The sequence below is a fragment of the Streptomyces sp. NPDC005492 genome (assembly GCF_040605995.1).
Taxonomy (GTDB): Bacteria; Actinomycetota; Actinomycetes; order Streptomycetales; family Streptomycetaceae; genus Streptomyces.
Genome location: NZ_JBEXDX010000013.1, coordinates 170,448 through 216,758, shown reverse-complemented (window position 1 = coordinate 216,758; position 46,311 = coordinate 170,448). Strand labels below are relative to the sequence as shown.

General features: G+C 70.9%; 45 protein-coding genes and 2 pseudogenes (1 of these 47 cut by a window edge). 25 read left to right on the top strand and 22 right to left on the bottom strand.

Going from position 1 to position 46,311, the window contains the following annotated elements:
• Positions 1 to 187 precede the first annotated feature (187 nt).
• The 3 genes and pseudogenes from ABZT04_RS20355 to ABZT04_RS20345 form a co-directional block, all read right to left on the bottom strand.
• A complete protein-coding gene (locus tag ABZT04_RS20355; RefSeq protein ID WP_356058078.1) occupies positions 188 to 475 on the bottom strand; it encodes a hypothetical protein in 288 nt (95 codons plus the stop codon).
• A gap of 110 nt (positions 476 to 585) precedes the next feature.
• A complete protein-coding gene (gene malQ, locus ABZT04_RS20350) occupies positions 586 to 2,712 on the bottom strand; it encodes a 4-alpha-glucanotransferase (protein ID WP_356058077.1) in 2,127 nt (708 codons plus the stop codon).
• Between the two features lie 135 nt (positions 2,713 to 2,847).
• Positions 2,848 to 3,054, bottom strand: a pseudogene (locus ABZT04_RS20345) (hypothetical protein); the annotation flags it as partial.
• Positions 3,055 to 3,234: 180 nt separating this feature from the next.
• Here ABZT04_RS20345 and ABZT04_RS20340 point away from each other — a divergent pair.
• Genes ABZT04_RS20340 through ABZT04_RS20330 form a run of 3 tightly spaced genes read left to right on the top strand, consistent with a single transcriptional unit; the run spans position 3,235 to position 5,809 of the window.
• Positions 3,235 to 3,768, top strand: a complete 534-nt coding sequence (locus ABZT04_RS20340; RefSeq protein WP_356058075.1) for a PadR family transcriptional regulator — start codon at positions 3,235 to 3,237, stop codon at positions 3,766 to 3,768.
• Complete coding sequence (locus tag ABZT04_RS20335) at positions 3,765 to 4,463, top strand: ABC transporter ATP-binding protein (RefSeq protein WP_356058074.1); 699 nt, start codon at positions 3,765 to 3,767, stop codon at positions 4,461 to 4,463. Before ABZT04_RS20340 ends, ABZT04_RS20335 begins: the two co-directional genes overlap by 4 nt.
• Positions 4,460 to 5,809, top strand: a complete 1,350-nt coding sequence (locus tag ABZT04_RS20330; protein WP_356058073.1) for an ABC transporter permease — start codon at positions 4,460 to 4,462, stop codon at positions 5,807 to 5,809. Before ABZT04_RS20335 ends, ABZT04_RS20330 begins: the two co-directional genes overlap by 4 nt.
• Before the next feature lie 82 nt (positions 5,810 to 5,891).
• On the opposite strand, the gene ABZT04_RS20325 is transcribed toward ABZT04_RS20330, so the two are convergent.
• On the bottom strand, positions 5,892 to 6,428 hold the full coding sequence (locus tag ABZT04_RS20325) for an HNH endonuclease (RefSeq protein ID WP_030609777.1): 537 nt from the start codon (positions 6,426 to 6,428) through the stop codon (positions 5,892 to 5,894).
• A gap of 323 nt (positions 6,429 to 6,751) precedes the next feature.
• Between ABZT04_RS20325 and ABZT04_RS20320 the strand changes: the two genes are divergently transcribed.
• Both ABZT04_RS20320 and ABZT04_RS20315 read left to right on the top strand, forming a co-directional pair.
• Positions 6,752 to 7,846, top strand: coding sequence for a mechanosensitive ion channel family protein (locus tag ABZT04_RS20320; protein ID WP_356058072.1), 1,095 nt, complete (start codon positions 6,752 to 6,754; stop codon positions 7,844 to 7,846).
• A gap of 156 nt (positions 7,847 to 8,002) precedes the next feature.
• Positions 8,003 to 8,452 carry a Uma2 family endonuclease gene (locus tag ABZT04_RS20315; RefSeq protein WP_356058071.1) on the top strand — a complete coding sequence of 150 codons (450 nt, stop codon included), beginning with the start codon at positions 8,003 to 8,005 and terminating at the stop codon, positions 8,450 to 8,452.
• Here ABZT04_RS20315 and ABZT04_RS20310 read toward each other — a convergent pair.
• Positions 8,445 to 9,020: a hypothetical protein gene (locus tag ABZT04_RS20310; RefSeq protein ID WP_356058069.1), complete on the bottom strand. Its 576-nt coding sequence runs from the start codon at positions 9,018 to 9,020 to the stop codon at positions 8,445 to 8,447. The two genes, ABZT04_RS20315 and ABZT04_RS20310, sit on opposite strands and share 8 nt — an antisense overlap.
• Positions 9,021 to 9,366: 346 nt before the next feature.
• Between ABZT04_RS20310 and ABZT04_RS20305 the strand changes: the two genes are divergently transcribed.
• The 14 genes from ABZT04_RS20305 (at position 9,367) to ABZT04_RS20240 (ending at position 28,367) form a co-directional block, all read left to right on the top strand.
• Positions 9,367 to 10,200 carry a hypothetical protein gene (locus ABZT04_RS20305; RefSeq protein ID WP_356058068.1) on the top strand — a complete coding sequence of 278 codons (834 nt, stop codon included), beginning with the start codon at positions 9,367 to 9,369 and terminating at the stop codon, positions 10,198 to 10,200.
• 189 nt (positions 10,201 to 10,389) lie between these two features.
• A complete protein-coding gene (locus tag ABZT04_RS20300; RefSeq protein ID WP_356058067.1) occupies positions 10,390 to 11,601 on the top strand; it encodes an ROK family transcriptional regulator in 1,212 nt (403 codons plus the stop codon).
• 71 nt (positions 11,602 to 11,672) lie between these two features.
• Positions 11,673 to 13,010, top strand: coding sequence for an ABC transporter substrate-binding protein (locus ABZT04_RS20295; RefSeq protein WP_356058066.1), 1,338 nt, complete (start codon positions 11,673 to 11,675; stop codon positions 13,008 to 13,010).
• A gap of 7 nt (positions 13,011 to 13,017) precedes the next feature.
• Positions 13,018 to 13,959 (top strand): sugar ABC transporter permease, encoded by a 942-nt coding sequence (locus ABZT04_RS20290; RefSeq protein ID WP_262058107.1) that lies wholly within the window; start codon positions 13,018 to 13,020, stop codon positions 13,957 to 13,959.
• A 3-nt stretch (positions 13,960 to 13,962) separates the two neighbouring features.
• Positions 13,963 to 14,856, top strand: a complete 894-nt coding sequence (locus tag ABZT04_RS20285) for a carbohydrate ABC transporter permease (protein WP_356058065.1) — start codon at positions 13,963 to 13,965, stop codon at positions 14,854 to 14,856.
• A 6-nt stretch (positions 14,857 to 14,862) separates the two neighbouring features.
• Positions 14,863 to 16,128 carry a 6-phospho-beta-glucosidase gene (locus ABZT04_RS20280; RefSeq protein ID WP_356058063.1) on the top strand — a complete coding sequence of 422 codons (1,266 nt, stop codon included), beginning with the start codon at positions 14,863 to 14,865 and terminating at the stop codon, positions 16,126 to 16,128.
• Positions 16,119 to 17,090 (top strand): BadF/BadG/BcrA/BcrD ATPase family protein, encoded by a 972-nt coding sequence (locus tag ABZT04_RS20275; RefSeq protein ID WP_356058062.1) that lies wholly within the window; start codon positions 16,119 to 16,121, stop codon positions 17,088 to 17,090. Before ABZT04_RS20280 ends, ABZT04_RS20275 begins: the two co-directional genes overlap by 10 nt.
• Positions 17,091 to 17,329: 239 nt before the next feature.
• Positions 17,330 to 18,721 carry a hypothetical protein gene (locus ABZT04_RS20270; protein ID WP_356058092.1) on the top strand — a complete coding sequence of 464 codons (1,392 nt, stop codon included), beginning with the start codon at positions 17,330 to 17,332 and terminating at the stop codon, positions 18,719 to 18,721.
• A gap of 20 nt (positions 18,722 to 18,741) precedes the next feature.
• The gene (locus ABZT04_RS20265; protein WP_356058091.1) at positions 18,742 to 19,794 is read left to right on the top strand and encodes a glutamate ABC transporter substrate-binding protein; all 1,053 of its coding nucleotides are present in this window, start codon (positions 18,742 to 18,744) and stop codon (positions 19,792 to 19,794) included.
• A gap of 72 nt (positions 19,795 to 19,866) precedes the next feature.
• Positions 19,867 to 21,198: a hypothetical protein gene (locus ABZT04_RS20260; protein WP_356058060.1), complete on the top strand. Its 1,332-nt coding sequence runs from the start codon at positions 19,867 to 19,869 to the stop codon at positions 21,196 to 21,198.
• 26 nt (positions 21,199 to 21,224) lie between these two features.
• Positions 21,225 to 23,777, top strand: a complete 2,553-nt coding sequence (locus ABZT04_RS20255; protein WP_356058058.1) for a tetratricopeptide repeat protein — start codon at positions 21,225 to 21,227, stop codon at positions 23,775 to 23,777.
• A gap of 3 nt (positions 23,778 to 23,780) precedes the next feature.
• Positions 23,781 to 25,130: a protein phosphatase 2C domain-containing protein gene (locus tag ABZT04_RS20250; RefSeq protein WP_356058057.1), complete on the top strand. Its 1,350-nt coding sequence runs from the start codon at positions 23,781 to 23,783 to the stop codon at positions 25,128 to 25,130.
• A gap of 97 nt (positions 25,131 to 25,227) precedes the next feature.
• A complete protein-coding gene (locus tag ABZT04_RS20245) occupies positions 25,228 to 26,574 on the top strand; it encodes a VWA domain-containing protein (protein WP_356058056.1) in 1,347 nt (448 codons plus the stop codon).
• A gap of 41 nt (positions 26,575 to 26,615) precedes the next feature.
• Positions 26,616 to 28,367, top strand: coding sequence for an FHA domain-containing protein (locus ABZT04_RS20240; RefSeq protein ID WP_356058054.1), 1,752 nt, complete (start codon positions 26,616 to 26,618; stop codon positions 28,365 to 28,367).
• A gap of 24 nt (positions 28,368 to 28,391) precedes the next feature.
• On the opposite strand, the gene ABZT04_RS20235 is transcribed toward ABZT04_RS20240, so the two are convergent.
• The 6 genes from ABZT04_RS20235 to ABZT04_RS20210 all read right to left on the bottom strand — a co-directional run bounded on the left by ABZT04_RS20235 (position 28,392) and on the right by ABZT04_RS20210 (position 33,585).
• Positions 28,392 to 29,357: a methyltransferase domain-containing protein gene (locus ABZT04_RS20235; RefSeq protein ID WP_356058053.1), complete on the bottom strand. Its 966-nt coding sequence runs from the start codon at positions 29,355 to 29,357 to the stop codon at positions 28,392 to 28,394.
• 165 nt (positions 29,358 to 29,522) lie between these two features.
• A complete protein-coding gene (locus tag ABZT04_RS20230) occupies positions 29,523 to 29,876 on the bottom strand; it encodes a hypothetical protein (protein WP_356058052.1) in 354 nt (117 codons plus the stop codon).
• Entirely contained in the window at positions 29,866 to 30,645 is a 780-nt protein-coding gene (locus ABZT04_RS20225) for a hypothetical protein (RefSeq protein WP_356058051.1), read from the bottom strand. The genes ABZT04_RS20230 and ABZT04_RS20225 overlap by 11 nt, the downstream gene beginning before the upstream one ends.
• 40 nt (positions 30,646 to 30,685) lie before the next feature.
• The gene (locus ABZT04_RS20220) at positions 30,686 to 31,120 is read right to left on the bottom strand and encodes a hypothetical protein (protein WP_356058049.1); all 435 of its coding nucleotides are present in this window, start codon (positions 31,118 to 31,120) and stop codon (positions 30,686 to 30,688) included.
• A gap of 165 nt (positions 31,121 to 31,285) precedes the next feature.
• Positions 31,286 to 33,163 (bottom strand): hypothetical protein, encoded by a 1,878-nt coding sequence (locus tag ABZT04_RS20215; protein WP_356058047.1) that lies wholly within the window; start codon positions 33,161 to 33,163, stop codon positions 31,286 to 31,288.
• A 224-nt stretch (positions 33,164 to 33,387) separates the two neighbouring features.
• Positions 33,388 to 33,585 carry a hypothetical protein gene (locus tag ABZT04_RS20210; RefSeq protein WP_356058046.1) on the bottom strand — a complete coding sequence of 66 codons (198 nt, stop codon included), beginning with the start codon at positions 33,583 to 33,585 and terminating at the stop codon, positions 33,388 to 33,390.
• A gap of 315 nt (positions 33,586 to 33,900) precedes the next feature.
• Here ABZT04_RS20210 and ABZT04_RS20205 point away from each other — a divergent pair, with 315 nt between their 5' ends.
• The 3 genes from ABZT04_RS20205 to ABZT04_RS20195 all read left to right on the top strand — a co-directional run bounded on the left by ABZT04_RS20205 (position 33,901) and on the right by ABZT04_RS20195 (position 35,468).
• On the top strand, positions 33,901 to 34,779 hold the full coding sequence (locus ABZT04_RS20205; protein ID WP_356058045.1) for a helix-turn-helix domain-containing protein: 879 nt from the start codon (positions 33,901 to 33,903) through the stop codon (positions 34,777 to 34,779).
• Positions 34,780 to 34,917: 138 nt separating this feature from the next.
• Positions 34,918 to 35,265 carry a hypothetical protein gene (locus ABZT04_RS20200; protein WP_356058043.1) on the top strand — a complete coding sequence of 116 codons (348 nt, stop codon included), beginning with the start codon at positions 34,918 to 34,920 and terminating at the stop codon, positions 35,263 to 35,265.
• A gap of 2 nt (positions 35,266 to 35,267) precedes the next feature.
• Positions 35,268 to 35,468, top strand: a complete 201-nt coding sequence (locus ABZT04_RS20195; RefSeq protein WP_356058042.1) for a hypothetical protein — start codon at positions 35,268 to 35,270, stop codon at positions 35,466 to 35,468.
• A gap of 96 nt (positions 35,469 to 35,564) precedes the next feature.
• Here ABZT04_RS20195 and ABZT04_RS20190 read toward each other — a convergent pair whose 3' ends face one another.
• The 6 genes from ABZT04_RS20190 to ABZT04_RS20165 all read right to left on the bottom strand — a co-directional run bounded on the left by ABZT04_RS20190 (position 35,565) and on the right by ABZT04_RS20165 (position 39,807).
• Positions 35,565 to 35,780, bottom strand: a complete 216-nt coding sequence (locus tag ABZT04_RS20190; protein ID WP_356058041.1) for a hypothetical protein — start codon at positions 35,778 to 35,780, stop codon at positions 35,565 to 35,567.
• A 1-nt stretch (position 35,781) separates the two neighbouring features.
• Positions 35,782 to 35,946 (bottom strand): hypothetical protein, encoded by a 165-nt coding sequence (locus ABZT04_RS20185; protein WP_356058040.1) that lies wholly within the window; start codon positions 35,944 to 35,946, stop codon positions 35,782 to 35,784.
• Positions 35,943 to 36,857 (bottom strand): hypothetical protein, encoded by a 915-nt coding sequence (locus tag ABZT04_RS20180; protein ID WP_356058039.1) that lies wholly within the window; start codon positions 36,855 to 36,857, stop codon positions 35,943 to 35,945. Before ABZT04_RS20180 ends, ABZT04_RS20185 begins: the two co-directional genes overlap by 4 nt.
• Positions 36,854 to 38,068, bottom strand: coding sequence for a MarR family transcriptional regulator (locus ABZT04_RS20175; protein WP_356058037.1), 1,215 nt, complete (start codon positions 38,066 to 38,068; stop codon positions 36,854 to 36,856). The genes ABZT04_RS20180 and ABZT04_RS20175 overlap by 4 nt, the downstream gene beginning before the upstream one ends.
• Positions 38,065 to 38,253: a helix-turn-helix domain-containing protein gene (locus tag ABZT04_RS20170; protein WP_356058036.1), complete on the bottom strand. Its 189-nt coding sequence runs from the start codon at positions 38,251 to 38,253 to the stop codon at positions 38,065 to 38,067. Before ABZT04_RS20170 ends, ABZT04_RS20175 begins: the two co-directional genes overlap by 4 nt.
• Positions 38,254 to 38,559: 306 nt before the next feature.
• On the bottom strand, positions 38,560 to 39,807 hold the full coding sequence (locus ABZT04_RS20165; RefSeq protein ID WP_356058035.1) for a helix-turn-helix transcriptional regulator: 1,248 nt from the start codon (positions 39,805 to 39,807) through the stop codon (positions 38,560 to 38,562).
• A 115-nt stretch (positions 39,808 to 39,922) separates the two neighbouring features.
• Between ABZT04_RS20165 and ABZT04_RS20160 the strand changes: the two genes are divergently transcribed.
• Complete coding sequence (locus ABZT04_RS20160; protein ID WP_356058033.1) at positions 39,923 to 40,144, top strand: hypothetical protein; 222 nt, start codon at positions 39,923 to 39,925, stop codon at positions 40,142 to 40,144.
• Positions 40,145 to 40,372: 228 nt separating this feature from the next.
• On the opposite strand, the gene ABZT04_RS20155 is transcribed toward ABZT04_RS20160, so the two are convergent.
• Positions 40,373 to 42,001 (bottom strand): recombinase family protein, encoded by a 1,629-nt coding sequence (locus ABZT04_RS20155; protein ID WP_356058032.1) that lies wholly within the window; start codon positions 41,999 to 42,001, stop codon positions 40,373 to 40,375.
• Between the two features lie 96 nt (positions 42,002 to 42,097).
• Between ABZT04_RS20155 and ABZT04_RS20150 the strand changes: the two genes are divergently transcribed.
• The gene (locus tag ABZT04_RS20150; protein ID WP_093626885.1) at positions 42,098 to 42,502 is read left to right on the top strand and encodes a globin; all 405 of its coding nucleotides are present in this window, start codon (positions 42,098 to 42,100) and stop codon (positions 42,500 to 42,502) included.
• Between the two features lie 234 nt (positions 42,503 to 42,736).
• Positions 42,737 to 42,862, top strand: a pseudogene (locus ABZT04_RS20145) (ABC transporter ATP-binding protein); the annotation flags it as partial.
• Between the two features lie 6 nt (positions 42,863 to 42,868).
• On the opposite strand, the gene ABZT04_RS20140 reads toward ABZT04_RS20145, so the two are convergent.
• The 4 genes from ABZT04_RS20140 to ABZT04_RS20125 form a co-directional block, all read right to left on the bottom strand.
• Positions 42,869 to 43,537 (bottom strand): hypothetical protein, encoded by a 669-nt coding sequence (locus ABZT04_RS20140; protein WP_356058030.1) that lies wholly within the window; start codon positions 43,535 to 43,537, stop codon positions 42,869 to 42,871.
• Positions 43,534 to 43,947 (bottom strand): thioesterase family protein, encoded by a 414-nt coding sequence (locus tag ABZT04_RS20135; RefSeq protein WP_355901448.1) that lies wholly within the window; start codon positions 43,945 to 43,947, stop codon positions 43,534 to 43,536. The genes ABZT04_RS20140 and ABZT04_RS20135 overlap by 4 nt, the downstream gene beginning before the upstream one ends.
• Positions 43,948 to 43,952: 5 nt before the next feature.
• The gene (gene ettA, locus ABZT04_RS20130; protein WP_356058029.1) at positions 43,953 to 45,617 is read right to left on the bottom strand and encodes an energy-dependent translational throttle protein EttA; all 1,665 of its coding nucleotides are present in this window, start codon (positions 45,615 to 45,617) and stop codon (positions 43,953 to 43,955) included.
• A 371-nt stretch (positions 45,618 to 45,988) separates the two neighbouring features.
• A protein-coding gene (locus ABZT04_RS20125; RefSeq protein WP_356058028.1) for a TQXA domain-containing protein crosses the window boundary here: on the bottom strand, positions 45,989 to 46,311 show its final stretch. The gene runs 1,090 nt beyond the window's last position; 323 of the gene's 1,413 nt are visible here — the last part of the coding sequence; its start codon lies off the right edge, out of view — the gene reads right to left on this strand; it ends in the stop codon at positions 45,989 to 45,991.

Sequence of the window (46,311 nt, the reverse complement as noted above, 5' to 3'; positions counted from 1 at the left end):
GGGGGGGGGGGGGGGGGGTTGGGGGTGGGGGGGGGGGGGGTGGTTTTTGGGGGGGGGGTGGTTTTGGGGGGGGGGGTGGCGCCAACGCTCCTGCGGTACTGGCCGGCGCCGCCCCGGTGAGAGCAATTGGTAGGGGGGGCCCCCCCCCGGGTGTGGGTGAGGCGGACGCCCTCCGGAAAAGGTGAGGTCAGACCTTCGCGTCGGCGGTGGCCTTGGCGCCGGCCTTCGTGCCCGGCTTGGCCTTCGGCGCGCGGTCCTTGGACTTGTCCAGCGCCATGACGAGGCCCGCGATGATCGCGAACAGGGCCAGCGGGCACAGGACATAGAGCCCCAGCGTCTCGGCGACGCTCAGGCCGTTGCCCGGGTCGTCACCGTCGTCGCGGGTGAGCGCGAGCGCGGGGGACGTCATGAGCAGCATCATCAGCGTCGTACCGGCAGCCAGGGCGCCGGCGCGCAGGGCGTTCTTCTTGTCCACGGTGCAAAAGTAGCGAACGCCCGAACGAGCCGCGCGCCCGGGGGTGCCGTATGGGGCGTGCGGGGGTGCGGTATGCGGCGGACCGGGGTGCGGTATGCGGCGGACGAGCCTCAGAGACCCCCGCCCCCACCGCCCCCCGAGGCCGCTTCCAGCCCCGCCCGCAGTACCTCCACCAACGCGTGCAGCCTCGGTGACGCGGACAGTTCCTCCAGGGTCACGGGGCGGCCGTCCGCGTCGGCGACGGGCAGGCGCCAGTTCGGGTACTGGTCCCAGGTGCCGGGGAGGTTCTGCGGGCGGCGGTCGCCGACGGTGTCGGGGAGCCAGACGCCGATCATGCGGGCGGGGGTGCGGAGCAGGAAGCGGTGGACCGCGTGGATCTCGGCCTCCTCCTCGGACGCGGGCCGGCCGCCGCTCGTCGCGGGTTCGCGCAGGCCGAGCCGGGACAGCAGGGCCAGCCACTCCCCCACGTCGGTGGCGGACTCGATCCGCTCCTCCTCCACCGGCCGGGTCAACAGGCCGAGCCGGTCGCGGAGTTCGACGTGTTCGCCGGTGAGGCGGGCCGCGGTGGGCGGCAGGTCGTGGGTGGTGGCGGTGGCCAGACAGTCGGCGCGCCAGCGCCCGGGGTCGAGGGGGCGGCCGTCGCCGTCCCAGTCCCGCTCGAACCACAGCACCGAGGTGCCGAGCACCCCGCGTTCCCGCAGCGTCTCGCGCACACCCGGCTCCACGGTCCCGAGGTCCTCGCCGATCACGATCGACCCGGCGCGCGAGGCCTCCAGCGCGAGGATCGCGAGCATGGCCTCGGCGTCGTAACGGACGTAGGTGCCCTCGGTGGGCGGGCGGCCCTGGGGGACCCACCACAGGCGGAAGAGGCCCATGACGTGGTCGATGCGCAGGGCGCCGGCGTAGCGGAAGAGGGCGCGGAGCAGTCGGCGGTAGGGGGCGTAGCCGGACTCGGCGAGGCGGTCGGGGCGCCAGGGGGGCAACCCCCAGTCCTGGCCGAGGGAGTTGAAGGCGTCCGGGGGTGCGCCGACCGACATGCCGGCCGCGAAGTACCGCTGTTGGGCCCAGGCGTCGGCGCCGTCGGGATGCACCCCGACGGCGAGGTCGTGCACGATCCCGACCGGCATGCCCGCTTCCCGTGCGGCCCGCTGGGCGGCGGTGAGTTGGCTGTCGGTGAGCCAGGCGAGACGGCAGTGGAAGTCGACGCGGTCCATCAACTCGGTGCGGGCGCGGGCGGTTTCGGCCGAGCGCGGGTCGCGCAGTCCGGCGGGCCACCGGTGCCAGTCGGAGCCATGTACCTCGGCCAGCGCGGACCAGGTGGCGTGGTCCTCCAGCGCCTCGCCCTCCCGAGCGAGGAAGTCGACGTAGGCGGCACGGCGTCCGGGCCCGAGCGGGACCTGGCGGACGAGTTCCAGCGCCTCCCGTTTGGCCTCCCAGACGGCGTCGCGGTCGATCAACGCGCCCTTTTCCAGGACGGATTCGCGCAGTCGGGCGGCCCGGTCGAGGAGCCCGCGCAAGCGCTCACGGTCCTCTTCCCCGACGTAAGCGAACTCGGGGATGTCCTCGACCCGCAGGTACACCGGGTCGGGGAAGCGGCGCGAGGACGGGCGGTAGGGCGAGGGGTCGGTGGGCGCGCCGGGTACGGCCGCGTGCAGCGGGTTGACCTGGACGAATCCGGCGCCGAGCGATCGCCCGGCCCAGGCGGTGAGTTCACCGAGGTCGCCGAGGTCGCCCATGCCCCAGGAGTGCCCGGAGAGGAGCGAGTAGACCTGCACCATCAGCCCGTACGAGCGGCCGGTGGGCGTGGGCAACCGGTCCGGGGCGATGACGAGATGGGCCTCGGCGGTGCGGCCGTCCGGCGCGGTGGCGGTCAACTGATGGATGCCGGGCGGGAGTTGGTCGGCGCTCGCCCGGGTCTCGCCCTGCTCGGTCCTGATGTGCAGCCGGGTGCCGCCGGGCAGCGCGTCGAGCACGGCGGGCGTACCGCCGTGGCGGCCCACGACGGTCGGCGGCAACAGCCGCTCGGCCAGCTCCTGTTGGCGGGCGGCGAGCGCGGCGGCCACGGCCTGCGGGGTGCTCGCGTCGACGCCGAGGGCGGCCAGGACGGCGACGACCGCGCCGGGCGCGGCCGGGACCGCGCGGTCCGGGGAGGGGCGGTAGGCGGTGGCGACGCCGTGCAGTTCGGCGAGCCGGGACAGCTCCTCGCCGAGGGGTTCGGCCGGCCGGGGTGCTGTCATCTAGGGCCTCGTCGAGTCCGGGTCGGCGACCACGGGGAATTCACCGGTCGACGGGTCGTCGAACGCGAGGGACTCACCGGTCAGCGGGTCGGCGAACAGGGCGGACTCGCTGGTGTGCGGCGCGCCCATCGCCGCGGATTCGCTGGTCAGCGGGATGGTGTCGGCGAGCGGGGGTTCGCTGGTGAGGGGTTCGGCGTCGGCCAGCGGCGGTTCGCTGGTCAGCGGGGCCTCGGCCCAGGCGCCCTCGGAGTCGACGAAGAACAGGTCGGTTTCGATGTCGGCGGACGGCTCCGCGGTGCGTTTGGAGCGGGCCGGGAGCGGAAGTGATGCCGATGCGGCCACGGTGGCCTCCTTGTCGGATCGGGCGACGGACTGGTCACCGCAGCCCTACCCAGTGGACGCGAGGGCAGACCTCCAGGTTGGGGTACGGGTGGCACCGCGGCCACTCCCCCACCGCGCACCCCGTGATTTTCCGCTGATCACTATTCACTCAGTACATGTATCCGGTGCATACTGATCGCCATGAGCACCCGCCACATCCTGCTGGGCCTGCTCGCCTCGGGACCGAGCCACGGCTACGACCTCAAGCGACGCCACGACGAACGATTCCCGCAGGCCCGCCCGCTGGCCTACGGGCAGGTCTACACGACCCTCCAACGGCTGGTCCGGGACGGTCTCGCGGAGATCGACGGCACCGGTTCGGACGGCGGCCCGGAGCGGACGGCGTACCGGGCGACGGCCGACGGTTCGCGTGAACTCGCGCGCTGGGCCGGGGAGATCGCGCCGCCCGCGCCCTTCGTGACGAACGAGATCTTCGCCAAGGTCGTCGTCTCGATCCTGTCCGGCGGCGACCCGGAGGCGTATCTCCGGGCCCAACGCGCCGCCCACATGGAGCGGATGCGTGAACTCACGGCGGTCAAGACCGCCAAGGGCAGCGACCTGGCGACCGTGCTCTCGGCGGACTACGCCCTCAACCACCTTGACGCGGACCTCCGTTGGATGGCGACGACGGCGGCCCGGCTGACCACTCTGACCGCGGAGGTCGACACAGCATGAGCGACATGGGGGACGACACGGTGCCGCTTCTCACGGCCCGTGACCTCACCAAGACCCACGGCAGGAGCCGGGCGCTGAGCGGTGCCTCGGCCGAGCTGGCGGCCGGCGAGATCCTCGCCGTCACGGGGCCCAGCGGCAGCGGCAAGTCCACCTTGCTGCACTGCCTGGCCGGGATCGTCCACCCCGACGAGGGGGCGGTGACGTATGCCGGGGAGCGGCTGGACGAACTGTCCGAGAAGCGGCTCAGCGAGCTGCGGCGCACCGAGTTCGGGGTGGTCTTCCAGTTCGGGCAGCTCATACCCGAGCTGACGGCGGTGGACAATGTCGCGCTGCCGCTGCTGCTCGCGGGCGCCTCGCGTACGGACGCCCGCGCCGAGGCCGGTGAGTGGCTGGAGCGGTTCGGGGTGCGCGGACAGGCCGAGCTGCGGCCGGGTGAGATGAGCGGTGGCCAGGCCCAACGGGTGGCGCTGGCACGGGCGTTGGTGACCGGCCCGAGGGTCGTCTTCGCGGACGAGCCGACGGGCGCGCTGGATTCCCTGGCGGGCGAGCAGGTGATGACGGCCCTGGTCCGCACGGCCCGCGAGTGCGCTACGGCGGTCCTGCTGATCACCCATGACGCGCAGGTCGCGGCGTACGCGGACCGTGAGATCCGGCTGGCGGACGGGACCGTGGCGACGGCGGGGGTGGCCGCGTGAGGTCCGCGCTCTCCGATCTGCGGCTGGCCTGGCTGCTCACCCGGGGTTCGGACCGGCGGGAGTGGTGGCGGGCCGGGCTCACGGCGACGGGGGCCGCGCTGGCGACGGGGATCGCTCTGGTCGTCGTAGGGCTGCTGTCGTTGGACGGGTTCCACTCCGTGTCGTTCGGGTCCGGGCTGTTCGATTCGCCCAGTGACCGGCGGAACGTGAGTCTGACGCTCGGGCTGCTGCTGATCCCGGTGCTCGGGTTCCTCGGGCAGTGCGCGCGGATCGGGGCGGTGCACCGGGACCGGCGGCTGGCCGCGCTGCGGCTCGCGGGGGCCGGGCCCGGGCAGGTGCGGCGGATCGCGGCGCTGGAGTCGGGGCTCGCCTGCCTGGCCGGTGCGGCGGGTGCCGCGGCGGCCCTCGTACCGCTGCTGCCGTCCGGCACGGTCTGGGCCGGTGCGGTCCTGGTCGTGGCGGCCGTGCCGGTGCTGGGCGCGGTGGTGAGCGCGGTGGCGCTGCGCCGGGTGGTGGCCGATCCGCTGGGCCGGGTGCGGCGGGTGCCGGTGGTGCGCGGGCCGGGGCGGCTGTTCCGTACGACGGTGCGGGTGCTCGCGGTGACGGCGGTGGGCATCGCCCTGACCCCGGTCCTCGGGAGCCCGGTCTCCTTCGGGCTCGGCCCGGTGACGGTGTTCGTCCTGGCGGTGCTGCTCAGCCTGACCGCGATCTGGCTGTCCGGGGTCTCGTCCCGCCAACTGGGTGAGGGCCTCGCGGCCGGCACCGGGCGCCCCGCGCTGCTGATCGCGGCGGAACGGCTGCGCGAGGACCCCTGGGCGACCGCCCGGACCCACGCGGCCGTCCTGCTGGTGACGGTCGTCGGCTCGGGCTTCGCGGGCGTACGCCAGATCCTGCTCGCGGACCTGGCCGACAAGCGCGAAAGAGGCCACCTCGCCGCGCACATGACCTACTACACGACCGGCATCGACCTCATGGCCGCCGCGATCGCCCTCGCCCTCGCACTCGTCCTGACCGGCCTGGCCGTCGGCACCGCCGAGTCCCTCGCCACCCGGCGCCGGGGCCTGGCCGCGCAGGTCGCCGCCGGGGTACCGCACGCCGTGCTGTCCCGGGCGCTGCTCCTGGAGACCGCGCTGCCGCTGCTGCCCGCGGTCGCGGTGGCGGGCCTCGGCGGTGCGGCGATCAGCTTCTGGTACGGCGCCGCCGTCTCCCGGCACACGAGCGTGCCGGTGCCGTACACCGCGCTGCTGGTCCCGGTCGGCGTCTACGCGTGCTGTCTGCTGGCGGCGGCCACCTCACTGCCGCTGCTGCGCCGCTCGGTGCGACAGGGTGAGCTGCGCTACGCATGACCGTCCGCCCCGGCAGCGCGGGGGGCTGCCGGGGCGGACGACTCCGTGCCGCCGTACAGGGGGTGCACAAAAGCCCGGATCGTCAGGCGGAGATGCCGTCGATCCGGGCCATCGCGTCCTCCGCGCCGTACGGCTGCAAGTACGGCAGCCAACGCGGGTCCCTATGGCCTGTCCCGATGATGCGCCAGGCCAGGCCGGATGGTGGGGCGGGTTTGTGGCGCAGCCGCCAGCCGATCTCGAAGAGATGTCGGTCGGCCTTCACGTGGTTGCAGCGGCGGCAGGACGCCACCACGTTGTCCCAGACGTGCTTGCCCCCGCGGCTGCGCGGAATGACATGGTCGACGCTGGTTGCGACGCCACCGCAGTACATGCACCGGCCCCCGTCGCGCGCGAACAGCGCCCGCCGGGTCAGAGGAACGGGCCCCCGATAGGGAACCCGTACGAATCGCTTGAGCCGGACCACGCTGGGTGCGGGGACTGTGACGGTTGCGCTGTGCATAAAGGCGCCGGATTCCTCAAGGGAGACAGCCTTGTTCTCCAGGACGAGGACGAGCGCGCGGCGGAGCGGTACGACGCCGAGTGGCTCGTACGACGCGTTGAGGACCAGGACATGCGGCACGGATGCCTCCTTGTGCGTCGGCGGCGCGTGGCTCGCGCCGGGACGATCTGTAGTCAGTCTCCCCTCATGCCTGGTGGAAGCGCCACCATGTCCCGGTAACGGGCTGGGAGTGTTTTCGACCACATGTGATTCATCCCCGGAACGGGCGTGGGCTCGTCCCACCTGTTCATTCCCCGCCGGGCACAGGCTCTCCCCCGAACATGGCAACGATCCACACACGATGCCCCGATAGTGTGGTGGACCTGCCTTCTCGGTGACCTATTCGTGACCTTGCTCCTGCCGGACCATGCCGGAGGCAGACGCAGCACCTGGAGGTACCTGCCGTGTCCTTGTCCGCCGTCCTACTGGCCGCCGCATCGCCGTCGCCCTCTCCGAGCCCCTCGGGGACCGCGGTGACCGTGCCCACGCTCCAGGACGCCCAGGAGAGCGCCACCAACGCCGCGAGCTGGGTGGAGCAGAACTGGTCCACCTGGCTGGCGATAGGTCTGCGGGTGCTGCTGATCCTGGTGATCGCGGCGGTGCTGAGAATGACGGTGCGGCGGGCGATCACCAAGCTGATAGACCGGATGAACCGGACGGTCCAGTCGGTGGACGGCACGGCCCTGGGCGGCCTGCTCGTGAACGCGGAACGCCGCCACCAGCGCTCCCAGGCGATCGGCTCGGTCCTCCGCTCGGTGGCGTCCTTCGTGATCCTGGGCACGGCGGCGCTGATGATCCTCGGCACGTTCGAGATCAACCTCGCCCCGCTCCTCGCCTCCGCCGGTGTCGCGGGCGTGGCGATCGGTTTCGGCGCCCGCAACCTCGTCACGGACTTCCTCTCCGGCGTCTTCATGATCCTGGAGGACCAGTACGGCGTCGGCGACCAGATCGACGCGGGCGTCGCCTCCGGCGAGGTCATAGAGGTCGGCCTGCGGGTGACCAAGCTGCGCGGTGACAACGGCGAGATCTGGTACGTCCGCAACGGCGAGGTCAAGCGCATCGGCAACCTCTCCCAGGGCTGGGCCACGGCCGGCGTCGACGTCACCGTCCGCGCCTCCGAGAACCTGGACCGCGTCAAGGCCACCCTCGACCAGGTCACCGAGCGCATGAGCAAGGAAGAGCCCTGGAACGAGCTGCTCTGGGGCCCCATCGAGGTCCTCGGCCTCGACAGCGTCCTCATCGACTCGATGGTCGTCCGCCTCTCCGCGAAAACGATGCCGGGCAAGTCGGTGGGCGTCGAACGCGAACTCCGCTGGCGCATCAAGCGGGCCTTCGACGAGGCGAACATCCGCATCGTCGGCGGCGCGACGGCGGACCCGGTCGACGACGCGGCGGATCCGGTGGAGGCGGTCGCGGCACCTTCGGTGTACTCGAACGCGGACTCGCCGCAGACGGCGGCTGCTTCGCCGATCTCGTCTCCGCGGCCTTCTACGCGGTAGTAGTGCGGGCCGGCAGGGAGGGGAACGGTTCAGCACACTCGTTCGAGTGAACGGTGACGGAATCCCAGGTCACGGGACGTCCGAATGCCTGAGCGTTCTGCCGGGGCACCCGGCACGGGCGTAACCTGGCAACTGCGTGACGAGGGAGAAGCATCGATGAGCGCCGAACCCATCATGGAGCCGGTCGGCGAGGTCACGTCCACCAACCACGAGACCAACACCGGCCCGAAGCTCCGTACCTACGCCGCCGCGGGAGTTCCGGTCTACGTCCTGATCAACCGCGAGACGAAGACGGCCCACTGCCACACCACCCCCGTCCTCCCCGGCGACGACCCCACCAAGGCGTACTACGACACGGAGTCGAAGGTGGACCTGGGCGAGCCCCTGCCCCCCCCCGGCCCCGTATCCCACCCTGGACACGGCACCCTTCCTGGACATCTGAGGCCGAGACCACGGAGGGACAGCGCAGTACTCGCGCGCCTCCGACTCCCCGAGGGCGATCGCGTCATCGAGCGAACCCGCCCGCCACAGGGTCAACCGCTCCTCGTAGACCCCGAGTTCGCGATGCCGGAACACACGTCACGCGGCCCGTCGCTCGTCACCTGAACTCCACCGCGCCGCCCCGCAGTTGAGCCCCGCCCAACCCCAACACCCCCGCAATCTGGCACACCGCGACAAACGCCGCCCCCTTCCGCAACCCCGCCACCCCCATGGCCCCTTCCTCCTCGCGCATGTCCAGCAGGACCGCCCCCGACGCGTCGTCGAAGGCGATCGAACCCCAGACCATGTTTCTGCGGCGGCCGAGTCGCCAGCGGAACCAGATCTCCTCGCGGCCCTTCTCGGCGGTGACGACGACCCGGTCCGATGCCTTCAGTTCCGCGAGCATCCGGTCGGGCCAGCCCTCGGAGGGCCGTAGCACGCGCAGTTGGTGGGTCTGGCGGTCGGCGAGGGCCTCCGGGGCCAGGGGGACGCCCGCCGCGCGGGACCGGTGTCGTAGCGACAGCCATGCCACCGCCGCCCAGACGACGGTGCAGGCGCTCCACGCGACGGAATCCTTGCCCGCGTCGCTCCAGACGAAGCCGCCCTCGTCCCAGATGTCCACGAAGACCTGGAGCACCGCGATCCCGACGATCAAGCTCACGGCCGCCCGCCAGCAGCCGACCAGTACCCGCATGCCCCACACCCCGTTCCCCGCCTCTCGCAAACGCGGTTGATCAAAAGTCAGGATGCTGTGAAGCGGCTGGCAGCCGCCGCCCACGACATCACGAATCGGCCTCGGCGGCGGAGCCGTAGTGGCCGAAAAGAGGTCAACAGGTGGCGCAAATGCGGGAGATCGGGGAAATATCCGTCAACCCATCCCCACCTGCGGCTTTGTTCATCGTGACGAACCCGTGATGCGCCTCCCTTCACAGCTCCAACTCATTTCCATCGCAGCCTCCCCATGTCTAAGGTCGCCTCCACAGCGGGCCCTTGTTCTGGAGCGCAACGCCCAGGGGTCCGTTTCGAATGTGGGGACAAGCATGAGAAAGCTCGCCATAGGCGCCGCCCTGACCGGTGCCCTGGCCCTGACCGGTCTGGCCGCGCCGCTCGCGCAGGCCGCCACGCCGGATCTGGTCTTCTCCGGTGTGACGGTCAACAAGGGGAAGGCGATCGTCGTCGGCACCACCGCCTCGGTGAAGGTGCCCGTGACGTACACGCTGACGCGGCCGTCGGACCTGGTCATCGACTACAAGACGACATTCGTGGGGGTGATGCTCTACCGCGGCGGCCTCGCGGACGCGGACAACGAGATCGACGGCAACATGGCGCCCACCTGCACGACGACGGCGACGACGGACACCACCGTCACCGAGTCCTGCTCCGACACGATCACCATCGACCCGGAGGACAGCCTCTTCGAGACCGCCGACGCGACCACCTGGAACGTCGCCGGCCTGTACGGCCACTACGACTTCGACCTGGACGACTCCGACGACAAGATCAGCGCGTCGACCGACTACGCGGCCTGGGGCAACAAGGGCAAGGTCAAGGTGCAGCGCGCCGCGAAGCTCACCGCCAACGCCACGCCCGAGCCGGTGAAGAAGGGCAGGACCATCACGGTCACCGGCGCCCTGACGCGGGCCAACTGGGAGACGGGCAAGTACTCCGGGTACATGTCGCAGCCGGCCAAGCTGCAGTTCCGCGCCAAGGGTTCGAGCACGTACACCACCGTCAAGACCGTCACCTCCGGCACCGGCGGCGCGCTGAAGACGACCGTGAAGGCCGTCAAGGACGGTTACTTCCGCTACGTCTTCGCGGGCACCGCCACCACCGGCACGGCCACGGCCGCCGGCGACTACATCGACGTCCAGTAAGGCTCACGTACGCGCGCACCACCCCACCGCCCCCGCAGGTAACGAGTCTGTTGCCTCGGGGGCGGTGTCTATTGACGCCCCCTTCGCACTGGGCTTACGTTCCTCCCACCCAATAGGAAACCTTCCTAACAGTGATCACATGACACGCTGGACAGCTGGAAGCAGTTCGAGAGGGAGGTGGCGTACGACATGGCAGGAACCTCCGGCACCCCGGGCACTCCCCGCGTCCTGCGCGCCATGAACGACCGCGCCGCCCTGGACCTCCTCCTGGAGCACGGCCCGCTGTCCCGCACCCGGATCGGCAAGCTCACCGGCCTCTCCAAGCCGACCGCCTCCCAGCTCCTGGCCCGGTTGGAAGCGGCGGGACTCGTGCTCGCCACGGGGACCAGCGAGGGGCGGCCGGGGCCCAACGCCCAGTTGTACGTGGTCAATCCGGGCGCCGCCCACGCCGCCGGACTCGACGTCACACCGGAGCGCATCCGCGCCGCCGTCGCCGACATCACCGGTCGCACGGTGGGTGAGTTCGAGCTCGCCACCCCCGGCCGGCGCCCCGCCCAGCCCGTCGTACGGCAGGTCACCGACGCCCTCGACGGGGCCGTCAAGGCGGCGGGTCTCGCGAGGGACGACATCCACCGGCTGGTCATCGGCACACCCGGCGCCTTCGACCCCAACACCGGCCGGCTGCGGTACGCCTCGCACCTGCCGGGCTGGCACTCCCCCGCCCTCCTCGACGAACTCGCCGCCGCGCTGCCGATGCCGGTGGAGTACGAGAACGACGTCAACCTCGTCGCCATAGCCGAGCAGCGGCTCGGCGCGGCCCGCGGGCACGGCGACTTCGTGCTGCTGTGGAACGAGGGCGGTCTCGGCGCCGCCCTGGTCCTCGGCGGCCGGCTGCACCGCGGCTGGACCGGCGGCGCGGGCGAGGTCGGCTTCCTGCCGGTGCCGGGCGCACCCCTGGTCCGCCAGGTGACCAAGGCCAACAGCGGCGGTTACCAGGAGCTGGCCGGTTCGCAGGCCCTGCCCAAGCTGGCCCGTGAACTCGGCATCACCGAGATCCCGACGGGTCCCTACGCCGAGGTCGCCGCAGCCCTCGTCGCCACCGCCGCCGACCACACGAGCGGTCCCCAGCAGCGGCTTCTGGAGATCTACGCGACCCACCTCGCGACCGGTCTCGCCTCGCTCGTCTCCGTGCTCGACCCCGAACTCGTCGTCCTCAGCGGTGCCTCACTGGCCGCGGGCGGCGAACCTCTGCGTGCCCTCGTCCAGGCCGAGTTGGAGGAGCTGGCGGCGTCGCGGCCCCGGCTCGTCGTCGGCGATGTCCATGAACAGCCCGTGCTGCGCGGCGCGTTGGAGAGCGCGTTGGCGACCACCCGCGACGAGGTCTTCGACACCTCGCGCTGAGCACCCCCTTCGACCCACCCCCCGGCTTCCCGCAACCACCTCACCCCGCCCCGCCCTTGGGAGACCTTGCCATGCCCGGAATATCCCGGAAAGCGGCTGTCGCAGTCGCCGCGTCCGCGTCCTTCGCCCTCCTCGCCACCGCCTGTACGGGCCAGTCCTCGTCCGGTGCCACCGACGACGCCTCGAAGGACGTCACCATCAACTTCTGGCACGCCTGGAGCGCGGCCTCCGAGCTGAGCGCCGTGAAATCGCTGGTCGCCGGCTTCGAGAAGGCACACCCCAACATCCATGTGAACGTCGTCGGCAACATGACCGACGACAAGATCAACCAGGCGCTGCGCACCGGCGGCGGAAAGTCGCCGGACGTGATTTCGTCGTTCACGACGAACAACGTGGGCAAGTTCTGTTCCTCGGGCGCCCTGGTCGATCTCAACCCGCTCTTCAAGAAGGACGGCATCGACCCGGAGACGACGTTCCCGAAGGCGATGAACGAGTACACCCAGTTCGACGGGAACCGCTGCACCGCTCCCCTGCTGGGCGACGCGTACGGGCTCTACTACAACAAGACTGAATTCAAGAAGGCCGGCATCACCAGCCCACCCAAGACCTGGTCCGAATTCGAGGCCGACGCGAAGAAGTTGACCATCACCAAGGGTGACACGTACTCGCAGCTCGGGTTCATGCCGGACTACCACGGCTGGGAGAGCACGACCGAGCACCTCTTCGCGCAGTTCTCGCCGACGTACTTCGACAAGAGTGGAAAGTCGGCGCTCGCCACGGACCCCGCGTTCAAGGCCGGTTTCACCCTCCAGAAGAAGCTCGTCGACGAACTCGGCGGATTCAAGAAGCTGGAGAGCTACCGCTCCACGCTCGGTGACGAATGGGGCGACAAGCACCCCTTCCACACCGGTCAGGTCGCGATGCAGCTCGACGGCGAATGGCGGCTGGGTATGGCCCTCGCCGCCAATCCCAAGCTGGACATCGGCGTCGCCCCGCTGCCCGTCCCGGACGACCAGGTCGCCCAGTACGGCAAGGGCTACATCACCGGCACGATCGCCGGTATCGCCGCGAACAGCAAGAAGCAGAACGCGGCCTGGGAGTTCGTCAAGTACATCACCACGGACACGGACGCGGTGGTCGGCTTCTCCAACTCCATCCACAACGTGCCCTCCACTCTCGCCGCCCTCAAGTCCCCGAAGCTGAAGTACGACCCGCGCTTCAAGACGTTCCTGGACATCGCGGCGAACCAGTACTCGACGACTTCTCCCGCTTCGATCAACGGCGGTGTGTATCTGGCGACGATCCAGAACCTCGGCTACGACTACGAGAGCGGCAAGGTCACCGATCTCGACTCGGCCCTGAAGAGCACCGCCAAGCAGATCGACACCGACATCGCGCAGGCGAAGTAGCCCCAGCATGAGCACCATTACCCTGGCGTCGAAGCGCCGCAGGTCCGCGCTTCGTACTCTCGCCTTCATGTCGCCCTGGCTGATCGGCTTCGCGGTCTTCTTCGCGTATCCGCTGATCTCGACGGTCTATTTCTCGTTCATGCACTACGACGGCTTCAAGCCGCCGACGTGGGTGGGGACGAAGAACTGGACGTACGTCTTCAAGAACTATCCGTACTTCTGGCCCGCGATGCGCAACACCCTGTGGCTGGTCGTGGTGATGGTCTCGCTCCGGGTCGTGTTCGGGCTCGGGGTCGGGCTGTTGATCACCAAGATCAAGACAGCGACGGGCGTCTTCCGGACGCTCTTCTATCTGCCGTATCTCGCCCCGCCGGTCGCGGCGACGATGGCGTTCGCGTTTCTCCTCAACCCCGGTACCGGGCCGGTGAACTCGATCCTGGAGAAGGTCGGCATCCCGGCCCCGGGCTGGTTCAACGACCCCACCTGGTCCAAGCCGGCGCTCACCCTGCTCGCCCTCTGGGGCATCGGCGACCTGATGGTCATCTTCATGGCCGCGCTGCTCGACGTGCCTCAAGAGCAGTACGAGGCGGCCGAGTTGGACGGTGCCTCGGCCTGGCAGCGGTTCCGGTTCGTCACGCTGCCGAACATCTCACCCATCGTGATGTTCGCCGTCGTCACCGGCGTGATCCAGACCATGCAGTACTACACCCAGCCGCTCATCGCCGGGAAGGTCGCCTCCGGTGTCATCCAGGGCGCCGGTACGCAGTTCGAGCCCGGCTACCCGGAGAAGTCCACGCTCACCCTTCCCCAGCTCGTCTACAACCTCGGCTTCCAGCGCTTCGACTACGGCTCGGCCTGCGTGGTGGCACTCGTCCTCTTCGCCCTGTCGATGGTGTTCACCGCGTTCCTGATGCGGCGCCGGGGCGGGCTCAACCTGGCAGGTGACTGACCCATGGCCCAAGTACTCGACAAACCGGTGGAGTTGCAGGTGCCGGTGACCCCCGCCGAGCGCACCGCCCGCCGCAAGGCGCTCATCGAGTGGATCGCGGTCCACTCGCTCGGTGTCGCCGCCGCGCTCTTCTTCACGCTCCCCTTCGTGTTCGTGTTCCTGACCTCGCTGATGAGCGACAGCCAGGCCCTGAGCCGGGACCTCATCCCGCACACCTGGGAGTGGGGCAACTACCGCAAGGTCTTCGACACCCCGGGCTTCCTCACCTGGTGGAAGAACACGCTGATCTACGCCGGTCTCGGCACCGTGCTCACCGTCGTGTCGTCGATCCCGGTGGCGTACGCGCTCGCCAAGTTCCGCTTCCGGGGCCGGAATCTGTCGCTGATGCTGGTCATCTCGATGATGATGCTGCCGCCGCAGGTCGTCATCATCCCGATGTACCTGTTCTGGGCGAAGCAGTTGGACCTGTCGGGCACGCTGTGGCCGCTGATCATCCCGATGGCGTTCGGCGACGCGTTCTCCATCTTCCTGCTGCGCCAGTTCCTGATGACCATCCCGAACGAGTACCTGGACGCGGCGAAGGTCGACGGCTGCGGCGAGTTCAGGACCCTGCTGCGGGTGGTGCTGCCGATGGCCAGGCCCGGTATCGCGGCCGTGGCGCTCTTCCAGTTCTTCTACGCCTGGAACGACTACTTCGGTCCGCAGATCTACGCCTCGGAGAACACCGGTGCCTGGACACTGAGTTACGGCCTGGAGTCGTTCAAGGGCGCGCACCACACGGACTGGAACCTCACCATGGCCGCGACCGTACTGGTCATGGCCCCCGTGATCCTCGTGTTCTTCTTCGCCCAGAAGGCGTTCGTCGAAGGCGTCACGCTCACCGGAGTGAAGGGTTAACCCCGTATGAAACTCACCGTGGTCGGCGGAGGCTCGACCTACACACCCGAACTCATCGACGGATTCGCCCGGTTGAGGGACACCCTGCCCGTCGAGGAACTCGTCCTCGTCGACCCGGCACCCGAACGCCTGGAGCTGGTGGGCGGGTTGGCCCGCCGGATCTTCGCCAGGCAGGGGCACCCCGGCAGGATCGTGACGACGTTCGACCTGGACGCCGGTGTCGAGGGCGCCGACGCGGTGCTGCTCCAGCTCCGAGTCGGCGGTCAGGCCGCCCGGGAGCAGGACGAGACGTGGCCGCTGGAATGCGGCTGCGTCGGCCAGGAGACGACCGGCGCGGGTGGTCTCGCCAAGGCGCTGCGGACCGTGCCGGTGGTCCTCGACATCGCGGAACGGGTCCGCCGTACGAACCCGGACGCCTGGATCATCGACTTCACCAACCCGGTGGGGATCGTGACCCGCGCCCTGCTCCAGGCCGGCCACAAGGCGGTCGGGCTGTGCAACGTGGCGATCGGATTCCAGCGGAAGTTCGCCGGGTTCCTCGATGTCGCTCCGCACGATGTGCACCTCGACCATGTGGGCCTCAACCACCTCACCTGGGAGACCGGTGTGCGGCTCGGCGGTCCCGAGGGGGCGAACGTGCTGCCCGGGCTGCTCGCCGAACACGGCGACGACATCGCCGCCGACCTGAGCCTGCCCCGGGTGCTGCTCGACCGGCTCGGCGTCGTCCCGTCGTACTACCTGCGCTACTTCTACGCACACGACGAGGTCGTGCGGGAGCTGCGGACCAAGCCGTCGCGGGCCTCCCAAGTCGCCGAGATGGAACGGGAGTTGCTGAAGATGTACGCCGACCCCGAACTCGACGAGAAGCCCGCGCTGCTCGCCAAGCGCGGCGGGGCCTACTACTCCGAGGCCGCCGTCGATCTGGCCGCCTCACTGCTCGGCGGGGGCGGGAGCCCTTACCAGGTGGTGAACACCTACAACAGGGGCACGCTGCCGTTCCTGCCGGACGACGCGGTGATCGAGGTGCAGGCGGCCGTCGGCGCCGAGGGCCCGACCCCGCTCGCCGTGGCCGAGGTCGACCCGCTGTACGCGGGGCTGATGGCCCAGGTGACGGCGTACGAGGACCTCGCCCTGGAGGCCGCGCTGCGCGGCGGCCGGGACCGGGTGTTCCGGGCGCTGCTCTCACACCCGCTGATCGGCCAGTACGAGTACGCCGAAGCCCTCACCGACCAGTTGATCGCGCACAACCGGGAGCACCTCGCGTGGGCCTGACCGCAAGTGTCCTCGCCATCGACGCGGGCAACAGCAAGACCGACGTCGCGGTCGTGGCGGCCGACGGAGAAGTCCTCGCCACGGCCCGCGGCGGCGGGTTCCGGCCCCCGGTCGTGGGCGTCGGGACCGCCGTGGACACCGTCGCGGAGGCCGTCGCCCGCGCCTTCGCGGACGCGGGGGTGAGCGCGGTCGAGCATGTGTCGGCCTGTCTCGCCAACGCCGACTTCCCGGTGGAGGAGGAGCAGTTGGCGGCCGCGCTGCGGGCGCGCGGGTGGGGCGCGAGTGTCGAGGTGCGCAACGACACGTTCGCGGTGCTGCGGGCGGGCATCACCGAACCGCGTGGAGTCGCCGTCGTGTGCGGGGCGGGCATCAACTGCGCCGGCATGCGCCCCGACGGGCGTATCGCGCGCTTCCCGGCGATCGGCCGTATCTCCGGTGACTGGGGCGGCGGTTGGGGCCTGGCGGAGGAGGCCCTGTGGCACGCGGCCCGCGCCGAGGACGGACGCGGTGGTCCCACGGCCCTGGCGCGTACGCTCCCGGCGTACTTCGGCCTGGGCTCCATGTACGACCTCATCGAGGCGCTGCATCTCGAACACGTCGTGCACGAGCGGCGGCACGAGTTGACGCCGGTGCTGTTCGCGACGGCGGCGGACGGCGACCCGGTGGCGCGCTCGATCGTCGACCGGCTGGCCGAGGAGGTGGTGGCGATGGCCACGGTCGCGCTGACCCGCCTCGACCTGCTCGACGAGGAGGCGCCGGTGCTGCTCGGCGGCAGCATCCTCGCCGCCCGCCATCCCCAACTGGACGACCGTATAAGGGAGTTGCTGGCCGCCCGGGCGCCCAAGGCGGTGGCGAGGGTGGTCACCGCGCGGCCGGTGCTCGGCTCCGTCCTGCTGGGCCTGGACCACGTGGGCGTTCCGCCCGAGGCACACGCCCGCGCGCGGGCCCACTACGAGCACTGACACCCGGGAACCGAACAGATTCCCACGGCGTATTCATGGACAAGGGGGTGGTGCGGGGCGTTGTGTGGTGCCGGAAATCCGGTCGTCACGCTGCGATCCGATCAAGATCCAGTGAAGGCCGGTGCGGAATGTCAGTCCTGGCGGCGATACTTGCGCCGACGGGATGACCCTGGGGGAGGTCAGCAGTGACACAACCGCCGAAGAGCAGCGCGGCACCACCGGGCTCCGCGCTGCCCACGATGCCGGTGCCGCCTCCGCAGCCGGGCCGGTCGCAGCTGCCCCCGCCCCGGCGCGCGCCGGACGCTGCACCCGAGCGCCGTACGGCGCTGGCCGAAGGTGTCGACCGGTTGCGCGCGGCGGCGACCACCGAGCCGGGGCGGCTGCGTGCCATCGGCGCGCTGCTGGCCGTGCTGGTGGTCGCGTTCGGGGCGGTCACCGCCTGGCAGACCAACAGCCGGGCGACGGCCGCCGACGACGTGCTCCACCACAGCCAGCCGCTCAGCTCCGACGCGGCCGACATCTACCGCTCGCTCGCCGACGCCAACACCATGGCGGCCAGCGGTTACCTGGCGGGTCTTCAGGAGACCCAGGCGACCCGCAGCCAGTACGAGCTGGACATCAAGACCGCCGCCGCGAAGCTCGTCACCGCCGCCGCCAACACCGACCCGGGTTCGTCGTCGGCGACCACCATCAGGCAGCTCAACGAACTGCTGCCGCAGTACAAGGGCCTGGTCGAGTCGGCCCGCGCCAACAACCGGCAGGGCTTCCCGGTGGGCGGCGCCTATCTGCGCGCGGCGAACGACAGCATGCAGAACAAGATGCTCCCCAAGGCCCAGGACCTCTACGACAAGGAGAACCAGCGGCTGAGCGCCGACTACGGGGACGCGACACCGTACCCCTGGTTCGCGATCGCCCTCGGGCTCCTCGCGCTCGGCGGCCTCGCCTGGGCCCAGCGGCGCAACTACCAGCGCACGAACCGGGTCCTGAACCACGGCCTGGTCGCCGCCTCGGCCGCCACCGCGGTCGTCCTGCTCTGGCTGGTCGTCGGCCACAGCTTCGCCCGCGCGGGCCTCAACGCCTCGTACGCCCACGGGATCAAGTCGCTCAGCGTGCTGCACGACGCCCGAATCGCCTCCCTCAAGGCCCGCAGCGACGAGAACCTGACGCTGGTCAGCCGCGGCGCGGAGACGAAGACCCTCCTGGACAAGAGGGTCGTGGACGCCTACGACTGGGGGTACGACCAGGAGATCGCCGCGCTGGGCAAGGGCCTGAAGCTGGCCGACTCGCTCGCCGACGACTCCGCGGGCCGCGAGCCTGTCGCCGTCGCCAACAAGTCCATGACGGAGTGGATCGCCCGCCACAATGTGGTCAGCCAGAAGAACGAACTGGGTCGCTACCAGGAGGCCCGCGACGGTGTCATCGGCGGCAAGGGCGCGACCGCCGAGTGCTTCACCGCCGTGGACGCCTCGCTGGACAAGGCGCTGGACCACGAGACCAAGGAGTTCCAGCAGTCCGCGGGTGACGGCCTGGACGCGATGACCGGCCTCACCGTCGGCGCCGCGGTGCTCGCGGTGCTCGGCGCGGCCGGCGCGGTCCTGGGCATCGGGCGCAGGCTGTCGGAGTACCGGTGAAGGGGAAAGAGGGCGTGACGATGCGAGCACGCGGTTACACCGGTCGCCTCCGGAACCTCGGACGGCTGCGGGCCGGTCTGAGGGGCTGGGGCGGGGTGGGCGCGATGGCGGCCGTCTGCGTCCTCGCCCTCGCCTTCGTCCTGCTGCTGCCGCTCACCCAGTCCCGCGGCGAGGCGGGCGCGGACCACGGCGGGCAGCGGACGGCCGAGGGCGTCCAGGCCAAGGCCGCCAAGTGCGACGAGAAGACGGTCCAGAACCTGAGCCCGCCCCCGTCGGACGCCGAGGGCACCACGATCAAGGCCATCAAGGCCCGCGGTGTGCTGCGGGTGGGCGTCGACCAGAACAGCTACCGCTGGGGGTACCGCAACCCCAACGGCTCCTCCGGTGACCTGGAGGGCTTCGACATCGACCTGGTCACCGACATCGCCAAGAACATCTTCGGCAGTTCCTACACCTCCGACAACCTCCAGTTCCTGGCCATCCCGACCAGCCAGCGCATCCCGGCGATCGAGAAGAACCGCGTCGACATGGTGGTTCGCACCATGACGATCACCTGCAAACGCCTGGACCATGTGGCCTTCTCCGCCCCGTACTTCGTCACCGGCCAGCAGGTCCTCGCCCCGAAGGTGTCGACGGTCACCGGCTACAACGACTCGCTCGCCGGCAAGCGGGTCTGCTCGGCGGAGACGTCCACGGCGAACGATCGTCTGAAGGCGGACAAGGGCCACAGAATCCCCGCCAGCGTCGACGTCTTGGATGCCGTCCCCAACCAACTGGACTGCCTGGTGCAGCTCCAACTCGGCCAGGCGGACGCGGTGGTGACCGACGGCGCGCTCGCCGCCAGCCAGGCCGCGCAGGACCCGACGGTGGAGCTGAAGGGCAGCCCCTTCACCACCGAGTACTACGGCGTGGCGATGAACAAGGGGGCGACCGACCTGGTACGCCGGGTCAACCGAATACTGGAGACGTACCGCACCAGCCCCGACGGCTGGCGGGCGTCCTACACGAAATGGTTGCTGCCCACCCTGCACAAGTCGGAGTCGGCCAACCCGCCCGCACCGCACTACACCTGACGGACCATCAACTATTGACAACCAGGACAACACGGACCACTGACGGAAACACAACGCAGCGAGAGGTGATCGATGGGCGTCACGGGACCCCCCGGGCCGGTAATGGACCGGGACGAGGTGGACCGTGCGCTGGCGCGGCTCGGCGCGGAGCACGAGGCCATCGAGACCTCGCTCCTCGCCCTCCAGGACCACGCGGGCCGCAGACTCCTCGAAGGCGCCGAGCTGACCGGCATCACCAAGGAGCGCTGGGCGTCCACGGAGGCGTCGATCACGCTGCTGTGGGCGTACTTCGACGCGTACACGGACGCCTTCCACGCCGCCCAGAGCATCCGTTCCCGACGCCGCTGGTCCAGCCGTGAGGACCTGGTCGAGCTGACCGAGCTGCTGCGCGGCGAGTCCGTCACGGTCGCCGGATCCACCGCGGCGACCGCCAACGCGCCGACGCTGACGGGTGGTTCGAGCAAGCTCAGCCACCAGTTCTCGCTGAGTGCGCTGGTCGACGAGATGAACGACCTGTACGCGACCTCGCTCGACATGGTCGTCACCTCCGACGCGGTGTGGTCGGCGCTGCCCGCCCGGATCGATTTACTGGCCGCGGAGTTGCAGCGCACCCGGCAGCTCGCCCACTCCGTCGGCGTCCGCCCGGGCGAGCACCCGGCGGGCGACGACCTGGAGCGCATCACCAGCACGCTGACCGAGCTGCGCGAGCGGGTCATCTCCGACCCGCTGGCCTTCTGGGTGCGGGCGCAGGGCAGTTCGGCCCCCGGCGGCGGCCGTCCGGACACCACGGTCTACGACCGGGAGGCGCGCGCCCTGGAGGACGTGCGGCGCGAGATCGACGCCGTGCTCACCGTCCGGCAGGACGCGGAGGCAAGGCTGGTGAAGCTGCGGGACGTGCTCTCCCGCGCGGACCGTACGCTCGCCGAGGCGCGTACCGCGCGCGGTGAGGTCCTCGCGAAGATCGCCGCCACCGAGGTGCCGGTCGTCAGCGGACCGCCGACCGTGCTCCAGGAGCAGTTGTCGACGGCCGCCGAGTACCGCAGACACGCCCAGTGGCACCGGCTGTCCCCGCTCCTGGAGTCCCTGGAGCAGAAGGCGGAGGACGAACTGCTGCGCGCCCGCGAGTCGTTGACCGCGGTCACCCAGCCGCTGGCGGTCCGCGCGGAGCTGCGCGGCCGTCTCGACGCGTACAAGGCGAAGGTCGCCCGGCACGGCCTCGCGGAGGACCCGCTGCTCATCGAGCGGTACGACGCGGCGCGCCGCATGCTGTGGAGCGCGCCCTGCGACCTGCGGGTCGCCGAGCAGGCGGTGCTGCGCTACCAGCACGCGGCGGCCGAGCAGTTCAGTACTCCGCGGTCCCAGCCGCAGGGTGGTCCGGAGGACGTGAGGGGGCCGGGCGCGTGAGTGACGAGGGAGAAGCGGGGTCGGTCATGAGTGAGACACAGAGAAAGTGTCAGCGGCCCGGCTGCGAGGGGTCCTATGAGGACGTCGGCGGCGGCGAGTTGTACTGCGACACATGTGGTCTGGCGCCGGTGGTGTCGTCGACCGGCGCGATCGGTTCGCCGCCCACCGGGATGACCGGCGGCGGCAAGGGTTCGCGCGGGGCTGGGAGCGGCAGTTCCCGTTCCAGCAGCCGGAGTTCGCGTACGTCCTCGCAGTCGTCGAAGTCGCGGCGCTCGGTGTCGGGACGGCTCTCGCGTTCGGTGTCGGGCCGGTCCTCCAGCCGCTCGGTGTCGGTGCGCAGCTCCGGCCCGTCGTCGGGGACCTCCAGCCGCGGCCGGCTCGGGGTCGGCCTGGTGCAGGTGCCGGGCGTGCCGCGGCCGGACCCGCGCGAGATGGTCCTGGAGAACCCGGAGGTGCCCGAGCGCAAGCGGTTCTGCTCGCGCTCGGACTGCGGGGCGCCGGTGGGGCGTTCGCGCGGCGACAGCCCGGGGCGCACCGAGGGGTTCTGCACCAAGTGCGGCAACCCGTACTCCTTCGTGCCGAAGCTGGCCGGCGGTGACGTGGTGCACGGCCAGTACGAGGTCGCGGGCTGTCTGGCGCACGGCGGCCTGGGCTGGGTCTATCTCGCCGTGGACCGCGCGGTCTCCGACCGCTGGGTGGTGCTCAAGGGCCTCCTCGACACCGGCGACCAGGACGCGATGGCGGCCGCGATCTCCGAGCGGCGCTTCCTCGCCGAGATCGAGCACGCGAACATCGTGCGGATCTACAACTTCGTGGAGCACCTGGACCAGCGGACGGGTTCGCTGGACGGGTACATCGTCATGGAGTACGTCGGCGGCAAGTCCCTGAAGGAGATCGCCAACGACCGTCGTACGGCGGGCGGGAAGCGCGATCCGCTGCCGGTGGAGCAGGCCTGCGCGTACGGCATCGAGGCCCTTGAGGCGCTCGGCCATCTGCACAGCCGGAATCTGCTGTACTGCGACTTCAAGGTCGACAACGCGATCCAGACCGAGGACCAGCTCAAGCTGATCGACATGGGCGCGGTGCGCCGGATGGACGACGACGAGTCGGCGATCTACGGCACGGTGGGCTATCAGGCGCCGGAGGTCGCGGAGGTCGGCCCGTCGGTGGCGAGCGACCTGTACACCGTGGCCCGCACCCTCGCGGTCATGACCTTCGACTTCCAGGGCTACACGAACGTCTTCGTGGACTCGCTGCCCGACCCGGACAACATCGAGGTCTTCCGCCGCTACGAGTCGTTCTACCGGCTCCTGGTCCGCGCCACCGACCCTGATCCGGCCCGCCGGTTCGCCTCCGCGCAGGAGATGGCCGAGCAACTGACGGGCGTGCTGCGCGAGGTCGTCTCGCTGCAGACGGGCCGGGCCCGGCCGTCGCTGTCCACCCTGTTCGGCCCCGAACTCAAGGTCACGGACACGGAGTTGTTCCCGGCACTGGACGGGGACGTGTCGACGCTGGGAGCGCGGGTGGTGCGGCCGAGGAACCGCAAGGCGGTGGCGTCCACGGCGCTCCCGGCCTCCCGGCTGTCCGCCGCCACACCACTGCCCGCCGCACCGCTGCCCGCCACGGCGGATGCACCGGGCATCGTCAAGCCGGTCGACGCCCCCGCCGTGGCGCTCGCCCTGCCGGTCCCCCATGTCGACCCTGCCGACCCCAACGCGGGTTTCCTGGCGGGCCTGATGGCGACCGCGGCGACCGAGCTGCTCGGCGCGCTCGCGTCCGCGCCGTCGCCGTCCGTGGAGACCCGGCTGCGGCAGATCCGCGCCTGGCTGGAGAACGGCGACTCGTACACCGCGCTGGACGCCCTGGCGAAGCTGGAGGACGAGCGGCCCGACGACTGGCGGGTGGTCTGGTACCGGGGCGTGGCCGCCCTGGCGACCCGTGACTTCGAGGCCGCCGCGCTGTCCTTCGACGCGATCTACGACGCCTTCCCGGGCGAGCCCACACCGAAGCTGGCGCTCGGGGTGTGCGCCGAGGTGCTGGGACAGTTGGACAACGCCGCCGAGTACTACGGGCTGGTGTGGTCGACCGACCCCAGCTATGTGAGCGCGGCGTTCGGCCTGGCCCGCGTCCAGCTCGCGACCGGCGACCGGTCCGGTTCCGTACGGACGCTGGAGTCGGTGCCCGAGGCGTCGATCCACTACACGGCCGCGCGGGTGGCCGCCGTACGGGCGCGGCTTCGGCAGCGGACCGCGACGGCCGGCGACACGCCGTTCCTGGACGATCTGACGGCCGCCGCCGGGCAGGTGGAAGCGCTGGAGGGATACGGTCTGGACGCGGTCCGGCGCGAGCGATTGTCGGCCGAGGTCCTCGGGTGCGCCCTCGACTGGATACTCTCCGGAGGCCAGGGTTCCGTGCCGCTCACTCGGCGGGAGCTGCTCGGCAGCGAGCTGGACGAGCGGGGACTCCGCTTCGGCCTGGAGCGTTCGTACCGCACGCTGGCCCGGCTGGCGCGGGGCGGCGAGGAGAGGATCTACCTGGTGGAACGTGCCAACCGTTACCGCCCCCGGACGTGGGTGTAGTTGATGTCGCAGATGCCCCAGCCGACGGCCCTGTCGAAGTGTCCGAGCTGCGAGGAACCCCTCGAATCGGGTGACCGCTTCTGCGGTGCGTGCGGATACGACCTGTCCGCCGTACCGGCGCCGCCGGACGACCATCCGACGCTCACCATGAACGGCGCGGTGCCGCTCCCCGCCGAGGAAGCCGCGGAGGTGGACTGGCCCGTGGTGTCCCAGCCCGAGAGCGCCGAGAGCCGGCCGACGGTCCATCTGCCGACGGACCTGCCCGGCACCGACTCGGGCGGCACCCCGCTGCCGACCGACGCCCCGCTCCCGCCGTCCGGTTCGCCGGCCTCCGCGGCCGCGGGCGTACGGTTCGACCGGCCGCCGGAGCCCGACGAGTACCCGCTCCAGGCGCCGGACCCGCGGGTCGCCGCCGATCCGCCGGCCCCGGCCGAGGGCGCCAAGGTGTGCGTGGCCTGCCGGTCGGGCCGGGTGGACCCGGACGGCTACTGCGAGAACTGCGGGCACGCCCAGCCCCGCGAACGCGACCACATGGAACAGGAGTCGGGCCCGCTCGCGGCGGTCAGCGACCGCGGGCTGCGCCACCACCGCAACGAGGACGCCTTCGCCGTAGGACAGTGCCTGCTGCCCGATGGGGCGCCCGCGCTCGTCGCGATCGTGTGCGACGGGGTGTCCTCGGCGACCCGGCCCGACGCGGCCTCGCTGGCCGCCTCTCGGGAGGCGGGCGAGTCGCTGCTGGCCTCGCTGCCGCGGGGCACCCACCCGCAGCAGGCGATGCACGAGGCGATCATCGCGGCCTCGCACGCGGTCAACTCCCTTGCCGAGGAGCCCGCGACGGCCCGCGAGCACGCCCCGCACCAGAACGCGCCGGCCTGCACCCTGGTCGGCTCCGTCGTCACCCCGACGCTCCTCGTCGTCGGCTGGGTCGGCGACAGCCGCGCCTACTGGATCCCGGTGGACCGCAGTTCACCGCCGGCCCGGCTCACCGAGGACGACTCGTGGGCGGCGCAGATGGTCGCCGCGGGCCTGATGAGCGAGGCCGAGGCCTACGCCGACGAGCGCGCCCACGCGATCACCGGCTGGCTCGGCGCGGACGCCTACGAACTGGAGCCGCACACCGCTTCCTTCAAGCCCGACCGGCCGGGTGTAGTGGTGGTGTGCACGGACGGCCTGTGGAACTACGCGGAGTCCGCCGGGGAGATGGCCGAGGTCGTTCCCCCCGACGCCGCGCTCCGCCCGCTGCACAGCGCCCAGGTCCTGGTCGGCCACGCGCTGGACGGCGGGGGCCACGACAACGTAACAGTGGCCGTCGTACCGTTCCCGGCCCCGCCGCAGGGGGCAGTATCCGGCTGAGGCCGGACAAAGGGGGACGGCGTCGGACCGGAGGGGACCGGTCCGCTCACAGTCATCGCCCCATCCAGGTGGGGTACTTGAGGGGGACAGAGCAGTCATGGCCAATTTCTCGAAGTCGAACGTGCCACAGTTCTCGGTCGACGTGTACCAGAACGAGTACCTGCCGGAGGGCGGGCGCGAGGTCAACGCGATCGTCACGGTGACGTCGACCGGCGGCGGCACCATCGGCAGCCCGGTCACGGCACCCCATCTGTACGCGGCCGGGCAGGGCCCGGACGCGGCCGTCGCGATCATGGTCGACTGCTCGGGGTCGATGGACTACCCGCCGACCAAGATGCGCAACGCCCGGGACGCCACGGCCGCCGCCATCGACACCCTGCGGGACGGGGTGCACTTCGCGGTGATCGGCGGCACCCATGTCGCCAAGGAGGTCTATCCGGGCGGCGGCGCGCTCGCGGTCGCCGACTCCCGCACCCGCGACCAGGCCAAGCAGGCGCTGCGCAAGCTGAGCGCGGGCGGCGGCACCGCCATCGGCACCTGGCTGCGCCTTGCCGACCGGCTGCTGTCCTCGGCGGACGTCTCCATACGCCACGGAATCCTCCTCACCGACGGCCGCAACGAGCACGAGGCGCCGGAGGACCTGAAGGCCGCCCTCGATTCCTGCGCCGGGCGGTTCACCTGTGACGCGCGGGGCGTCGGCACCGACTGGGAAGTGAAAGAAGTCACAGGGATCGCCTCCGCGCTGCTCGGCACCGCCGACATCGTCGCGGACCCGGCGAACCTCGCCGCCGACTTCACGCAGATGATGGAGACGGCGATGGGCAAGGAGGTCGCGGACGTCGCGCTGCGGCTGTGGACGCCGGTGGGCACGGCCATCAAGTTCGTCAAGCAAGTCGCGCCCAGGGTGGAGGAGTTGACCGACCGCCGCACCGAAGCGGGCCCGCGCGCCGGGGACTACCCCACCGGGTCCTGGGGAGACGAGTCCCGTGACTACCACGTGTGCGTCGAGGTCCCGGCCGCGAACATCGGTCAGGAGATGCTGGCCGCCCGGGTCTCACTGGTCGTCCCGCAGTCCGACGGCAGCGCGCAGAACCTGGGCGCCCAGGGCCTGGTGAAGGCGGTGTGGACCGACGACATGGTGGCCTCCACGTCCATCAATCCCCAGGTCGCGCACTACACCGGCCAGGCCGAACTGGCACAAGTCATCCAACAAGGGCTGGATCTTCGCAAATCGGGTGATGTCGATGGAGCAACGGCCAAACTGGGACGGGCCGTTCAGCTCGCCAGCGTCTCCGGAAACGCGGATACTGCGAAACTGCTTGCGAAGGTGGTGGACGTGGTCGATGCCTCGGCGGGTACTGTGCGACTGAAGGCGAAGGTCGCGGAGGCCGACGAGATGACTCTCGAAACACGGTCCACAAAGACTGTTCGTGTAAAGAAGTGACCTAGCTAGAACGACCCTGTGCGAAAGGGGGACGCGCCGACATGCCGACCTGCCCGAACGGACACCAGTCGGGTTCCGACGACTGGTGCGAGGTCTGCGGTCACCGCATGGCCGGTGCCGTACCCCCGCCCCCTCCACCGCCCCCCGGCGGCGGTTACGGCTTCCCGCCGCCCGCGCCCGGCGGCCGCCCGAACGCCTCCGCCGAGGCGGAGCTGTGCCCGCAGTGCCGTACGCCCCGTGAGGGCGGTGCGCCGTTCTGCGAGGAGTGCCGGTGGAACTTCCTCACGAACACGGCGACCTCGTACACCCCCGCCGCGCCGCGCCCCCCGGCGCCCGGCCCGAGCCCGGCCGCACGCTTCCAGCAGCAGCCGCCGCCCGGTCCGACGTACGGCGGTGACTCCTACGAGTACCAGGGTTCACGCCCCTCGCAGATGAACCGCCCGGCCGAGCCGATACCCCCGTTCGGCAACGAACCGACGGGCCGACCCGGAGCGCCTGGAGCACCCGGGGGTCCCGGTGGCCCTGGGGGACCGAACGGTCCCGGTGGCTTCGGCAACGAGCGCCAAGGCGGACCCGGCGGCCTTGGCGGCCCCGGCCCGCAGGGCTTCGGCGGCGAACGCCAGGGCGGACCCGGCGGTCAGCCCCCGCAGGGCTTCGGCAACGAGCGGCAGGGCGGTCCCGGTGGACCCGGCGGCCCGGGCTCGCAGCAGGGCTTCGGCAACGAGCGGCAAGGTGGGCCCGGCGCCCCCGGCGCCCCCGGCGGCTCGCAGGGCTTCGGTGGGGAGCGTCAGGGTGGCGGCCCCGGCCCCCAGGGCTTCGGCGGCAACGACCCGTCCGGCCCGCCGCGGCCGTTCGGCAACGAGCCCTCCGGCCCGCCCCCGCCCTTCGGCAACGAGCAGCCCCCGGGTTCCTCGGGCCGTCCCGGCGGCCAGTTCGGCAACGAGCGACCCGGCCAGGGCGAGTTCGGCGGCGGCCGGCCCGGCGCCTTCGGCGGTGAGCGGCAGGGCCCGCCCGGACCGTTCGGCAACGACCCCTCGAACCCGCAGGGTCCCCCCAACTTCGGTCCCGACCCCTCGCGGCCCGTCCCGCCCCCGCCCGGACCGACCGGGGGTCCCGGCCGGACGAGCGGCGGCGCACCGCAGGCGTTCCAGCAGTCCGCTCCGCCGGCCCCGCCCGGGTTCCCGCAGGAGACGAACCGTCCGCAGCAGGGCGGCCCGTCCTTCGGCGGCGGTGACGACGACTGGGTGATCTCCCCGCCGACCCCCGGCTCCCCGGGCGGTCCCGGTGGCCCCGGCGGTCCCGGACAGGGCGGTGGCGGCTACGGCTATCCGCAGCCCGGTTCGAATCAGGCCCCGCCCCCGCCCCGCCCGGCCTACCAGCAGCAGCCGACGACCTGGCTGGCGACGATCGGCCCGGACCGCGAGTACTTCATGGCGATGATGCAGCGCTCGGGCCCGGAGGCCGCGGGGCTCAACCTGCCCGCGTACTCCCCCGAGCAGCAGCGCCAGCTCACCGGCAACCAGATCACCATCGGCCGCCGCCGGCACTCCACCGGCGAGTCCCCCGACATCGATCTGTCGGTGCCGCCGGAGGACCCGGGCGTCTCGCACCAGCACGCGGTCCTGGTCCAGCAGCCCGACGGCAGTTGGGCGGTCGTCGACCAGAACTCGACGAACGGTACGACGGTCAACGGCGGCGAGGAGCCGATCCAGCCCTTCGTGCCGGTGCCCCTGCAGGACGGCGACCGGGTGCACGTCGGCGCGTGGACGACGATCACGGTCCGCCGCGGCTAGAAGCGCGGATAGTAGCGACGCCCGTCAGCGGAGGGGCCAGGTGTGCGGCCCCTCCGGATCGTCCAGCCAGGCCCAGGTCCGCTCACCGGCGACCGTGACGCCGTAGCGCTCGCGGCCGGGCCGCCCTTCGCTCTCCCACAGGTCGTACGCGGCCTGTGGATCGAGGGTGCCCTGGGTGAGGGTCAGCAGGAAGCGGAAGAGTTCGTGCTCGCCGGCCCGGTGCGGGACCTCGTCGGCCGGTCCTGGCCCGGTGCCGCGCAGGGGCACGAAGTACGCGGCCGTGTCCAGGAAGGCGCCCTCGGCGTGCGCCGCGTCCCGGACGGTGAGCGTGATCAGGCCGGTGGCGAGCGGGGCCAGCACGAAGGCGCCGGGAGCGCACTGGGCGAGCCAGCCGCGCGGGATCGACGGCAGGGCGCAGGTCGCGATGATCCGGTCGTAGGGGGCGCGTTCGGGGACTCCGCGGGTGCCGTCGCCGGTGACGACGGCCGGGTGGTACCCGGCGTCGGCGAGGTGGGCGCGCGCGGACTCGGTGATCTCCGGTTCCAGGTCGACGGTGGTCACCAGGTCGTCGCCGAGCCGGTGGGCGAGCAGCGCCGCGTTGTAACCGGTGCCCGCGCCGATCTCCAGGACCCGGTCGCCGTCCGAGACCCGCAGCTCGGCCAACATCCTCGCCATCAGCGAGGGTTGACTGCTGGACGACACCAACTCCCCGTCCCGCAACCGCGTGGCCAGCGGCAGGTCGGCGTAGGCCCCGCGCAGCCAGCGCTCCCGGGTGCCCGGATCGGGGCTGTCCCGCCACAGCCGCTCGTGCCCACCGGCGACGCCCACGTAGTAGTACGGCACGAACAGATGCCGGGGCACCGCCTCGAACACCGCCCGCCATTCCGGATCGGTGTCCCAGGCCCCGCTCAGCTCGATCTCCCGCACCAGCTCCGCCCGTGCGGCGACGGCGACGGCGTCCAGATCCTTGTCGAGAGCGTGCGTGCTCATACGTCCACTGTCCTGCGGGAGGGGCCGGGAGGCGAGCGGTCCTAAGTCTTGAGTCCTCGGTAATGCACGGGCCGTTTGTAACAACTTTCCGTAGCCTTGGAAACCCCAGGTCCGAGTGGGTGTGCAGAAGGGTCAGGCGGCCGGTTACGAACCGTAGCTGTCCCGCTAGGGCCGTGCACCCCGGCGCCGCAGGTCGTTCTTCACCCCCCAGTTGTCGGGGTCGTTCGCCGAGGACGCCCGGTCGACCACCCTGTTGAAGGCCGACTGGTTCAGCCGGGCGCGCAGCTCCGGGGGCCAGGTCTCGACCGCTTCCGCGTCCGCCTCGGTCAGGCCGTCGGGCACCGGCTCGGGGGCCCGTTCGCGCCCCTGTGCGGGCTCCGCAGGACTGCCCCGCTCGGCCGACTGGAGGCGCCGGTACGTGGCCGTCAGGCGCTGCGCCTCGGCTGCCGCACCCGGCCGGTCGGGGTGCGCCTTCAGCTCGCGGAGCCGGGCGCGGATGCCCTTCTTGTCAGTCGTCATCGTTGTCCTCCAGGGGTCCGAACTCGGTCTCGAAGTTGGCCAGTTGGTCCAGTACGTCATCCGCGACGTCCCGCTCGCGCCAGCGGCGGACAGGCACCGGTAGTGCGTCCTCAGGCGGGGCGGCCGACGGGCCCGGGGGCAGAGCGGGCCAGGGCAGCGGCACCTCGGGGCGCGGGGCGCCGGGGTCCTGTCCGTCGGCTGAACGCAGGAGCCACCCGGCCAACTCCAGGGCGTACGTGGTGAGCTGGCCCTGACGGCCCAGGGGCAGCCCCGCTGCCTCCAGCACCTCGGGGATGACCTTGAGCAGCACGTCGGCGACGTCGGCCGACTCCTCATCGACCCTGCGCTCCAGAGCGATGTTGAGCTGCTCCGGGGCGTCCAGGCCGAACAGCTTGCGCCACGATTCGCTGATCCTGACCAGTTGCTCATTCGCCTTGAGCACGGGGCCGTCGTCACGGACCGGGTTGCCGTCGGCGTCCGTGACGACCTTGCCGCCCTGGACCACTACGTGTGTACGCGCGCGGACAGCGGAGGCTGCGCGGCGGGCGTCGTCGAGCCGGTCCGCCTCCATCTGCCGCAGGGCCTCGGCCCCCGGCGTCAGCAGGTCCCGGCGGCCCCGGTCAAGGATGTTGTGCACCGTCGAGACGGCCAGGTCGTACCGGTCGGCGATGGCCCGCTCGGTCATCCCGGCGACCTTGAGCCGGTAAATCTCGGCGTCCCGGACGGCGTTGCGGGCCCTGTTGGGCCTGGCCTGCGGTGGGGCTCCCATTGTTCGCTCCTCAGTGTTCGATCAGTTGGGGCGGGTGGGGCTAGAGGTGAGCCGGGGCATGCTCGGGGCAGGCCGGGTGATGGCACGGGGGCCCGCAGACCTCGGGGGCGCAGTACGGCTCACCCATGCACGGCGTGATCTCCCGCCAGACGGCCGAGGCGCCGGGGCGGTCCATCGTCCAGTTGACGACCGCGAGCCACGCCCGGCCGCCGTGCGCCACGGCGTCCCCGGCTGCGTACGTGCACGTGTTGCACCAGCCGCGCCACCGGGCCGGGATGTCCGGCACGGGGTCGGCCGGGTGGTTGAAGACGGACTGGACGGGCGCCGACGGTCCGGACAGACGGGTGCGGCTGCGGGTGATGTGCCACGCGTCGCACGCCTCGCAGTACTGAACCGTCCGGGCTCCGGGGTGGTGTCCGAGGGCCGCCTCAGCGTTCGCCTCGGAGGCGTAGCGGTTGCGGGTGCAGGGGCTCATGACCGACCTCCTTATCGATCTTGGTAAGGGTGATACCCGGGCCTCGGGTATCGGGGGTGCGAACCGATACCCGGGTATCGGTACCGGGTATCGGTTCGGGCGGGTATCGGTACCGCCCGTTCAGGGCTCTGACCTGCGGGGATACCGATACCCAAGATCGGGGTATCACCGGGTATCACTCGGTATCGCCCCCGATACCCGGAGCGGAGGGGGCCGGTAGGCCCCTCCTCCGGTATCGGGTACCGCTGCCTCTTTCTCAGCCCTGTGGTTCCGGGCATCGATCGCGCGGTCCTTGAGGCTCTTGCGAAGGGGGATCTTGACCCCTTCGCCGTCCAGCCACTTGTGCGACGCGCGCTGCGAGAGCCCTGTGGGCAGCCCTGCCTCGTCCATCTTCCGGGCGGCCCACTCGACCCGTTCCTCGTCCGTCCACTTCGGCTCTTCCTTCTCCTCCGGGACGAACGGGTCCGGCGCCTCGAACACGGTCTGCACGGGCCCGGCCGGAGCGCCCTTCTCCGCCTCCGACGTCATGACGGCCGTGGCGACGGTCTTGCCGACCTGGTCCCCGAGGGCGCCTTGGTTGTCCTTGCGGAGGATGAGCCGAGTGCGCCCCGTCAGGCCGGGCTTCAGCGGTGCCTCGAACTGGCACTCGTACAGGGCGCCTTGTACCGCCTGCGCCTTGCGGATGGAGCCCGCCTGTCGGTCCTTGGACTCGTGACCCACGTGGTCCACGAACACCCCGCATGCGCCGTGCAGCGTGAACGGCGCGAAGAACTCCCGCACCGCGTTGTCGATGCCGCCTGGGTGGTAGGGGTCGCCCCCGAGCGACGTGACCGCCGGGTTCAGGGCGTCCAGGGTCACGAGCTTGACCGCGCGCTGCACGTCGGCCGTCAGGGCGTCGCGATCGAGCGTGGAGTACAGCACGTGGAACCGGCCCCGGATGTCCTCCGGCTTCGCTCCGGCGTGGAGCAGCCGGGCCACGATCACCATCACCGGGTTGTTGTCGAACTCCCAGTGCACGACGATCCCGCCGTCGGCGAGGGTGCGCGCCTCCACCTCGGCCTGGATGACCGACTTGCCGACCGAGGCGTCTCCGTACACCCCGTTCACGAGGCCGGGGTAGAACAGGCCGCTCTCCCCTCCGCCCGCCAGCCGGGCCACGGTCGGAGTGACCGCCGCCTTCCCGCTCAGCACGGCGTCCAGGGCCTGCGAGACGGTCATGGTGGTTGTGGCCCGCTGGCTCGCCTCCCACTGGCTCACGAGCCGCTGAGCGGCCTTCTGTGCCAGCATCCGTTCGGCCATCTCGCGCACCGCCGGGCTGGCGTCCGGAGCGAACACCTCCAGCTCGGTCGGCCGGGCGGCCTCGGGCACTCCCGCCTGCGCCACGGCGTACCCGGCGGACAGGTGGTCCCACGCGTCATCGGCGGGTGCCTCGGTACGGCTCTGGACGACGTCATACGCGATGGCCCGCGCCTTCAGCGACTCGGCTACGGCGGCAGCCCACTTGGCCCCGGCGGCGTCCCGGTCCTGCCAGACGATCACCTTGGCCGCGCCCTCCAGGGAGTCGGCCAGCTCGTCCTTCCACTGGCCCGAGCCCCCGCTGTTGCAGGTGGCCACCTCACCCGAGGCGATCAGCGCGAGGGCCGCCTTCTCGCCCTCGGCCAGGTGGACGGTCCGGCCCGTCTTCACGGCCTCCACGACGTCCGGCAGGCGCCACAGCACCTTGCGGATGCCGTCGACCGACGGCTCACCGTCGGGGCCCTGCTGACGGAACGTCTTGGTGCCGTCGGCCGTCTGGGTGCGCACGGCAGCGTAGAGCTTCGTCCCGTCCTCGGCCACGTAGTCGAAGACGTGCTTGCCGGGCGCGTTGATGCCCGGGTGCGGCTTCACCGCCCAATCCGGAACGGGGCCGAGTGTCGGCTCGCCGTCGGTGTCCCGGGGCCAGGACAGGTCGGCGAGCGTGAGGCCGAGGGCTCGGACGACGTCCTTCGTCTCGCACCCGGCGTGGCAGCGCAGCAGCGCCGTGCCGTCGCCTCCGTCGTTCACCGTGAGGGCGGGCCGGGTCCCCCTGTGCGCCGGGCAGTCCCAATGCCCCCTCTCACGCTCGGAAGATCCCTTTTCTGCAAGGGAATTGATCACCCGATCGTACGGCGTCGAATTCGGCGAATTGGTTGCCGCGTCTCCTGTCGGGGTACGCTTTCCATTGACGCTGCTCACGTCGTTCTCTTCGATTGCCTCGGCTGCCCGGCCGAGGCTTTCGTGTGTCAGGCTCATTCCGCTGCGCCTCCATTGACCGGACGCAGCAGCGTGCGCAATTGCGCGTAGTCCTCATCGGTGAGTTCCCCGGCGTTCTCTACGACCTTCTGCACGTAGTGCCGGATGGACAGTTGTGCAGCACGCGCCTTACGGGCGCGCTCCCGGGTGAACTCGGGGTCCAGCGGCTTGCGCCTGGTGTACTGCCTGGCCACTGAGGGCCTCCAAGGATCTGGCTGATCACCGGATTCCTTGGTCACCCCCGGCAGGGGGCTCCGAACTCCCGGGGCGCCGATTCCTTCCGCTCCCGGGCTACTGCAAATATAGCGGCTTAATTCCATCTCGCCTAATGCGCAGCTCAGAGGCCCATTCTCGATTTCTTTAAATCGAATCCCAGGCCACCCTTGCCGGCTCGATCATGAAACTAAATAGAGCTGCCCCTTGCCGGTGCCGGTCGGCATTAGGAGCAGCTCTATGTTCAGCTTAAGCTGCTTTCGAAACCTTCTCGTCCGCTGGAATTAGGTGGATCGATGGACGAAATGAATGCCGCTGCGGCGGCCCGTCGGCTGGGCATTTCCGAACCCGCCGTCCGCAAGATGATCGGCGCCGGTCGGCTGCCCAACCGATCCCGCTCCGGCCCGGCTCTCGTCGCCTCGGCCGACGTCGACCGGGTGGTGCGCGAGCGGCGCACCGAGGCGCTGAGCCGCCACCCGGACACGATGGCCTTCGCCCGGCAGGTGCGCGCACAACTCTGGCCGGACGAGGTGCTGACCCGTCAGGTCGTGCTCGCCGACGGCCGGATCGTGCAGTCGGGCACCGGCGGGTACTACCCGACCCCGGGTCAGGTGCCCCTCGCCTCGGGTACCGAGGCCCTGCGCACCCTCACGCCGGACGCTGCGGCCGTGTTCGGCCGGGCGGCCGTGGAGGTCGCCGCCGCTCCGGCCGAGAAGTTCGCCGGGGCGTGCCGGTTCTGCTTCGCCGACATGAGCGCACGGGTGCACGGCGGGCTCCGGCCGACGGACGCCCCGCCGTACCGGGTGCTGCTCGGTGAGCCGTGCCCGGCCGACCGGGGGCGCTGGAGGGCCGAGGCCGAGTCGAACCGGGCCGCGATGTCCCGGCTGAGGATCACCGAGAACACCCGCCGGGCCGAGGCCGAACGCTCAGCCGCTCAGGCGGAGTTCCAGGCGGCCCGTACGGCTGCGGAGGCTGCCGCCTCCCGCGTCCGGAGCGCTGCCCAGCGGGTAGCGGCCGTAAACCCGGCGGTCACCCGTCAGGCGGCCGTACAGGGACGCCGGAAGGCGGGGTTCACGGCCTCGGGCGACATGGCCTGTGGGTGCAGCCCGACCGTGTACTGCACGGCGCATGCCGCCCTGTTCGGCACCCACGACCGGCGGGCGGCCCGACAGTGAGCGCCCGGCCGGTGTGTGCCTGCGTCGGCGACGGCCGCAACTGGCGGCCCTGCCTGTACCACTTCAGCTTCCTGTCGGCGGTCGAGCAGGGCCGCGTACTCGCCCGGCTCGGCATCCACTGGATACGGAGGGCAAGCGATGTCCGGTGAACTCGACGCGGAGCGCGAGCGGATCGCGCAGGCCGGGCGGGAAGCACTGGCCGACATCCGGCGCGCCTCGGCCGAGGCGTCGGCCGCCGTGGTGCGGGTGATCGAGCAGGAGACCGGCGTCACGCTGGCCGTCACAAAGCCGTCCGTGATGGATGCCCACTTTCCCGAACTGGCCCGGATGGAGAGGCAGGCCGCCGCGTACGTCGAGGCGATGCGGATCGTCCGGCAGTGGGTGCTACCCAGCGAAACGCGGGCCCTCGGGGAGCTGATGCCGGAGCTGCCCGAGGACGTGCGCGAGCAGATAGCGGACAACCTGGTGAGGGCGGGCATCAGTTGACCATGCACACTCCCCGCATCAACCCCGGCGAGCGGCGGATGCTGGCCGAGTTCGTCCAGGCGCATCCCGGTCTGACCCGGGCCGAACTGATGGCGGCGGCCGACCGCGTCCGGTTGCGGATGCTGCTCACGGACGGACTGACCGAGATCCACAGCCGGTCGATGGTCCACCGGGACGACGACGGCCGTTACTGGCCCTTGTGAGCTAGGTGGACCACTTGCCGGCTCAACTCCCCTGAAGCATGGAGAACATGACGGAGCCCCGCCGGGCGTACCCGGCGGGGCTCTTGTCCGGGTCGGCTACTTCCGGCTGGCTTCGCGCTGCTCCAGGCACCGGCTGAACGCACTGTGTGGGTGCGTCACCTGCTTGATCGAGTCGACCTTGCCGAGCCCGAGCTGTGCCCGGCAGACGTCCTGATCGTTCTGGGCGGTGCTGTCGCTGCCCCAGCCCAGGAACAGGACGACGGCCGCGCCCGCCGCTACCAGGGCCATCCCGCCCTTCTCCTTGCTCGCCATGTCAGCCTCCCAGGCCGGGTACGGCGGCCACGGCCGCCTGGATGAACTGCTGCGGACCGCCCATGAGCAGCACCACGGCGACGGCTGCGATCAGGACGGGGATGCGGTGCTGCTTGGAGACGGCGAGCAGCACGACCAGCGCCACGAGGGCTCCGAACTCGATCACAGGTATCCGCCCCCAGCCTGGTTCCGTGCGTCGCGCAGGCGCCGACCGGCGGTGGCCTCGCTGACCCCGAGGATTCCGGCGGCGGTGGACTTGGTGAGCTGCTCGCCGTTCGTGAGCCGACGGACCAGTTCCTCTACTTGAGCCGTGGGCTCACTGAGCTGAGCCTGAGCCGGGCCGTGAGCCTGAGCCTGAGCCGGGCTCGGCTCAGTAAGCTGCTCGGCGAACTGCCTCCCCGCGCTGGCGAGTTCGGCCGGGTCGGTGTCGCGGTCGCTGGCCGACAGCTCCAGCACGGTCGGCCGCCCTCCCGCCAGGGAGCGGCGCACGGCCGTCGTGTGCGCCTCGGTCCGCATCACCGCGCGGTCCACGGACGCGAAGGCCACCCGGACGTTCGCCCGGCTGGTCCGGTCGCGCAGGTCGTCGCGGTCCCGCTGGGTCAAGGTGACCTCGATGTGCTTCATGATCCCGAGCCAGAGGATCTTGGCTACGCCGGAGACCACGGCGCCGACGACGCCGTAACGGACGTCCGGCCACGCGTTCCAGAAGATGGCGCCCATGGTCACGGCCAGCAGCCCCCAGCCGAGGGACTGCGGGAAGAACCGCTTGTCGGGGTCGAACCGGGCCTTCCACTCAAGGATCAGCGCGGTGCCCCAGGAGAGGTCGAACACGGTCGCGGCCAGGAAGCCCACGCCGCCGTGGAGCAACGACCCGATGGACCAGGTCGACCAGGCCACGGCGACGGCCGTCAGGGCGAGCACCATTCCGACGGCGGCTCGGGTGCTGATGACGTCCCAGTCCCGGGGCGGTACAGCCTCGGGGGCGAACTCGACGGTCCGGGTGGTCTCGAACGTGGAGCCGTCCGGCCGGGTGATGGTGACAGGGTCCCGCCGGGGCGGAGGCGTGCGTACCTTCATGACTGGTCCCTTTCTGCTGCGGAGCCGAGGGGGATGGTGAAGCCGTCCGGGGTCTGTTCCAGCAGGCCCCGGCGGCGCAGTTGGGTGAGGACATCGTGGGCGCGGTTGCGGTCGATGCCCAGCTCGCGGCCGAGGTCGGCGGCACCCATCGCGCCCCCGGCCACGTCCAACGCGGCGAGCGCCTGCGCCTGCCTGCTGGTGAGCGCGTCCGCCGTCCGTCCGGGCGTCCGAGCGGGTGCGTGACGTGCGTGTTCGTTGCGGGCGGACGGACGGGCGGACGCCTTCGCGAGGTCGACCACGGGGGCGAACTCGGGGGCGACCACGGGCCCGTGCGGCACCAGCCCGGTCAGCACCGGCTCGGCCAGCCACAGCGCGTAGGCGACGCGCGGGCGGCGCAGCGCCTCCCACACGAGCACCTGACCCGGCCCGCTCAGCAGGTGCGGCGCCCACCCGGCGGCCACGGCGTCCTTGAACACGACGTGCGACGCCTCGGCCGTCTGCACCCGATGTGCGAGCTTGCAACTGAACTGGTCGCGGATGGCCGTGGGCAGCACCTCGGCCTTGGGGTCCTGGAGCCCGAACCAGACGTGCACGCCGAGTTCCCGGCCGGTCTCCACGACCGTGATGAGCCGCTTGAGCCCGGCGTCGGAGAGCTGCCGGATCAGCCGGGTCTCGTCCAACATCAGCGCCAGGTGTGTCGGGTCCAACTGCTGGGCACGGATGGGGAGTTCGCGCTCAACAAGGTCGGCCAGCCGCTCCTCTATCTCGTCCAGCTCGGTCAGCACCCGGGCCTTACCGGCGTACAGCCGCCCGGCCACGCCCCACTTGCCGTCCCAGACCTCGACGGTCCATCGGGGATGACGGATCGCGAAGGCGGCCAGGACCCGGAGGGTGGACGACTTGCCAGAGCCCGTCATGCCGACGGCGAGGATGTGCTGATCCGGCCGGATCCGGATCCATCCGCCCATCAGTCCCCGCCGGGCCACGCGGACGGTCGGACGGATCCGCTCCGTCCTCCAGCGGAACAGACGGCGGACGGCGGATCCGGGCAGCGCGGACACGAGACGCTGGCTCACCGGCCGGTGCACCCGGGCCGCCCCGAGGGCGCGCAGCTTGACGCGCTCCCGGCGGGTGAGCTGCCACGCCCGGTAGCGGTACCGGAGCCAGAAGAACAGGCCGACGGCGAGGCCGACCAGGACGAGGGTGATCACGACGCACCGCCCATCGGGCGTGCCATCCGCCGGACGTCGCGGGCCGAGACCTTGACGAGGCGGCCGACGCGGTAGCCGTTCAGTTCGTCGCGTTCGATCATCGCGCGGACCATCCAGCGCGAGACACCGAGCAGCCGCCCGGCCTCGGCGAGGCCGATCAGGTCGGTGGGGGTGGGTGGAACCATGCGTGCTCCTCCGGGACATGACCCCGGCCAGTGCACGCAAAAGACCCTGGACCGCGTGCTGCTGGTCCAGGGTCGAATGGTCGTCTTGCACTCCCCAGTCTGCCATGGTTTCGGAGGTTTCGGGGGTCCCGGTGCGTCCGGCTACAGCCCAACTGAGCTGGGGATTTAGTCGATTCGCTTAATGAGCCGGCAAGCACCCCTCAGCCTGCCGTCAGAGACCTGATCAGAACGGCCCGTCAGGCACCTGATCAGACCTCTGACGGGGCCCCGGCCTTAGTGGTTCTCGCGCAGCCGTGGGCTGACGCGTCAGGCGGCCGGGGGATGCTCGGCGAGCACGGCCGCCACCTCGGGTACGTCCTCGAACTCCGCCAGCCGACCGAGGACGACCCGGCCGCGTTCGCCTGTCCGGTCGGAGGCGACGTCGGCGCTCAGCTCGAACATCCGGGCTGCCGTCGCCGCTGCCTCCTCCGGCTCGTTGGCGTCGGCGTAGGCCACCGCGAGCCACGACAGATACAGGGCCAACTCCCTGGCGTGCGTGGCGTCGTAGCGCTCCAGCACCCGGGACAGCAGCGGCACGGCCCGGAGCGGCCGGTGCAGCTCGGTGAAGACGCGCGCGTCCATCACCTCCAGCTCCTCCCGGGACACCCAGTACGCCCACGTGGGGGCGTCCGGCCCGCCGTCCTCGGTCAGTGCCTCGTGGGCCTGGCCGAGGGCCCGCATCGCGTCCTGCGCGTGCTTGCGGCCCGCCTTGGCGTGCGCCCACGCCACCCGGTCGTGGAACAGGGCGCGGGTCTGCGCCGGAGCATCCGGCCCGGCCTCGTCCAGGGCAGCGCGAGCGAGGTCGACGGCCTCCAACTCGCTGCCGGTGTTGGACATCTGGTAGGCGAGTGATCCGGCGAGGTTGGCCACGAGGGCACCGTCACCGGCCTGCCGGGCAGCGGAGATGCCGAGTTGGTACGCATGGGCGGCCTGCTCGTGCTCCCCGGCGTCGGAGGCGATCCACCCGGTGATCTGTGCCAGCTCCCCGACCTGGACCAGCAGGGCCCGGCCGGTCTCCTCGTCGTAGGTGCGCTCACGGTGCAGCGTGACGGCCTTGGCCAGCTCCCGGGACGCCGGGACGATCAGGTCACCCCCGGCCAGCACGTCGTCGGCGAGCCTCAGCCCGTGCACCCGACCGGCGAGGGCGGTCACCGTGGACGGACCGATCCGGCGCCCCGTACGGCCGTCTCCGGGCTCCAGAGGGTCACCGGGTGGCAGGAGGTCAGCGAGGGTGGCGAACGCCCCGGGGAGCGTGCCCTGTGCCTCGCCCCGGGCCCACGCTGCGGCCCGCTCCAGGGTGCCGAGCGGGACGGCGAGGACGGCCGCCAGCGCTGGCAGCCACGCGTCCGGCAGCCGTCGGCCCTGCTCCCACCGGCCCACCTCGTTACGGGTCAGCGTGGTGATCCCCGAGACGGCACACAGCCGGTCGGCGAGCTGACGCTGTGTCAGCCGTGCCTCGCGGCGCAGGCGTGCCAGGTACTGGCCGAAGATCCGCTTGCGTTCCGTGGTCGTCATGTTCTGGCCCCCTCGGTACCGAGATTAGGCCCCCTCCAGGCCCCCTCGCGGGCGCCTCCGGGAGATCCACCGGAACGGGATGGTCAGGCGCGTGACCTGCGAGGGGATGAGAACCATGAACGGGTACGAGCCGGAGACCGGCGACCTGGTGTATGACGAGGCGTCGCGCAAGGTCGGCGAGGCGATGGGGCGCGAGGGGCCGTACTGGCAGCTCCGGCCGGTCGGTGGCGGGCGCGAGTGGGACGCACACGGCCCCCTGCGGCCCGCCACGGATGCGGAACGGCTGTCGGCGGGCGTGGCGCTGGCCAACGCACGCAGCCGGGGCGAGTGCACGTGACCGCGCCCGCCGTCGACACCGACACCATGAGCGCGGAATGCGCCGTCGCTCAGCTTCCCGGCTACGAGGATCTGCACGGCGAGTGCCGCCAGCGAGACGTTCCACTGCCTCACGGCGGCGGCATCTTGCTCATGGCTCGCTGCCGCTGCACCTGTCACGCGTAGCCCCCAACAGCCCAGCGCCCCACCGGAGTTGAGTCCCGGTGGGGCGCTGTCGTGTGCGGGTGGGTCAGGCTGCGGTGAGCCACGTGAGGCGGTCCGTCACCGGGTCTCGCCATCCTTGCGACGGTGTGATGCGGACCTGACCGAGCAGTTCAGGCGTGAGCAGCAGGGCGGCCACGGCGCGCTGACGGTGGATGTCGGAGGCTTTCCACCAGGCCACCAGGTCGGCTGACGGGTCGTCCGGCAGGATGCCCCCGAGCGGGGCGGGCGTGGTGAGTTTGGTCAGCTTGGCCTCCAGGACGGCGATGTCCTGCTCCAGTTCCTCCATGTCGGTGGTGCGCTGGATGCGGGCACGGGCCGTCTTCGGCTGAGGCGCCGTTTCCAGCTCTTCCAACTCGTCCCGGAGCGTGGCGAGTTCGGTGCGCGTCGCCTTCTCCTCCGGTCCATCGGCCGGGCGCTCGCGAAGCCGGGCGACCCGATGAGGCGCGGACAGGTACGCAAGGATGACACCCAACTTCGGGGGCAACGCCTCGCCGGTCTCCGGGTCGGTCAACTCCAGGTCGCCGATGATGATCTGGTCCACCTCAGCCTTGTCGACCCGGACGCATCCCTTCTTGGCGCACTCGTAACCAGGCACTCCGGCCTTGCGGCAGCGGACCGTGATCGGGCCGCTGCACGGGTCGCACAGCAGGGCTGCGGTGAGGACGTGCTGAACCCCGGAGTCGAGGTACGTACGGCGGGACGGGTCGGCGAACAGCCGCTGCACCCGGTCGAACAACTCGCGGGACACGATTGGCTCGTACCCCTCCCACTGCATGGGGACCAGCACGCCGTTGTGCTCCCGGAGCCCCGCGTAGGTGGGCCGCGTCAGCATCTCTCGCAGGTTGCCGTCATGAAACGACTTGCCGGACGCGTTGGCGATGCCCCGCTCCGCCCACCCCTGCGCGATGGCGTAGACAGGCTCGGGGAGTGCGTCTCCCCCGGCAGGGTTCGTGTACATCAGCGCGACAGACTCGTCACCCAGCCGGTTGTCCCGGACTCCGGCCGCACGCACGAACAGTTCAGCCATGAGCTTTCCGTCCACCGGGGCCGGGAACTGCCGGACGCAGCGGGGACGGCCGTCGATCACCTCGTACTCGCGGGCGTAGCCGAACGGGATGCGGCCGTGTGGGCGGCCCTCACTGGCGGCGGAGTTCACGCCGCGCAGCGTACGGGCGGACAGGCGCCCGGCCTCCCGCTCAGCGTCATTGATGCCCGCCTGGAGGGCGTGCCGGTCGGCGTAGTTGCGCGGGTCGTAGGTGCGGCCGGACTCGCCCTCACTGGTGATGTGGATCAGGTAGGCACCCCGTGCGCTCAGCTCCACGATCCGGGTGCCCACCCCCATCTCGCGGGACAGGCGGCTAATCTCCCACAGGACGAGCACGTCACCGGGCTTGCCGAACGCGCCAGACTCCAGGTCGGCCATGAGCTGGTCGAAGTCGTCGCGCGTCTTCTTGGCGTACTTGGAGGCGCTGCCGGTGTCCAGGTATGCCGGGCCCCACGTCCACGGCCCGTGCTCTTTCTCGGTCGCGATGTTGTCGCGGTGCTGGTCGGTGATCGAACGGGCGGTCCTCCCCTTGCCCTTGGACACCCGCAAGTACTCGCGCGCGGTCCGGATTGCCACTTTGGTGGATATCCGCGTGGTGGTGAGTGTCATTGCCCCTCCGTGTCACGTTCTGGTGCCCTTCCCAACCAATTGTGTTACCTACGGCCCGTACCTGTCCTCGGTCACCCCGTCTGAGACCATGGGAGCGTGAAAGAGATTCGGCGCGGCACGCTTCAGGAGCAGACCTTCTACGAGCAGGTCGGCGGGGAGGAGACCTTCCGCCGGCTCGTCCACCGGTTTTACGAGGGCGTCGCCGGGGACCCGCTGCTGAAGCCCATGTACCCGGAGGAGGACCTGGGCCCGGCCGAGGAGCGCCTCACGCTGTTCCTGATCCAGTACTGGGGCGGCCCGACGACGTACAGCGACAACCGCGGCCACCCGCGCCTGCGGATGCGGCACGCGCCCTTCCAGGTCGACCGGGCCGCACACGACGCCTGGCTGAAGCACATGCGGGTCGCCGTCGACGAACTCGGGCTCTCCGAGGAGCACGAGCACACGCTGTGGAACTACCTGACGTACGCCGCCGCTTCGATGGTGAACACAGAGGGTTGAGCACGCCGGGCTGGACCCGGTCGGCTGAACACAGTGGGCTGACCGCCGTTCACTGAACGTCGAATTCCGGTCACCCGGCGCCACTATCCGGTCACAGTCCGGTCAAGCCGTGGTCGCAAACGGTTACTGTTCGCCGGTCCCCTCGGACAGCATCGCCGGGAGTGATCCGGACAACGGCGGGGCCGGGTGGGGTTCGTCCAACGACGCCCGCAGCACCCCCGACACCGCCCTGATGCGCGGGAGTACGCGATGCTGGACCGGGCGGGCCGGCTCCAACTCCCGGCCGAATACCCGGAAGCCCTGAACATGCGTGAAGGCGTGGCCCTGGAACTGGAGTCGGACGACAGCGAGCGGGACTGAACGTGCTCAGAGCACGCTGACGCCGAGCGCGCCGACTCCCGCCCTGCGGACGGCGATCGAGCCGTACGGCGTGCGCAGCCGCAGCCAGGCGCCCGAGGAGAAGAGTCCCGGCTCGCCGCCGGGGCGCAGGAATCCGAGCGACTGTGCCGCGTGCACCGCGCGCACCGGCAGCGAGGTGTCGCCGACCGGCCGGGACCAGATCTCCCGCCCTATCCGGTCGAGTTCGCCGCGCGTCCGGCCCTCGGGGGCCAACTCCTGGGTACGGGACCGGAATTCGGCGACTCCGGACGCGATCATCCCGCGCAGTGCCTGCGGTCCTGGCAGTCCGGACTCGGGGGTCCAGCCGCCGCGCGGCGGCAGCACCCCGGCCCACGGCGGGCCGGTCACCGCGGCCGGAACCCCGGCCGTGGCCGCCGACTCGTCGATGGATTCCAGGAGTTCACCGGCGGAGACGGTCACGTCGAGGGCGGAGTCCAGACCGTTCTCGTACGGCTTGGCGAGGCGCACCGTGCGGATGGCGAGCACCTCGAAGGACGGCGGCCGGCCGAAGACGGCGAGTGCGGTGCCGGCCGCCTGGAGACGGACCGCGGCGCCGCGGTCGTAGTGGAGCAGCCGGGAGAGGAAGGCCGCGAAGTCCGCCGCCTCCCCTTCGTCGGCGAGGTGGAGGACCGTCATGCGGCGACGGCCTCCTCCTCGTCGTCGTCCCGGTACTCCTCCAGGAACTCCCGCTCCTCGGCGGTGATCCGGCGCGGTCGCTGTGTCTCGAAGTCGAAGGGCACGACGACCGTGGAGGCACGGACGTAGATCTGGTCGCCGTCCTTCACCTCGTAGGTGATGGTGAAGGACGCCGCCCTGATCTCCGTGATCCACAGCTCGATGTCCACGGGCGCGTGCCGGTGGACGAGCTGGCGTTTGTAGTCGATCTCGTGGCGCGACACCACCGAGCCCTGCTTGAAATCCTTTTCCGGGCGGAACAGGAAGTCGATACGGGCTTCTTCCAGGTAGCGGATGAAGACCGCGTTGTTGACGTGGCCGTACGCGTCCATGTCCGACCAGCGCAGCGGGCAGCGGTAGATGTGGCGCAAGAAGATCAGCCCCGGGTCAGCTTCTTGTAGGTGGCACGGTGCGGACGCGCCGCGTCCGGGCCGAGCCGCTCGATCTTGTTCTTCTCGTACGACTCGAAGTTGCCCTCGAACCAGAACCACTTGGAGTCACCCTCGTAGGCGAGGATGTGCGTGGCCACCCGGTCCAGGAACCAGCGGTCGTGGGAGACGACCACGGCCGCACCGGGGAATTCGAGCAGCGCGTTCTCCAGCGAACCGAGGGTCTCGACGTCGAGGTCGTTGGTCGGCTCGTCGAGGAGCAGCAGGTTGCCGCCCTGCTTGAGGGTGAGCGCGAGGTTGAGGCGGTTGCGCTCACCACCGGAGAGCACACCGGCCGGCTTCTGCTGGTCGGGGCCCTTGAAGCCGAACGCCGAGACGTAGGCGCGGGAGGGCATCTCGACCTGGCCGACGTTGATGTAGTCCAGCTCGTCCGAGACGACGGCCCACAGCGACTTCTTGGGGTCGATGTTCTCGCGGCTCTGGTCGACGTAGGAGATCTTGACGGTGTCGCCGACCTTGATGGAACCGGAGTCCGGTGTCTCCAGGCCCTGGATCATCTTGAAGAGGGTGGTCTTGCCGGCGCCGTTCGGGCCGATGACGCCCACGATGCCGTTGCGCGGGAGCGTGAAGGAGAGGTCGTCGATGAGGACCTTGTCACCGAAGGCCTTGGAGAGGTTGCTGACCTCGACGACGATGGAGCCCAGGCGCGGGCCCGGCGGGATCTGGATCTCCTCGAAGTCCAGCTTCCGCATCTTGTCCGCCTCGGCGGCCATCTCCTCGTAGCGGGACAGACGCGCCTTGGACTTGGCCTGCCGCCCCTTGGCGTTGGAGCGGACCCAGTCCAGCTCCTCCTTGAGGCGCTTGGCGCGCTTGGCGTCCTTCTGGCCCTCGACCTTGAGGCGGGAGGCCTTCTTGTCGAGGTAGGTGGAGTAGTTGCCCTCGTAGGGGTGGGCGCGGCCGCGGTCGAGTTCGAGGATCCACTCGGCGACGTTGTCCAGGAAGTACCGGTCGTGGGTGACGGCGACGACGGTGCCGGGGTACTTCGCGAGGTGCTGCTCCAGCCACTGGACGGACTCGGCGTCCAGGTGGTTGGTGGGCTCGTCGAGCAGCAGCAGGTCGGGCGCTTCGAGCAGCAGCTTGCACAGCGCGACGCGGCGGCGCTCACCACCGGAGAGGTTGGTGACGGGCCAGTCGCCGGGCGGGCAGCCCAGGGCGTCCATGGCCTGCTCCAACTGGGTGTCCAGGTCCCACGCGTTGGCGTGGTCCAGGTCCTCCTGGAGCTTGCCCATCTCGTCCATGAGCGCGTCCGAGTAGTCGGTCGCCATGAGCTCGGCGACCTCGTTGAAACGCTTGAGCTTGCCCATGATCTCGGCGGCGCCGTCCTGCACGTTCTCCAGGACCGTCTTCGACTCGTCGAGCGGGGGTTCCTGGAGCAGCATGCCGACGCTGTAGCCCGGCGACAGGAACGCGTCGCCGTTCGACGGCTGCTCAAGGCCCGCCATGATCTTGAGAACGGTGGACTTACCGGCACCGTTAGGTCCGACCACACCGATCTTCGCGCCGGGCAGGAAGCTCAGCGTCACATCGTCAAGGATGACCTTGTCGCCGTGCGCCTTGCGCGTCTTGCGCATGGTGTAGATGTACTCAGCCAAGAGAAACCGTCCGGCAGCTTGAAATCTGGAGTGGGCAGATGTAGTCCATCTTGCCCGACAGCCACCCCTCGGGGGAAACGCGTATGGGCTGGGGGCGGTGAGCTGGGGGTTCGGCGCCGGGTATGTGACCGGATTCACCATCCGCGGTTCCCACTTCAGCTCGTAGGGGTGCGGCAGCGGGCCGGCAGCCGTCGCTGACCGCCCAGGATCCCGCCTCGCCCCAGGCCAGGCGGGTGTCCCCCACCGCGCCTCATCCGGTGCCGAGGACCGCCAGGCCGATCAGGAGAGCGCCGCTCAGCTCCCAGCCGGGGATCACGCTCCCCCCGACCCCGACCCCGACCCCGACCTCAACCCGAACCGTCGCCGCTTCCTCAGCCCTGTCCCGGCTTGCGGTCCCGCAGCAGGACCAGGGTCGTGGCGCCGATGCCGACCAGCCCGAGGGCGACGACCGTGATCATCGGGGTGATGCCGGAGCCGCCGGTCTCGGCGAGGTTGGTGTCGACGGTGGTGCCGCCCACCGTCGCGGGGCTCGGCTCGCTGAGCGTCTGCGTCACGGCGCCGCCCGCGTCGCTCTCCGTCCGGCAGTCCAGGACTCCGGCGAACCGCTTCGCGTAGTCGTTCGGTGCCGTGATCGTGAAGTCGTACGCCTGGTCCTCCTGGAGCGGGATCGTCACCGTCTGGGACTTCCCGGCGT

Excerpts from the sequence above, each read along its gene's own strand:
- ABZT04_RS20195 (WP_356058042.1), top strand. The coding sequence starts at position 35,268 with ATGCACACTCCCCGCATCAACCCCGGCGAGCGGCGGATGCTGGCCGAG.
- ABZT04_RS20235 (WP_356058053.1), bottom strand. The coding sequence starts at position 29,357 with ATGAGCACGCACGCTCTCGACAAGGATCTGGACGCCGTCGCCGTCGCC.
- ABZT04_RS20250 (WP_356058057.1), top strand. The coding sequence starts at position 23,781 with ATGTCGCAGATGCCCCAGCCGACGGCCCTGTCGAAGTGTCCGAGCTGC.
- ABZT04_RS20180 (WP_356058039.1), bottom strand. The coding sequence starts at position 36,857 with ATGAAGGTACGCACGCCTCCGCCCCGGCGGGACCCTGTCACCATCACC.
- ABZT04_RS20340 (WP_356058075.1), top strand. The coding sequence starts at position 3,235 with ATGAGCACCCGCCACATCCTGCTGGGCCTGCTCGCCTCGGGACCGAGC.
- ABZT04_RS20190 (WP_356058041.1), bottom strand. The coding sequence starts at position 35,780 with ATGGCGAGCAAGGAGAAGGGCGGGATGGCCCTGGTAGCGGCGGGCGCG.
- ABZT04_RS20335 (WP_356058074.1), top strand. The coding sequence starts at position 3,765 with ATGAGCGACATGGGGGACGACACGGTGCCGCTTCTCACGGCCCGTGAC.
- ABZT04_RS20220 (WP_356058049.1), bottom strand. The coding sequence starts at position 31,120 with ATGAGCCCCTGCACCCGCAACCGCTACGCCTCCGAGGCGAACGCTGAG.
- ABZT04_RS20170 (WP_356058036.1), bottom strand. The coding sequence starts at position 38,253 with ATGGTTCCACCCACCCCCACCGACCTGATCGGCCTCGCCGAGGCCGGG.
- ABZT04_RS20260 (WP_356058060.1), top strand. The coding sequence starts at position 19,867 with ATGGGCGTCACGGGACCCCCCGGGCCGGTAATGGACCGGGACGAGGTG.
- ABZT04_RS20245 (WP_356058056.1), top strand. The coding sequence starts at position 25,228 with ATGGCCAATTTCTCGAAGTCGAACGTGCCACAGTTCTCGGTCGACGTG.
- ABZT04_RS20305 (WP_356058068.1), top strand. The coding sequence starts at position 9,367 with ATGAGAAAGCTCGCCATAGGCGCCGCCCTGACCGGTGCCCTGGCCCTG.
- ABZT04_RS20230 (WP_356058052.1), bottom strand. The coding sequence starts at position 29,876 with ATGACGACTGACAAGAAGGGCATCCGCGCCCGGCTCCGCGAGCTGAAG.
- ABZT04_RS20290 (WP_262058107.1), top strand. The coding sequence starts at position 13,018 with ATGAGCACCATTACCCTGGCGTCGAAGCGCCGCAGGTCCGCGCTTCGT.
- ABZT04_RS20270 (WP_356058092.1), top strand. The coding sequence starts at position 17,330 with ATGCCGGTGCCGCCTCCGCAGCCGGGCCGGTCGCAGCTGCCCCCGCCC.
- ABZT04_RS20300 (WP_356058067.1), top strand. The coding sequence starts at position 10,390 with ATGGCAGGAACCTCCGGCACCCCGGGCACTCCCCGCGTCCTGCGCGCC.
- ABZT04_RS20225 (WP_356058051.1), bottom strand. The coding sequence starts at position 30,645 with ATGGGAGCCCCACCGCAGGCCAGGCCCAACAGGGCCCGCAACGCCGTC.
- ABZT04_RS20200 (WP_356058043.1), top strand. The coding sequence starts at position 34,918 with ATGTCCGGTGAACTCGACGCGGAGCGCGAGCGGATCGCGCAGGCCGGG.
- ABZT04_RS20265 (WP_356058091.1), top strand. The coding sequence starts at position 18,742 with ATGCGAGCACGCGGTTACACCGGTCGCCTCCGGAACCTCGGACGGCTG.
- malQ (WP_356058077.1), bottom strand. The coding sequence starts at position 2,712 with ATGACAGCACCCCGGCCGGCCGAACCCCTCGGCGAGGAGCTGTCCCGG.
- ABZT04_RS20295 (WP_356058066.1), top strand. The coding sequence starts at position 11,673 with ATGCCCGGAATATCCCGGAAAGCGGCTGTCGCAGTCGCCGCGTCCGCG.
- ABZT04_RS20165 (WP_356058035.1), bottom strand. The coding sequence starts at position 39,807 with ATGACGACCACGGAACGCAAGCGGATCTTCGGCCAGTACCTGGCACGC.
- ABZT04_RS20240 (WP_356058054.1), top strand. The coding sequence starts at position 26,616 with ATGCCGACCTGCCCGAACGGACACCAGTCGGGTTCCGACGACTGGTGC.
- ABZT04_RS20280 (WP_356058063.1), top strand. The coding sequence starts at position 14,863 with ATGAAACTCACCGTGGTCGGCGGAGGCTCGACCTACACACCCGAACTC.
- ABZT04_RS20285 (WP_356058065.1), top strand. The coding sequence starts at position 13,963 with ATGGCCCAAGTACTCGACAAACCGGTGGAGTTGCAGGTGCCGGTGACC.
- ABZT04_RS20205 (WP_356058045.1), top strand. The coding sequence starts at position 33,901 with ATGGACGAAATGAATGCCGCTGCGGCGGCCCGTCGGCTGGGCATTTCC.
- ABZT04_RS20140 (WP_356058030.1), bottom strand. The coding sequence starts at position 43,537 with ATGACGGTCCTCCACCTCGCCGACGAAGGGGAGGCGGCGGACTTCGCG.
- ABZT04_RS20160 (WP_356058033.1), top strand. The coding sequence starts at position 39,923 with ATGAACGGGTACGAGCCGGAGACCGGCGACCTGGTGTATGACGAGGCG.
- ABZT04_RS20310 (WP_356058069.1), bottom strand. The coding sequence starts at position 9,020 with ATGCGGGTACTGGTCGGCTGCTGGCGGGCGGCCGTGAGCTTGATCGTC.
- ABZT04_RS20155 (WP_356058032.1), bottom strand. The coding sequence starts at position 42,001 with ATGACACTCACCACCACGCGGATATCCACCAAAGTGGCAATCCGGACC.
- ABZT04_RS20255 (WP_356058058.1), top strand. The coding sequence starts at position 21,225 with ATGAGTGAGACACAGAGAAAGTGTCAGCGGCCCGGCTGCGAGGGGTCC.
- ABZT04_RS20315 (WP_356058071.1), top strand. The coding sequence starts at position 8,003 with ATGAGCGCCGAACCCATCATGGAGCCGGTCGGCGAGGTCACGTCCACC.